Origin of the sequence: Bradyrhizobium betae (genome assembly GCF_004123905.1) — a bacterium.
In the GTDB taxonomy this organism is placed as follows: Bacteria; Pseudomonadota; Alphaproteobacteria; order Rhizobiales; family Xanthobacteraceae; genus Bradyrhizobium; species Bradyrhizobium betae_A.
Map to the genome: position 1 here is coordinate 1 of NZ_MZXW01000037.1, position 55210 is coordinate 55210.

Annotated in this window: 55 protein-coding genes, 1 tRNA gene, 1 pseudogene and 1 riboswitch (1 of these 58 cut by a window edge); of the genes and pseudogenes, 30 read left to right on the forward strand and 27 right to left on the reverse strand. The window is 64.5% G+C overall.

What is annotated here, in order from left to right; all coding sequences use genetic code 11:
• Positions 1-244: 244 nt before the first annotated feature.
• A tRNA-Gln gene (locus B5V03_RS28040) sits at positions 245-319 on the reverse strand.
• A gap of 246 nt (positions 320-565) precedes the next feature.
• On the opposite strand from B5V03_RS28040, the gene B5V03_RS28045 reads away from it, so the two are divergent.
• Positions 566-2344, forward strand: coding sequence for an acyl-CoA dehydrogenase (locus tag B5V03_RS28045; protein ID WP_129273619.1), 1779 nt, complete (start codon positions 566-568; stop codon positions 2342-2344).
• A 172-nt stretch (positions 2345-2516) separates the two neighbouring features.
• On the opposite strand, the gene B5V03_RS28050 is transcribed toward B5V03_RS28045, so the two are convergent.
• Positions 2517-3752, reverse strand: a complete 1236-nt coding sequence (locus tag B5V03_RS28050) for an MFS transporter (RefSeq protein WP_129273620.1) — start codon at positions 3750-3752, stop codon at positions 2517-2519.
• Between the two features lie 309 nt (positions 3753-4061).
• Between B5V03_RS28050 and B5V03_RS28055 the strand changes: the two genes are divergently transcribed.
• The 8 genes from B5V03_RS28055 to B5V03_RS28090 all read left to right on the forward strand — a co-directional run bounded on the left by B5V03_RS28055 (position 4062) and on the right by B5V03_RS28090 (position 13378).
• A complete protein-coding gene (locus B5V03_RS28055; RefSeq protein ID WP_129273621.1) occupies positions 4062-4820 on the forward strand; it encodes an enoyl-CoA hydratase-related protein in 759 nt (252 codons plus the stop codon).
• A 242-nt stretch (positions 4821-5062) separates the two neighbouring features.
• Entirely contained in the window at positions 5063-6721 is a 1659-nt protein-coding gene (locus B5V03_RS28060; RefSeq protein ID WP_129273622.1) for a bifunctional metallophosphatase/5'-nucleotidase, read from the forward strand.
• 134 nt (positions 6722-6855) lie between these two features.
• Positions 6856-7785, forward strand: coding sequence for a histone deacetylase family protein (locus B5V03_RS28065; RefSeq protein ID WP_129273623.1), 930 nt, complete (start codon positions 6856-6858; stop codon positions 7783-7785).
• Between the two features lie 167 nt (positions 7786-7952).
• Positions 7953-8204, forward strand: coding sequence for an exodeoxyribonuclease VII small subunit (locus tag B5V03_RS28070; RefSeq protein WP_008132970.1), 252 nt, complete (start codon positions 7953-7955; stop codon positions 8202-8204).
• A 576-nt stretch (positions 8205-8780) separates the two neighbouring features.
• Positions 8781-10709, forward strand: a complete 1929-nt coding sequence (dxs, locus tag B5V03_RS28075) for a 1-deoxy-D-xylulose-5-phosphate synthase (protein ID WP_164988342.1) — start codon at positions 8781-8783, stop codon at positions 10707-10709.
• 113 nt (positions 10710-10822) lie between these two features.
• Complete coding sequence (locus tag B5V03_RS28080) at positions 10823-11377, forward strand: nucleoside 2-deoxyribosyltransferase (RefSeq protein ID WP_129273625.1); 555 nt, start codon at positions 10823-10825, stop codon at positions 11375-11377.
• A gap of 26 nt (positions 11378-11403) precedes the next feature.
• Positions 11404-12138, forward strand: coding sequence for a TlyA family RNA methyltransferase (locus B5V03_RS28085; protein ID WP_164988343.1), 735 nt, complete (start codon positions 11404-11406; stop codon positions 12136-12138).
• On the forward strand, positions 12131-13378 hold the full coding sequence (locus B5V03_RS28090; protein ID WP_129273626.1) for a class I SAM-dependent RNA methyltransferase: 1248 nt from the start codon (positions 12131-12133) through the stop codon (positions 13376-13378). Before B5V03_RS28085 ends, B5V03_RS28090 begins: the two co-directional genes overlap by 8 nt.
• Before the next feature lie 5 nt (positions 13379-13383).
• On the opposite strand, the gene B5V03_RS28095 is transcribed toward B5V03_RS28090, so the two are convergent.
• Positions 13384-13986, reverse strand: a complete 603-nt coding sequence (locus B5V03_RS28095; protein ID WP_129273627.1) for a hypothetical protein — start codon at positions 13984-13986, stop codon at positions 13384-13386.
• A gap of 167 nt (positions 13987-14153) precedes the next feature.
• On the opposite strand from B5V03_RS28095, the gene B5V03_RS28100 reads away from it, so the two are divergent.
• The 3 genes from B5V03_RS28100 (at position 14154) to B5V03_RS28110 (ending at position 17020) form a co-directional block, all read left to right on the forward strand.
• Positions 14154-15212: a class I SAM-dependent methyltransferase gene (locus B5V03_RS28100; protein ID WP_164988344.1), complete on the forward strand. Its 1059-nt coding sequence runs from the start codon at positions 14154-14156 to the stop codon at positions 15210-15212.
• A gap of 149 nt (positions 15213-15361) precedes the next feature.
• On the forward strand, positions 15362-16003 hold the full coding sequence (locus tag B5V03_RS28105) for a carboxymuconolactone decarboxylase family protein (protein WP_245502359.1): 642 nt from the start codon (positions 15362-15364) through the stop codon (positions 16001-16003).
• Between the two features lie 243 nt (positions 16004-16246).
• On the forward strand, positions 16247-17020 hold the full coding sequence (locus tag B5V03_RS28110) for an enoyl-CoA hydratase/isomerase family protein (RefSeq protein WP_129273630.1): 774 nt from the start codon (positions 16247-16249) through the stop codon (positions 17018-17020).
• Between the two features lie 19 nt (positions 17021-17039).
• On the opposite strand, the gene B5V03_RS28115 is transcribed toward B5V03_RS28110, so the two are convergent.
• Entirely contained in the window at positions 17040-17672 is a 633-nt protein-coding gene (locus B5V03_RS28115) for a hypothetical protein (protein ID WP_129273631.1), read from the reverse strand.
• A 182-nt stretch (positions 17673-17854) separates the two neighbouring features.
• Positions 17855-18724 carry a DUF1194 domain-containing protein gene (locus B5V03_RS28120; protein ID WP_129273632.1) on the reverse strand — a complete coding sequence of 290 codons (870 nt, stop codon included), beginning with the start codon at positions 18722-18724 and terminating at the stop codon, positions 17855-17857.
• Between the two features lie 188 nt (positions 18725-18912).
• Positions 18913-19003, forward strand: a riboswitch (Fluoride riboswitch).
• A gap of 103 nt (positions 19004-19106) precedes the next feature.
• Between B5V03_RS28120 and B5V03_RS28125 the strand changes: the two genes are divergently transcribed.
• The 5 genes from B5V03_RS28125 to clpS are packed head-to-tail and all read left to right on the forward strand — an operon-like array spanning position 19107 to position 21849.
• The gene (locus B5V03_RS28125; RefSeq protein WP_129273633.1) at positions 19107-20315 is read left to right on the forward strand and encodes an MFS transporter; all 1209 of its coding nucleotides are present in this window, start codon (positions 19107-19109) and stop codon (positions 20313-20315) included.
• A gap of 19 nt (positions 20316-20334) precedes the next feature.
• Entirely contained in the window at positions 20335-20724 is a 390-nt protein-coding gene (gene crcB, locus B5V03_RS28130) for a fluoride efflux transporter CrcB (protein WP_164988345.1), read from the forward strand.
• A gap of 6 nt (positions 20725-20730) precedes the next feature.
• Complete coding sequence (gene crcB, locus B5V03_RS28135; RefSeq protein WP_129273634.1) at positions 20731-21156, forward strand: fluoride efflux transporter CrcB; 426 nt, start codon at positions 20731-20733, stop codon at positions 21154-21156.
• 2 nt (positions 21157-21158) lie between these two features.
• Complete coding sequence (locus B5V03_RS28140; RefSeq protein ID WP_129273635.1) at positions 21159-21500, forward strand: DUF190 domain-containing protein; 342 nt, start codon at positions 21159-21161, stop codon at positions 21498-21500.
• A 43-nt stretch (positions 21501-21543) separates the two neighbouring features.
• Complete coding sequence (clpS, locus tag B5V03_RS28145) at positions 21544-21849, forward strand: ATP-dependent Clp protease adapter ClpS (RefSeq protein ID WP_129273636.1); 306 nt, start codon at positions 21544-21546, stop codon at positions 21847-21849.
• A 43-nt stretch (positions 21850-21892) separates the two neighbouring features.
• On the opposite strand, the gene B5V03_RS28150 is transcribed toward clpS, so the two are convergent.
• From B5V03_RS28150 to fabI, 4 genes are all read right to left on the reverse strand, one after another.
• The gene (locus B5V03_RS28150) at positions 21893-23083 is read right to left on the reverse strand and encodes an adenylate/guanylate cyclase domain-containing protein (RefSeq protein WP_129273637.1); all 1191 of its coding nucleotides are present in this window, start codon (positions 23081-23083) and stop codon (positions 21893-21895) included.
• A 75-nt stretch (positions 23084-23158) separates the two neighbouring features.
• Positions 23159-24247: a chorismate synthase gene (aroC, locus tag B5V03_RS28155; RefSeq protein ID WP_129273638.1), complete on the reverse strand. Its 1089-nt coding sequence runs from the start codon at positions 24245-24247 to the stop codon at positions 23159-23161.
• An 88-nt stretch (positions 24248-24335) separates the two neighbouring features.
• A complete protein-coding gene (locus B5V03_RS28160) occupies positions 24336-24935 on the reverse strand; it encodes a histidine phosphatase family protein (RefSeq protein ID WP_129273639.1) in 600 nt (199 codons plus the stop codon).
• 12 nt (positions 24936-24947) lie between these two features.
• Positions 24948-25763 (reverse strand): enoyl-ACP reductase FabI, encoded by an 816-nt coding sequence (gene fabI / locus B5V03_RS28165; protein WP_129273640.1) that lies wholly within the window; start codon positions 25761-25763, stop codon positions 24948-24950.
• A gap of 172 nt (positions 25764-25935) precedes the next feature.
• Between fabI and B5V03_RS28170 the strand changes: the two genes are divergently transcribed.
• Both B5V03_RS28170 and B5V03_RS28175 read left to right on the forward strand, forming a co-directional pair.
• A complete protein-coding gene (locus B5V03_RS28170) occupies positions 25936-26424 on the forward strand; it encodes a sigma-70 family RNA polymerase sigma factor (RefSeq protein WP_092029204.1) in 489 nt (162 codons plus the stop codon).
• A gap of 106 nt (positions 26425-26530) precedes the next feature.
• Positions 26531-27301 carry an anti-sigma factor family protein gene (locus B5V03_RS28175; RefSeq protein ID WP_129273641.1) on the forward strand — a complete coding sequence of 257 codons (771 nt, stop codon included), beginning with the start codon at positions 26531-26533 and terminating at the stop codon, positions 27299-27301.
• 350 nt (positions 27302-27651) lie between these two features.
• On the opposite strand, the gene B5V03_RS28180 is transcribed toward B5V03_RS28175, so the two are convergent.
• A complete protein-coding gene (locus tag B5V03_RS28180; RefSeq protein WP_129273642.1) occupies positions 27652-28620 on the reverse strand; it encodes a DnaJ C-terminal domain-containing protein in 969 nt (322 codons plus the stop codon).
• Between the two features lie 186 nt (positions 28621-28806).
• Positions 28807-29214, reverse strand: a complete 408-nt coding sequence (locus tag B5V03_RS28185; RefSeq protein ID WP_164988346.1) for an RT0821/Lpp0805 family surface protein — start codon at positions 29212-29214, stop codon at positions 28807-28809.
• Between the two features lie 113 nt (positions 29215-29327).
• Here B5V03_RS28185 and pdxH point away from each other — a divergent pair, with 113 nt between their 5' ends.
• The 3 genes from pdxH to B5V03_RS28200 are packed head-to-tail and all read left to right on the forward strand — an operon-like array spanning position 29328 to position 31536.
• Positions 29328-29969 (forward strand): pyridoxamine 5'-phosphate oxidase, encoded by a 642-nt coding sequence (gene pdxH / locus B5V03_RS28190; RefSeq protein WP_129273644.1) that lies wholly within the window; start codon positions 29328-29330, stop codon positions 29967-29969.
• A 26-nt stretch (positions 29970-29995) separates the two neighbouring features.
• Complete coding sequence (locus tag B5V03_RS28195) at positions 29996-30748, forward strand: SDR family NAD(P)-dependent oxidoreductase (RefSeq protein ID WP_129273645.1); 753 nt, start codon at positions 29996-29998, stop codon at positions 30746-30748.
• 17 nt (positions 30749-30765) lie between these two features.
• Complete coding sequence (locus B5V03_RS28200) at positions 30766-31536, forward strand: class I SAM-dependent methyltransferase (RefSeq protein WP_129273646.1); 771 nt, start codon at positions 30766-30768, stop codon at positions 31534-31536.
• Positions 31537-31617: 81 nt separating this feature from the next.
• Here the strand turns inward: B5V03_RS28200 and B5V03_RS28205 are convergent, their stop codons facing one another.
• Both B5V03_RS28205 and B5V03_RS28210 read right to left on the reverse strand, forming a co-directional pair.
• Complete coding sequence (locus tag B5V03_RS28205; RefSeq protein ID WP_129273647.1) at positions 31618-31836, reverse strand: hypothetical protein; 219 nt, start codon at positions 31834-31836, stop codon at positions 31618-31620.
• Between the two features lie 207 nt (positions 31837-32043).
• Positions 32044-33021: a magnesium transporter CorA family protein gene (locus B5V03_RS28210; protein ID WP_129273648.1), complete on the reverse strand. Its 978-nt coding sequence runs from the start codon at positions 33019-33021 to the stop codon at positions 32044-32046.
• Positions 33022-33349: 328 nt separating this feature from the next.
• Between B5V03_RS28210 and B5V03_RS28215 the strand changes: the two genes are divergently transcribed.
• Complete coding sequence (locus tag B5V03_RS28215) at positions 33350-34036, forward strand: L,D-transpeptidase (protein WP_129273649.1); 687 nt, start codon at positions 33350-33352, stop codon at positions 34034-34036.
• A gap of 36 nt (positions 34037-34072) precedes the next feature.
• On the opposite strand, the gene B5V03_RS28220 is transcribed toward B5V03_RS28215, so the two are convergent.
• Positions 34073-35155, reverse strand: coding sequence for an extensin family protein (locus B5V03_RS28220; RefSeq protein ID WP_129273650.1), 1083 nt, complete (start codon positions 35153-35155; stop codon positions 34073-34075).
• A gap of 65 nt (positions 35156-35220) precedes the next feature.
• On the opposite strand from B5V03_RS28220, the gene B5V03_RS28225 reads away from it, so the two are divergent.
• On the forward strand, positions 35221-36849 hold the full coding sequence (locus tag B5V03_RS28225) for a fatty-acid--CoA ligase (protein ID WP_129273651.1): 1629 nt from the start codon (positions 35221-35223) through the stop codon (positions 36847-36849).
• 162 nt (positions 36850-37011) lie between these two features.
• The gene (locus B5V03_RS28230) at positions 37012-37866 is read left to right on the forward strand and encodes a DUF1499 domain-containing protein (RefSeq protein WP_129273652.1); all 855 of its coding nucleotides are present in this window, start codon (positions 37012-37014) and stop codon (positions 37864-37866) included.
• Between the two features lie 7 nt (positions 37867-37873).
• On the opposite strand, the gene B5V03_RS28235 is transcribed toward B5V03_RS28230, so the two are convergent.
• The 4 genes from B5V03_RS28235 to B5V03_RS28250 all read right to left on the reverse strand — a co-directional run bounded on the left by B5V03_RS28235 (position 37874) and on the right by B5V03_RS28250 (position 43304).
• A complete protein-coding gene (locus tag B5V03_RS28235) occupies positions 37874-38797 on the reverse strand; it encodes an MBL fold metallo-hydrolase (protein WP_129273653.1) in 924 nt (307 codons plus the stop codon).
• Positions 38798-38956: 159 nt separating this feature from the next.
• Positions 38957-40171, reverse strand: coding sequence for an acyl-CoA dehydrogenase (locus B5V03_RS28240; protein WP_014497235.1), 1215 nt, complete (start codon positions 40169-40171; stop codon positions 38957-38959).
• Between the two features lie 138 nt (positions 40172-40309).
• Positions 40310-41386, reverse strand: coding sequence for a 3,4-dihydroxy-2-butanone-4-phosphate synthase (ribB, locus tag B5V03_RS28245; RefSeq protein ID WP_129273654.1), 1077 nt, complete (start codon positions 41384-41386; stop codon positions 40310-40312).
• Positions 41387-41573: 187 nt separating this feature from the next.
• Positions 41574-43304: a cation:proton antiporter gene (locus B5V03_RS28250; protein ID WP_129273655.1), complete on the reverse strand. Its 1731-nt coding sequence runs from the start codon at positions 43302-43304 to the stop codon at positions 41574-41576.
• A 67-nt stretch (positions 43305-43371) separates the two neighbouring features.
• Here B5V03_RS28250 and B5V03_RS28255 point away from each other — a divergent pair, with 67 nt between their 5' ends.
• Both B5V03_RS28255 and B5V03_RS28260 read left to right on the forward strand, forming a co-directional pair.
• Positions 43372-43899, forward strand: coding sequence for a DUF3124 domain-containing protein (locus tag B5V03_RS28255; RefSeq protein WP_164988347.1), 528 nt, complete (start codon positions 43372-43374; stop codon positions 43897-43899).
• 89 nt (positions 43900-43988) lie between these two features.
• On the forward strand, positions 43989-45221 hold the full coding sequence (locus B5V03_RS28260; protein ID WP_129273657.1) for a PLP-dependent aminotransferase family protein: 1233 nt from the start codon (positions 43989-43991) through the stop codon (positions 45219-45221).
• A 15-nt stretch (positions 45222-45236) separates the two neighbouring features.
• Here B5V03_RS28260 and B5V03_RS28265 read toward each other — a convergent pair whose 3' ends face one another.
• Entirely contained in the window at positions 45237-45509 is a 273-nt protein-coding gene (locus B5V03_RS28265) for a helix-turn-helix domain-containing protein (protein WP_129273658.1), read from the reverse strand.
• A gap of 159 nt (positions 45510-45668) precedes the next feature.
• Here B5V03_RS28265 and B5V03_RS28270 point away from each other — a divergent pair, with 159 nt between their 5' ends.
• Both B5V03_RS28270 and B5V03_RS28275 read left to right on the forward strand, forming a co-directional pair.
• Positions 45669-46121 carry a hypothetical protein gene (locus tag B5V03_RS28270; protein ID WP_164988353.1) on the forward strand — a complete coding sequence of 151 codons (453 nt, stop codon included), beginning with the start codon at positions 45669-45671 and terminating at the stop codon, positions 46119-46121.
• A gap of 96 nt (positions 46122-46217) precedes the next feature.
• Positions 46218-46445 (forward strand): hypothetical protein, encoded by a 228-nt coding sequence (locus tag B5V03_RS28275; RefSeq protein WP_129273659.1) that lies wholly within the window; start codon positions 46218-46220, stop codon positions 46443-46445.
• 69 nt (positions 46446-46514) lie between these two features.
• Here B5V03_RS28275 and B5V03_RS28280 read toward each other — a convergent pair whose 3' ends face one another.
• From B5V03_RS28280 to B5V03_RS28300, 5 genes are all read right to left on the reverse strand, one after another.
• Positions 46515-47333 (reverse strand): aldo/keto reductase, encoded by an 819-nt coding sequence (locus tag B5V03_RS28280; protein WP_129273660.1) that lies wholly within the window; start codon positions 47331-47333, stop codon positions 46515-46517.
• A 146-nt stretch (positions 47334-47479) separates the two neighbouring features.
• Positions 47480-49054: an alkaline phosphatase D family protein gene (locus B5V03_RS28285; RefSeq protein ID WP_129273661.1), complete on the reverse strand. Its 1575-nt coding sequence runs from the start codon at positions 49052-49054 to the stop codon at positions 47480-47482.
• 322 nt (positions 49055-49376) lie between these two features.
• Positions 49377-49796, reverse strand: coding sequence for a hypothetical protein (locus tag B5V03_RS28290; RefSeq protein WP_129273662.1), 420 nt, complete (start codon positions 49794-49796; stop codon positions 49377-49379).
• A 108-nt stretch (positions 49797-49904) separates the two neighbouring features.
• Entirely contained in the window at positions 49905-50906 is a 1002-nt protein-coding gene (locus B5V03_RS28295) for an NAD(P)H-dependent flavin oxidoreductase (protein ID WP_129273663.1), read from the reverse strand.
• A 62-nt stretch (positions 50907-50968) separates the two neighbouring features.
• Positions 50969-51706, reverse strand: a complete 738-nt coding sequence (locus B5V03_RS28300; RefSeq protein ID WP_129273664.1) for an SDR family oxidoreductase — start codon at positions 51704-51706, stop codon at positions 50969-50971.
• Positions 51707-51820: 114 nt separating this feature from the next.
• Here B5V03_RS28300 and B5V03_RS28305 point away from each other — a divergent pair.
• Positions 51821-51995, forward strand: a pseudogene (locus B5V03_RS28305) (winged helix-turn-helix transcriptional regulator); the annotation flags it as partial.
• A 132-nt stretch (positions 51996-52127) separates the two neighbouring features.
• On the opposite strand, the gene B5V03_RS28315 reads toward B5V03_RS28305, so the two are convergent.
• The 3 genes from B5V03_RS28315 to B5V03_RS41710 form a co-directional block, all read right to left on the reverse strand.
• Entirely contained in the window at positions 52128-53747 is a 1620-nt protein-coding gene (locus B5V03_RS28315; RefSeq protein ID WP_129273666.1) for a DHA2 family efflux MFS transporter permease subunit, read from the reverse strand.
• Positions 53744-54880: an HlyD family secretion protein gene (locus B5V03_RS28320; RefSeq protein WP_129273667.1), complete on the reverse strand. Its 1137-nt coding sequence runs from the start codon at positions 54878-54880 to the stop codon at positions 53744-53746. Before B5V03_RS28320 ends, B5V03_RS28315 begins: the two co-directional genes overlap by 4 nt.
• A gap of 193 nt (positions 54881-55073) precedes the next feature.
• Positions 55074-55210: the 3' portion of a hypothetical protein gene (locus tag B5V03_RS41710; RefSeq protein ID WP_164988348.1), read on the reverse strand. 22 nt of this gene lie beyond the right edge of the window; 137 of the gene's 159 nt are visible here — the last part of the coding sequence; the start codon falls outside the window, past its right edge; its stop codon occupies positions 55074-55076.

Here is a 55210-nt window from a genome sequence, read left to right on the forward strand (position 1 = left end):
GAACTCGTAGAACAACGCAGCCTGTTCGACTTGCCGATGTCCCATCATGATCTTCAGTCCTGCCAATTAGACTGACTGAATCACTGATCCCTCTGCGTCGCAACAGTCGCCTTTTTCAACACAATCGACCAAAAAACGAAACCAGCACAGAATTTCCAAATGCGGGGCAAACGGAATTTCCAAATGCACTGGAAATTCCGCCTCGAACAAGGCCGTTTTCATAACAAAGTCAGCGCGTTGGCTCTGGCTGGGGCGGGAGGGATCGAACCTCCGAATGGCGGAATCAAAATCCGCTGCCTTACCGCTTGGCTACGCCCCATTAGGCGACCTGGGGCCGGCGGAAGAATTGACTGCCGCAGATTCCCGATGGTCGCAGCCGGTCTATAGGGAGCGGCGCGGCATTTCAACCGCCTGGAGGGTCAAAATACCACAGCCCCAGGGCGCCCACACCACACCTTATTATAGGTCCGGGCGAACCCGTTCCGGACCGGGGCCGTCCCGCCCATTGAGACCTCCCCCGTTTCATGGGAATACGGCGCCAATAACCTGTCCACGGGAGTGAGCCATGACCTACCGCGCGCCGATCTCTGACATGCTGCTGTCACTCAACCATGGCGCCGGCCTGAAGGCGGCCATGGAGGCAGGCCATTACGGCGATTTCGACGGCGACATCGTTGCCGCCGTGCTGGAGGAAGCGGGCAAGTTCGCAACCGACGTGCTGGCGCCGCTCAACAAGGTCGGCGACGAGCACGGCATCAAGCTCGACGATGGCAAGGTCACGACCGCGCCGGGCTGGCCCGATGCCTACAAGCGCTGGACCGAGGGCGGCTGGAACGCGGTCTCGGGCCCCGAGGATTTCGGCGGCCAGGGCCTGCCGATCGCGATCAACGCAGCCTGCACCGAGATCTGGAGCGCGTCGAACCTTGCCTTCGGCCTCTGCCCGCTGCTGACGGCCTCGGCGATGGAGGCGCTGGAGGCGCATGGCAGCGACGAGCTGAAGAAAATCTATCTCGAAAAGCTCGTCTCCGGCGAATGGACCGGCACGATGCAGCTGACCGAGCCGCAGGCCGGCTCCGACGTCGGCGCGTTGCGCACCCGCGCCGAGAAGATGGCCGACGGCACCTATCGCATCAAGGGGACGAAGATCTTCATCACCTATGGCGAGCACGACATGACCGACAACATCGTGCACTTCGTGCTGGCGCGCCTGCCCGATGCGCCGACCGGCACCAAGGGGATATCGCTGTTCCTCGTACCGAAATTCATGGTGAATGCCGACGGCTCGCTCGGTGCGCGCAACGACATCTTTGCCAGCGGCGTCGAGCACAAGCTCGGCATGCATGCCTCGCCGACCTGCACCATGACCATGGGCGATCATGGCGGCGCCATCGGCTTCCTGGTCGGTGAAGAGAACCAGGGCATGCGCTGCATGTTCACGATGATGAACCAGGCTCGCCTCGGCGTCGGCCTGGAGGGCGTCGGCGTCGCCGATCGCGCCTATCAGCAGGCCCTCGCGTATGCGCAGGAGCGCAAGCAGGGCCGCGCCCTGGGCAAGAAGGGTGACGGTTCGGATGCGATCTTCGTCCATCCCGACGTGAAGCGCATGCTGATGCGGATGCGGGCACAGACCGCCGCCGCGCGCACCATCTGCTATGCGACCGCGGTCGCACTCGACGTCTCCACGCGCGCCAACGATCCGAAGGTTCGCGCCGATGCGGCCGCGCGCGCGGCGCTGCTGACGCCGATGGCAAAGGGCTATTCCACCGATATCGGCAACGAGGTGGCCTATCTCGGCGTGCAGGTGCATGGCGGCATGGGTTTCATCGAGGAGACTGGCGCTGCGCAGCATTATCGCGATGCGCGCATCACCACGATCTACGAGGGCACCAACGGCATCCAGGCGATCGACCTCGTGACGCGAAAACTCGCGGCCAATGGCGGCGCCTCGGTGTGGGCGCTCCTCGACGAGCTCGCTGCGACCGTCAAGCAGATCGAGGCCTCCAACGATCCCGCTTTCGGCACCACGGGCGTGAAATTGCGCGAGGCGCTGGAGGCGCTGACGCGCACCAGCAAATGGCTGCTGGAGCGCGTTGCGTCCGCGCCGAATGAGGCGCTCGCAGGTGCTACGCCGTATCTCCAGCAGTTCGGTTCGACGCTCGGCGGCTGCATGCTGGCCTCCGAAGCGCTCGCCGCGAAAGCCGACGGCAACACCGACGCATCGCGCTACGTCTCGCTCGCGCGCTTCTTCGCCGAGAACATCGCAGTGCAAGCCGGCGCGCTGGAGCGTACGGTAACGGAGAGTGCGGAGTCGGTTGCGGCGGCGGATGCGGTGTTGTTGGGGTGAGGCGGGACGCTCCTCTCCGCTGTCATTCCCCGCGAAGGCGGGGAATCCAGTACGCCGCGGCTTCTCGATAAACAACTGACGCATCGGAGTACTGGATCGCCCGATCAAGTCGGGCGATGACACCGGATGTGTGGCGCGATGCTGTCCCTGATTGCGCTTCGCTCCATCCGCGCTACGAAGCCGCGAGCTTCGCCCGCCTTCCCGGCCGCCACAACACGACGCCCGCGGCCACGAGATCCAGCACCACGCACATCGCGAACGCCGTGGTGTAATCGCCGGTGAGACTGCGCACGAGGCCGACGATGCCGGGGCCGAAGGCGCTGACGATGCCACTGATCGACGTTCCCAATCCCATCGCGGCGGCGAAGGCGGCAGAGCCGATCTCGCGCTGGATAATCAAGGGCGGGAACGTGATCATGTTGCCGATCGAGAAGCCGTAGACGGCGCAGCACATCAGCAGCACCGTCGGGCTCTCGCTCTGCACGAGCACGAACAGCGCGGCCGCCTGGCTCGTCATCGACGCCGCACAGGCGAGCCTGGGATCGAGCCGGTCGACGAACAGGCCGAGCGACAGCCGTCCGACCACCGCCATCGCCGCCATGATGGTGACCGCAAGGCCGGCCGCGTAGCGCCCGATCAGCGGCTCGAGGAACGTCACCTGGTGGATGATGAACCCCATCTGCGCCAAGAGCGCGATCGCGATCGGCAGCACCATGGTCCAGAACGCCGCGTTGGCGAGCAGCGCCCTGCGGGACGTCCGCGAGGTCTGCCCATCGGCAGACGAACGCCCGCCCGATGCCGGCGACATCGGCGTCGGCCAGCCGATGAAGATCACGACCACCGGCAGCACCAGCACCACCATCGCCATCGTCGCCGCCAGCATGGCGGAGCGGAAGCCGATGCTATCGGACAGCGACAGCAGCAGCGGAACGAGGACGATGCCGCCGCAGGTCGCGCCGTTGAAGGCGAGGCTGAGCGCGAGGCCGCGGCGCCGCTCGAACCAGGAATTCAGCAGGGTCGCGATCACCACCGTGCCCATGCCGGTCCAGCCGACCGACATCAGCGCGTAGGCGAGATAGAGCTGCCAGGGCGTCTGCATCAGCGCCAGCACCATCGTCGATGCACCCAGCGCCGAGAGGCCGCACAGGATCAGCGACCGCAGCCCGATGCGGGCGAGCAGATCGTCGGTGAAGATGACGAGGACGGAGGTCAGGAGAAACGAGAAGGTGCTGGCCGCCGAGACCAGCGTGCCCGGCCAGCCATGAGCACGCTGGAGCTCGGCGAGATAGACGCCCTGGCCGTAGAGGCCGAAACCGAACATGAAGAAGGCCATCAGGAAACAGGCCAGCACGATGCGCCAGCCGTGATAGTGCAGCGAGGATTCGTCAACGCCCGTTGCGGCAATCATCAATCGAGCAATCGTCCAAAGGACACGGCAGCGGCTGAGATCGTGCCCTACAACCACCGGTTTTTCAAATGAAACATTGTAGCCATTTGTTGCAATGCGCAACTGCATGTGCGAAGCAATACAACCGGCGTAATCAGGTACGGCGGTTCCCGAACGGAAGCGAGTCGTGACGGCGGCCTCATGCGCCGGGTTCACGGAATCGTCGCCGAAAAGGTCGCGCGGGCGGATTGGCACGCCAGCAAGATGATGTAGGCTGACGCTTGCGAGACTCGCCAAAGTCAAGCGTCGCGGCGACCGCAGGGGGTCTTTATGCCGAACGGCAATATCGTCGTCACCGAAGAGCGTGGAACGCGGGTGATCACCTTGCGCCGCCCCGGCAAGAAGAACGCGATCACGCAGGAGATGTATCGGGAGATGAGCCGCGCGATCGACACCGCGCAGAACAACCCCGACATCCGCTGCATGATCATCACCGGCGGCTCCGGCGTGTTCACCGCGGGCGACGACATCGACGATTTTCTCCAGGCCGACACGGCACGCCCGGAGACATTGTCGAACGGTGCCAAATTTCTCTATTCGCTCGCCCTCAATAGCAAACCGATCATCGCAGCCGTGGACGGCGCGTCGATCGGCATGGGCACCGTGATGCTGTTCCATTGCGACTACGTGCTGGCGTCAACCGCTGCGACCTTCTCCGCGCCCTACATCCATCTCGGCCTGGTGCCGGTCGGTGCCGCCAGCCTGTTGATGCCGAACACGATGGGCTATCAGCGCGCCTTTGCGATGCTGATCATGGGCCGGAGCTTCACCGCCGCGGAGGCGCACGCGGCCGGCTTCGTCAACACCGTGGTCTCGCCGGGACATACCGAGGTCGAGGCGCGCAAGGTGGCGCGGGAAATCTGCCGGCTGCCCGCCGAGGCGGTCGCGATCTCGCGCAAGCTGCTGCGTGCCCCGCCGGAGGAGCTCACCCGCCGCATCGACCAGGAGGCCCACCTGTTCGGCGAACGGTTGAAGTCGGACGACGCCGTGGCCGCGTTCAATGCGTTCGCGAACCGGAAGAAGCGGTGAAGCGCTGGCCCTTACCCTCCCCTCGTTCGCGCGAAGCGCGAGCGGGGTGGGGTGAGCCGCGAAAAGACTTTCGCCCGTATGCGCGAGACTCTCAAGCACTTGATTCTGGGATAGTCTGTCACCCCGCCCCGGTTCGCATTTCATGCGAACCGACCCGCCCCCTCAAGGGGCGGGTGGGAGCACGCGGCACGTTCACGACAATGCTTCGTGAATTCTTCGCGCGGAACGACTAATCTTGTTCCATGCGACATCTTCTCCGCCTGACCACTTTCGCGCTCGCGCTCGCCACCCTCCCCGCTGCGGCCCAGACCGCCGCGCCCGTGGAGCTCCGCATTCTCGCGATCAATGATTTCCATGGCAATCTGCGGCCGCCGCCCGGCGGCATCCGCATCAATGATCCCGAGGACAAAGCCAAAAAGGTCATGGTGGCGGCCGGCGGCGCCGAATACATGGCGACGCTGGTCAAGCAATTACGCGAAGGACACAAGAACACGATCTTCGTGGCTGCCGGCGACCTCATCGGCGCGAGCCCGTTTTTATCGGCGATGTTCCACGACGAGCCGTCGGTCGAGTCGCTCTCGATGATGGGGCTCGCGATCACCTCGGTCGGCAATCACGAATTCGACGAGGGCAAGACCGAGCTGCTCAGAATGCAGAACGGCGGGTGCCATCCCGTTGACGGCTGCCAGGGGCCGCATCCCTTCACGGGCGCCAAATTCCATTACCTTGCGGCCTCCACCGTGGAGACCGCGACCGGAAAAAGTGTGCTACCTTCTTACGAGATCCGTGAGTTCGAAGGCATCCCCGTCGCCTTCATCGGACTGACCTTGAAGGAGACTGCAGGCATCGTCTCACCCGCCGGCATCGCCGGGCTCGAATTCCGCGACGAAGCCGAGACGGTGAACGCGCTGGTGCCGCAGTTGAAGGCCCGCGGCGTGGAAGCGATCGTGGTGCTGATTCACCAGGGCGGTGAGCCCTCAGGCGACTACAATGAATGCCCTGCCATTACCGGGCCGATCGTCGATATCGTCAAAAAGTTCGACCGCGCCGTCGACGTCGTCGTCAGCGGCCACACGCATCGTGCCTACATTTGTCAAATCGACGGCCGACTCGTCACCAGCGGCGACAAATACGGCACGCTGGTCACCGCAATCGATCTCAAGCTCGATCCCGCAACGCGCGACATCGTCGGCGCCAAGGGCGAGAACGTCATCGTCGCCAATGCCTCACTCGCGAAGGACCCCGAGCAGACCGCGCTAATCGACGCCTATGACAAGCTGTCGGCACCGATCGCCAACCGGCCGGCTGGATCGGTGACGCAGACGCTGTCGCGTGTTCCGAACGAGGCCGGCGAGAGCGCGCTCGGCGACGTCATCGCCGACGCCCAACTCTTCGCCACGAGAGATGCGAAGGATGGCAGCGCTGTCATTGCCCTCACCAATCCAGGCGGCATCCGCATCGACATCATCCCGAAGGAGAACGGCGCGGTGTCGTTCGGCGAGTTGTTCGCCAGCCAGCCGTTCCGCAATCGCCTCGTCACCATGACGCTGACAGGCAGCCAGCTCAAGGACATGCTGGAGCAGCAATGGCTCGATCCGAAGCGCCCGCGAATCCTTCAGGTGTCGAACGGCTTCAACTACACTTGGGACGCGGCAAAACCGTTCGGCGAGCGCGTCGCCCTTGAGAAGATGATGCTCAACAGCAGGCCGATCGAACCTGGAAGCGGCTACCGCGTCACCGTCAACGATTACCTCGCTGTCGGCGGCGACGGCTTTACGGCTGCAAAACAAGGCACAGCGCCACAATATGGCGGCTACGACGCGGACGCGCTGTTCGCGTTCTTCAGGGCGCACGGACCGATCGGTCCGCTGCCACCGACCCGCATCCTCCGCGTGAATTGATCCGGATCAAACGGACTGGTCCGGGACCACCCTTTGCCATTCCCTTGGGAACGCCTAGATTGCGTTTTGCATTGCGTTTTGGCGCCGGATGCGCCAAGCGACGTCAAGAGCCCGTATTCTGTGAGGCCGACCTGATGAGCACGCTTCTCCTCTCCCACAAGGCCTGCCTCGACCACGTCACCCCGCCCGGACATCCTGAAAGACCGGACCGCCTGCGCGCGGTGGAGGAAGCGCTGTCAGTTGAGCGTTTCCAGTTCCTGGCGCGCGATCAGGCGCCGGAGGGCGATCTCGATCTCGTGACGCTGTGCCACAACGAGCATTACGTCACTGAGCTGCGCCACATCGCGCCGACCAGCGGACAGGTCTATATCGACGGCGACACCTCGATGTCACCGGGCACATGGGAAGCGGTGATGCGCGGCGTCGGCGGCGCGGTGGCGGCGACCGAAGCGGTGATGAATGGCGAGCACCGCAACGCCTTCGTCGCGGTGCGCCCGCCCGGCCATCACGCCGAGATCGGCAAGCCGATGGGCTTCTGCTTCTTCGACAATGTCGCGATCGCGGCGCGCCACGCGCAGCGCAAATACGGCATCAAGCGCGCGGCTATCGTCGATTTCGACGTGCATCACGGCAACGGCACCCAGGACATCTTCTGGTCGGACCCGACCGTGATGTACTGCTCGACGCATCAGATGCCGCTGTTTCCGGGCACCGGCGCCAAAGGCGAGCGCGGCGACCACGACACCATCGTCAATGCGCCGCTCGCCTCCGAGGACGGCGGCCCCGAATTCCGCATCGCGTTCGAGAATTTGATTCTGCCGCAACTCGAAAAATTCAGCCCCGAGCTTCTGATCATCTCCGCGGGCTTCGATGCGCATTACCGCGATCCGCTGGCCTCGCTGAATTTGCGCGCGGAAGACTATGCCTGGGTGACGCGCAAACTGATGGACCTCGCCGACAAGTCCGCCGGGGGACGTGTTGTGTCCGTGCTCGAAGGCGGCTACGACCTGCAAGGATTGAAAGAATCTGTTACGGCGCATGTCGGCGCCCTGATGGGCGCCTGAAGCGCGATTGGGATAAATCACAATCGCGCTTTAGATTATCGTTTGAGCATGATCTTATCGGAAAACCGCTGCACACTTTTCCGGATCATGCTCTAGCGCCCGCCACATTAAGCCCGCAAAACGCGCCTTCTCTGCGAGGAATGCGAATCGGGCAATCGGAAGCTTATATGGCCGAAAATACCCAAGTGGACGTCTCCAGGCTCACCTTCGAGCGCGCGATCGAGGAACTCGAGACGATCGTGAAGCGGCTCGAAGACGGCAAGGTGCCGCTCGAGGAATCCGTGACGATCTACGAGCGCGGCGAGGCGCTGAAGCGCCGCTGCGAGGAATTGCTGCGTCAGGCCGAGGCGCGCGTCGACAAGATCACCACCGACGCCAGCGGTCAGGCCACCGGCACCGCGCCGCTCGACGTCCAGTAGGCCGCCCGTCGCGAGCATCGGCCGGGTGCAATTTTTCATGATAGCACGCTGCTGATTCCACTTGTGGGACCAGGTCGCCAAAGGCACAAGGTTCCGGGAACTCACGCGCGAGGGTCTATGGCCCTCGCAAATCCGGCAAAAAAGCCTTCGTCTCGCCCAAAATCCTGCCAAGGAACCGGGCAAGGCTGGAACTTCCGCTCCGGCGCCACGGTTAACCAATCTGGCCCACGGGTTGCACGTGCATGGCCGTAATCAGTCCGGCGGGTTGGCTTTGGCCCAAGCTTTGGTGTAAAGCTGCCCGGAGCGTGGCTTTTTGTTAGCCTTGCGTAGGCATCGATTACCAACGACAAGCGCTTCAAATTGCTAATGAAATTGGCTGGGGACGGACGAAGCCGATCTAAGTGACAGGGATCACAGAGACTGAACCGGAGCGCACTTAAGCTCACCTAAGCTTGAAGACGGGGCTTTGCCCCATGCAGGTGGCTCCGACGGTTTTAGGACTCGCGCTGCGCCGATATTGTGCAAACCCATCGCGCACCGGAACGATCTTCCGGCGCTGAAAAATTGGAAATCGCCGTGAACGCATACAGTAAGACGCCGCTTCTCGACACCATCCGGACGCCGGATGACCTGCGCAAGCTCAAGATCGAGCAGGTTCGCCAGGTCGCCGACGAGCTGCGTCAGGAGACCATCGACGCCGTCTCGGTAACCGGCGGTCACTTCGGCGCGGGCCTCGGCGTGGTCGAGCTCACCACCGCGATTCATTACGTCTTCGACACGCCGCGCGACCGGCTGATCTGGGACGTCGGCCACCAGGCCTATCCGCACAAGATCCTGACCGGCCGGCGCGACCGCATCCGCACGTTGCGCACCGGCGGCGGCCTGTCCGGCTTCACCAAGCGCAGCGAGAGCGATTACGATCCGTTCGGTGCGGCGCATTCCTCGACCTCGATCTCCGCCGGCCTCGGCATGGCGGTCGCGCGCGACCTCGCCGGCGGCAAGAACAACGTTATTGCAGTGATCGGTGACGGCGCGATGTCGGCGGGCATGGCCTATGAGGCCATGAACAACGCCGGCGCCATGAACTCGCGCCTGATCGTCATCCTCAACGACAACGACATGTCGATCGCGCCGCCGGTCGGCGCCATGAGCGCCTATCTGTCGCGTCTCTACTCCGGCAAGACCTATCGCACGCTGCGCGATGCGGCCAAGCAGATCAACAAGCGCCTGCCCAAGATCCTTGCCAACCGCGCCAACCGCGTCGAGGAATATTCGCGCGGCTTCATGATGGACGGCGGCACGCTGTTCGAGGAGCTCGGCTTCTATTACGTCGGCCCGATCGACGGTCACAATCTCGACCATCTGCTGCCTGTGCTGAAGAACGTGCGGGACATGGAGACCGGCCCGATCCTGGTCCACGTCGTCACGCAGAAGGGCAAGGGCTACGGCCCGGCGGAAGCCTCCGCCGACAAGTACCACGCGGTCGTCAAGTTCGACGTCGCCACCGGCACCCAGGCCAAGTCCAAGCCGAATGCGCCCGCCTACCAGAACGTGTTCGGTCAGAGCCTCGTCAAGGAGGCCGAGAAGGACGACAAGATCGTCGCCATCACCGCGGCGATGCCGTCCGGCACCGGCGTCGACATCTTCAACAAGGCGTTCCCGGACCGCACCTTCGACGTCGGCATCGCCGAGCAGCACGCGGTGACCTTTGCCGCCGGTCTCGCGACCGAAGGCTACAAGCCGTTCTGCGCGATCTACTCGACCTTCCTGCAGCGCGGCTACGACCAGATCGTGCATGACGTCGCGATCCAAAACCTCCCCGTGCGCTTCGCCATCGACCGCGCCGGCCTCGTCGGCGCCGACGGCGCGACGCATGCCGGCTCGTTCGACAACGCCTATCTCGGCTGCCTGCCGAACATGGTGATCATGGCGGCGGCCGATGAGGCCGAGCTCGTGCACATGGTGGCGACCCAGGTCGCGATCAACGACCGTCCAAGCTCGCTGCGCTATCCGCGCGGCGAAGGCCGCGGCATCGAGATGCCCGAAGTCGGCGTTCCCCTCGAGGTCGGCAAGGGCCGCATGATCCGCCAGGGCAGCAAGATCGCCTTGCTCTCCTTCGGCACGCGCCTCGCCGAATGCGAAAAGGCGGCCGACGAACTCGCCGCCCACGGCCTCTCCACTTCGATCGCCGACGCGCGCTTCATGAAGCCGCTCGACACCGAGCTCGTGCTCAAGCTCGCGCGTGACCACGACGTCCTGATCACGGTCGAGGAAGGCTCGGTCGGCGGCTTTGGCTCGCATGTCGCGCAGTTCCTGACCGACCAGGGCGCGCTCGACACCGGTATGGTCAAGTTCCGCACCATGGTGCTGCCCGACGTGTTCCAGGACCACGACACCCCGGCCGCGATGTACGGCCGCGCCGGTCTCGACGCCAAGGGCATCGTCGCCAAGGTGTTCGAAGCGCTCGGCAAGGACGTCAAGACCGAGACGGTCAAGCTCGCCTAATTGCCAAACGGACGCTGCCCCTACCTCTCCCGCTTGCGGGAGAGGTCGGATCGCGCAAGCGCAGTTTTCGCCGTGGCCCGCAGCTCGTCTGATTTCTTCAGAGCGATCACTCCATGAAAATCTATCTGGCAGGCCCCGACGTGTTCCTGCCGGATGCGGTTGAGATCGGACGGCAGAAGGCCGCGATCTGCGCTGCGCATGGCCTCACCGGCCTCTATCCCCTCGACAACGCGATCGACCTCACCGCTCCTGACGCTTCGCGGCAGATCTTTGCCGCCAACGAAGCCATGATGGACCAGGCCGATGCGATCATCGCGAACCTGACGCCGTTCCGCGGCGCGGGCGCTGATCCCGGCACCGTCTACGAGCTCGGCTACATGGCCGGCCGCCGCAAGTTCTGCGTGGCCTATTCCAACGATGGCGCCACCTATGCCGACCGCCTCACGCGCTTCATGGACGTCACCTCCGAGGACGGACGGCTGGTCGACGCGCAGGGGCTCACGGTCGAGGATTTCGGCCTCGTCGACAACCTCATGATGATCCACGCGCTGGAACTGCACGGCTGCCCGCTGGTGACGCCGGCCACGATGCCGATCGACGTCTGGCACAATCTTGCCGCGTTCGAGGCTTGCGTCCGGATGGCGGCTGCGCGATTGATCGCACCATAAGCGCTTCAGTCGCCCTCGGAGAGATCATGCCCCCTGCCCGCAAGCGCGCGGATGTTCTGCTGGTCGAGCGCGGCCTGTTCGAGAGCCGGGCGCGGGCGCGCGCGGCCATCGAAGCCGGCCTCGTCACGGCCGACGACAAGCAGGTCGCAAAGCCGTCGGAGACGATCGCCGAGGACGCGGTGATTCGGGCCGAGCCTGCGCATCCCTACGTCTCGCGCGGCGGCGTCAAGCTCGCCGGCGCGCTCGACCGCTACCCTATCGAGATCGAGGACCATGTCTGCCTCGACGTCGGCGCCTCCACCGGTGGCTTCACCGAAGTGCTGCTGGCGAACGGTGCGAGCCTGGTGTTCGCAATTGATGTCGGCACCAGCCAGCTGCATCCCTCGCTGCGCGGTCATCCCAAGATCGTGTCGATGGAGGAGACCGACATCCGCGCCTATGACGGCAAGCGGCTGCCGGCGCGGCCCGATATCGTCGTCATCGATGTCAGTTTCATCTCGCTGAAGATCGTGCTGCCCGTGGCGCTGTCGCTGGCGGCAGCACCCATGAGCCTGCTGGCGCTGATCAAACCGCAATTCGAGGCCGATCGGACGCACAACAAGAAGGGCATCGTCCGCGACGCCGCCGTGCATCAGGAGATCTGCGACGACATCGCGGCGTTTGCCGCGTCGCTCGGCTGCACCGATATCGAGGTGTTCCCCTCCTCGATCACGGGCGGCGACGGCAACATCGAATTCTTCCTGGGCGCGCGCCGTGGTTGAGCGCGTGAGGATCGATCACGTCGGCCATCGCGGCGACGGCGTCTCGCTCACGACGGGCGATGCGCTTTATGTGCCCTACACGCTTGGCGGCGAGACCGTCGAGGTCGATCACGTCGCCGGCCAGCATCCCGACCGGCGCAAGCTGCTGGCAGTAGACGTCGTCAGCCCCGAGCGCATCGAACCGTTCTGTCCGCATTTCGGTGTCTGCGGCGGCTGCGCGATTCAGCATTGGGCGGCCGAGCCCTATCACGCCTGGAAGCGCAACATCGTTGTCGAGACGCTGGCGCAGGCCGGCCTCGATTGCGAGGTCGCGCCGCTGGTGGACGCCCACGGTATGGGGCGCAGGCGCGTCACGCTGCACGGCCGGTTCGGCACGCACGACATGCTCAAGGTCGGCTTTTCCGCCGCAAGCTCGCACGATGTGATTCCGATCCATCGCTGCCCGATCCTCGATCCCGCGCTCGAAGGTGCGCTCGATGCTGCCTGGGCGCTTGCCGAACCGCTGACGTCGGGGATGCCGGTGACGAAGCCGCTGGATATCCAAGTCACCGCCACTGCCAACGGCCTTGACGTCGACGTGCGCGGCTCCGGCCCGCTGCCGACGCCGCTCGTCACGGCGCTGTCGCGCGTCGCCGAGCAGCATCGGCTGGCTCGGCTGACGCGGCACGGCGAACTGGTGCTGCAACGCCTGCCTCCGACGGTGCAGATGGGACGTGCCGAAGTGACGCTGCCGCCGGGCTCCTTCCTGCAAGCAACCGTCGCGGGTGAAGCAACGCTGGCCGCACTCGTCGCCGAGCGCGTCGGCAAGGCCAAGGAGGTTCTCGACCTCTTCTGCGGCGTCGGGCCGTTCGCGCTACGGCTTGCCGAAAAGGCCCGCGTCACTGCCTATGACAACGACGCCAGCGCAGTCGCAGCGCTGGCGAAAGCTGCGCGCACGCCAGGGCTGAAGCCAATCAAGGCCGAACCGCGTGACCTGTTCCGCCGCCCATTGGTGCCGCCGGAGTTGCGCGATTTCGACGCCGTGGTGTTCGATCCCCCGCGCCAGGGCGGGCAGGCGCAGGCGCTGAAACTTGCCGCGAGCAAGGTGCCCGTGGTGATCGCGGTCTCCTGCAACGCCGCGACGTTCGCCCGCGATGCGCGGTTGCTGATCGACGGTGGTTACAAGATTGAGGCGGTGGTCCCGGTCGACCAGTTTCGACATACGCCGCATGTGGAATTGGTCGCGAAGTTTACGAGGTAATTTTCTTACCGCCGAAGGCCACTCAGCGCCGGTGACTCGCCCGGCAGCACGTTCGATTTGATATCGCTGTCCATGCGGCCGGAGTCCTGCTGGGTGAACCCGGCCCCGAACGACAGGCTGAGGTTCGATGTCGGTTTGAACTCGACACCCGCGAATGCGCCGTAGCCGGGCGAGGCGCCCGAGGTGAGCGGTGCAAGCGAGCTGCCGATGCCGTCGCCGTACTTCTGCGAGCTGAAGCCGGCAAAGAATGAGACCGGCATTCCGCCCGCGGTCTTGGTGTTGTAACCGAACTGCGTGCTGTCATAAGAGAGCGCGCTGAAATTGCCGGCTGATGCGGTCTGGCTCAGCCCGCCGAAACCGAGGCTGCCGCGTTGGCTTCCAACGAAGAAGCCGGGACGAAAATCATAGCCTCCGTTGGCATCGCCGGCCTTGAAGCTCGGGAAATTGCCGTAGCTGTCCGAGCTCTGGCCGGCAACACCGCCGAAGCCGAAAGGCCCGCCCGGGATCCAATATCGCATGGGGGGGGCTTGCGCCTGAGCCGGCGCTTCGCCGAGGCAGAGCACCGCAAAGAGAGCTGCAAGACCGTAACAACGTACAAGGTTGGACATTCAGGTGACCATCGAAAAGTCCGCGAATTATACCCTCCGGATATCGTGAATGCCAGCGCAGCGACACCAGTCATCCCTTGAGTTCCGGGATCACGTTTTCCCGCCACGTTGAACTTCCCGTACCCCGGATTGACCCACGTAAGGGGCGCGTCAGCATGGAGGCTGTCATGGAGGTCAATTCCGACAGGTTAAATGCCTTTATGGGCAAGATGATCACCGAGGTCGGGGCCGCGATGAACGCGTCGCTGGTCCTGCTCGGCGACAAGCTCGGTCTCTACCGCGTCCTCGCCGCCAAGGGACCGATGAGCTCGTCCGAGCTCGCAAGCGCCACCGGAACGAACGAACGCTATGTCCGCGAGTGGCTGGCGAGCCAGGCGGCGTCCGGTTACGTCGAATACGACTCCGCTTCCGGAAATTTCTCGATGCTGCCGGAGCAAGCCATGGCGCTTGCCGACGAGGACAGCCCGGTGTTTCTCGGCGCGGTCGGCAATGTCATCGCCGCGGCGTTTCTCGACGAGCCGAAGATCACGGACGCATTCAAGTCCGGCAAGGGCGTCGGCTGGAACCGGCGCAGCGAGTGCCTGTTCTGCGGCACCGCCCGCTTCTTCCGCACCGGCTACATGCACAATCTGGTGCAAGCGTGGCTGCCCGCGCTCGACGGCGTCGTGGACAAGCTGAAGCGCGGCGCCAAGGTCGCCGATGTCGGCTGCGGACACGGCGTCTCGACACGGCTCATGGCGGAAGCCTTTCCGAACTCCCGCTTCTACGGCTTCGACTATCACGAGGGCTCGATCGAGGCCGCGCGAAAGGCCGCTACCGAGGCGAAGCTGGGCGACCGGGTCAGCTTTGCTGTCCACTCGGCCAAGACCTACCCGGCCGAGGGCTACGATCTCGTCTGCTTCTTCGATTGCCTGCACGACATGGGCGATCCGGTCGGCGCCATCCGCCACGTGCGCGAGAGCATGGCGAAGGACGGCACCTGCATGCTGGTCGAACCATTCGCGGGCGACCGCCTCGAAGACAATCTCAATCCGGTCGGGCGCGTCTACTACGCGGCGTCGACCATGATCTGCACGCCGGCCTCGCTCGATCAGGAGGTGGGCCTGGCGCTCGGCGCGCAAGCCGGCGAGGCCAGGCTGCGCCAGGTTGCCAGCGAGGGCGGCTTGTCGCGCTTCCGCCGCGCGGCTGAAACGCCGTTCAATTTGATCCTGGAGGCACGAATCTAACCTCCGTCAAGGCGGACGCGTGGAGGCGGCATACGGCCATGCCGATGCCGCAGCCTCGCCCGGTGCCGACATCCTTGCCTCGCTCGCGCCGCAACGTAAGCTGGCGATCGAGCAAGGCGGCGTGAGTCCGCCAGAATGGGAGGATGCCGATGCGATATGTGGGCCTGGCGCTGATTGCGCTGCTCGCCGTGACGATCTCGGGGGCGGGCCACGCGGCCGAACCGACCCGCTTCACACCGCTGAAGCCGGACGAGCTTAGCCCGCCGCAGAAGGAATGGGCGGATGCGATCGCCGTGCCACCGCGCAACGCCAAATTCGCCAATCCGCCCTATCGCGCCTATATCCGCAACCCGGAGCTCGCCCCAAAACTCTCGGCGATGTCGGACTATCTGCGCTGGAATTCGTCGCTGCCGGCGCGCCTCAGCGAGTTCGCGATCCTGATCACTGCGCGGCAGTGGACGGCGCAGTATGAATGGTTCGCGCATTATCCACTCGCGATGAAGGCCGGGCTCGATCCCGAGGTCGCCAAGGACGTCGCCAACGGCGTGCGGCCCAGGGCGATGAAGGATGACGAAGCCGCGCTCTATGATCTCGCGATGGCGCTCTATCGCGACAAGAAGGTGTCCGACGACATCTACCGCACGGCGCAGCAAAAATTCGGCGAGCGCGGTATCATGGATATCATCGGCCTGATCGGCTATTACGATCTGGTCTCGATGACACTGATCACGATGCAGGCCGAAGCGCCAAACGACAGCGTGCCGCTGCTACCGCCGCTCGCGGCGAAATAAAGGCATAACGTCAGGCCGTCGAGCGCAATTCTATCACCGTCACCCTGAGGTGCTCGCCGCTTCGGCGAGCCTCGAAGGGCGACGGCCCGGCTGCATCGGGGCCGATTCATCCTTCGAGGCTCACCATGAGGCGCGCTGCGCCCCATGGTGAGCACCTCAGGATGACGGGGATGGATTTGAGTACGCTGCCTCAACCTCATGATAGCGAGCGCAGCGAAGCTGCCTGAAAGCATGGAGACCCCGATGACATCTGACGACCCCGTCGCCTACGAACGCGCAGGCAACATCGTCCGCATCACGCTGCGCCGTCCGCCCGTCAACGCGCTGAGTCTCGAGGTGATCCGTGCGGTGGTCGCGGCGCTGCGTCGTGCGGCTGAGGATTCGGAGGCGCGCGCGGTCGTTCTCGCGAGCGCGATTCCAAAGCGCTTTTCGGCGGGCCTCGACCTCGACATCCTGCTCGGCAAATCCGGCGCCCAGATCCGCGAATTCCTCCAGGCGCTCTACATCGACCTCTACGATGCGCAATACGGGCTTGGAAAACCGTCGATCGCCGCGGTCGGCGGTGCGGCGCGCGGCGGCGGCATGACCATGGCGGTGTCCTGCGACGTCGTGCTCGCGTCGGAGAGCGCGACGTTCGGCTATCCCGAGATCGACGTCGGCGTCATCCCCGCGATCCACTACGCCCATCTGCCCCGCATCGTCGGTCGTCACCGCGCCTTCGAGCTGCTGTTCACGGGCCGCGTCTTCAGCGCCGCACAGGCGCGCGAGCTCGGCGTGGTGAACCGCGTCGTCGGAGATGCAGAGCTCGGAGCCGAGGGCGAGAGGCTCGCGGCGCAATTCGCCGCGAAATCGGCCGCGGTGCTGCGGATGGGCCGCGCCGCCTTCATGCGCCAGATTGATCTCGACTATCGGCGCAGCATCGCCAGCGCAGTGGACGATTTCTGCAACGTCGCGACGTCGGACGAGGCGCAGGAGGGGTTGAGAGCATTCGTGGAGAAGCGAGCGCCGAATTGGTGAGGGATCTGCCCAGCCGCGCTCAGGCGGTCTTGTCGACCGTAGATGACGAATCCGCGGGCGGGTACTTCGTCACGGGCACCATGAAGGACCTGGTGCCGACCTGGTAGATGATCTTGCCGTTCTTTCCGTCGTCGGTCGCGATCTGCGACTGCCCGAACATGATGACGTTCTTGTAGACGTAACCGGTGCCTTGGCGGGTAATGCCGTCAGTGGTGACGCTGACCGTGGCTTCCTTGCCGTTGATGGCGAGGACGCGGAAGCTCGCGCTCTTGCCGTTGTCGCTGGAGTAGCCTCCCCAGCTTCCCATCAGGTTGCTGTCGGAGGCCGGCGGCGCCTGCTTCTCCAGGGACGCAGTCTGCTTGCCAGCGCCCGCGGAGGACAATAGCACCAGGTTCTTGCCGTCCTTGGTGCCGACCGTGATGTTGCCGAAGGTGATAAGCGAGCCACTGACTTGGCCAAAACCGCGCTCTGTATGTCCATTATGGGTGTACTCGACCTGTGCCCGGGCACCGCGGATGTTCACGACCTTGAAGCCGACGGGCTGGTTGTTGCCTGCCCAATTGCCCTTCCAGTCACCGACCAGAGCGCTCTGATGATACATCCGCTCGTTGGCGGGCGAAATCTGGCTGGTGCTCGACGAGATGACGGCCATTGGATTGCTCAGCGGACGAGTCTGATCAACCCGCCTTCGTTCGCTTCCTGATCAGCAACTTAGAGTGGCCGACCGGAAACCGACAGAAACAATCTGATTAGGACCACGCCCGTAGTTAACGAGCGGTTAAATTCAACCGCCTGGCGAGCCGAGAACCGATATCCATTTCGCTCGAAAACGCTTCAGCGCCCCCAGCGGTCCGACCAGATCTTCTCGCCGATCATGCAACTGACCCGCGGCTCCTTGTCCTTGTCGGCGACCCGCATCACGGGACGCTCAGGCATGCGGCCAGCAACCTCCATCAGAAGCTTGGTGCGGATCGCTTCCTTGAACTTGTCGCGGTCCTTGATCGTGATGACGAAGGAGCCGGGTCCGCCGACAACGCAGTCCTCGTAATAGTAGTCGAGATTGTCGATATCCATGGTCGAATAGGACGGCTCCTTGACCATGATCGGCAGGCCATTGATGACGATGCCCTTCTCGATCGCGGCGTCGCGCGCCACCGTGACCGGCCCGCCATTGTTGTTGGGACCGTCACCGGAAATGTCGATCACGCGGCGCAAGCCGCGATAGGGATCCTCGTCGAACAGCGGCATCGCGAAATTGATCGCGCCGGAGATCGACGTGCGCGACGCCCGCCGGATCGGAGTCTTCATGATTTCGGCGGCGACCGCATCCGCCGTCTCTGGCCCGTCGATCAGCCGCCAGGGGATGATGATCTTCTGATCGGTGGAAGCGGCCCATTCGAAATAGGTCACCGCGATCCGGCCGTTGGGGCCGAGCTTCAACGCCTGCAGAAACTCCTTCGACTGGATCGCCTGCGCATAGCCTTCGCGCTGGATCGCGAGCTCGTCCATATCCATGGAGTAGGACACGTCGACCGCCAGGACGAGCTCGACATCGACCGTCTGTGCATCCCTGTCGATCGCCAGCCGCTGCGGCTGATTTTTGGGTGACTCAAATTTGGGCCCTGGTGCCGCGATGCCCGCGACGTCCCCTCCGGCAAACATGCCGGCCACAAGCACAGCCCCGATCGAGAACAGCATGCGCATCGCAGTCTCCCGTCGTATGACGCGATGGTGACATGCAATCTGCTTGCCGCAAAGTACGAAGATCGCTTGCGCTTCACATTCAAGTGCATCGCTGCCGCCATATCGCCACGGTCGCGCCGCCGGAACACGCGCGATGTGGAGACGCTCCCCCGCCCACTTGTCCGCGGTGATTTCCATGCTAGGCTGGACGCACAGATGGGGATGGAGTCCCCCGAGAACCGCCCGGCGGCCTTGACCCGTAATCCTGGACCGTAGTGGGCTAATGACTCCTGCTTGAGGTGGGGCAATCTTTGAGCCTCTGCCTTTGGCGGGAGCATGGACAAACCCGCCAATGGCGGGTTTTTTGTTGCCTGGAGACGAAGGCGAAGGAGAAGTCCCGGACGTGGCGACGACGACACCGAAAGCTGCACGCGGCGGATTGCCCCGGGGGATCTGGGTGCTCGGCTTCGTCTCGATGCTGATGGACGTCTCCTCCGAGATGATCCACGCGCTGCTGCCGGTCTATCTCGTCACCGTGCTCGGCGCGTCCACGCTCACGGTCGGCTTCATCGAAGGCATCGCGGAGGCCACGGCCTCGATCACAAAGATCTTCTCCGGTGCGTTGTCGGACTGGCTCGGCCGCCGCAAGCTGCTCGCCGCGCTCGGCTACGGCCTTGCCGCGCTGACAAAACCGCTGTTTCCGCTCGCGCCCAGTGTCGGATGGCTGGTGGCGGCACGCTTCATCGACCGGGTCGGCAAGGGTATTCGCGGCGCGCCGCGCGATGCACTGATCGCCGATATCGCGCCCGCGGGCTTGCGCGGCGCGAGCTTCGGGCTGCGGCAATCGCTCGACACCATCGGCGCCTTCGTCGGACCGCTCGTGGCGATCGGTCTGATGTGGTGGACGGCGGACAATTTTACCCTTGTCTTCTGGGCGGCGGTGCTGCCAGCCTTCCTGTCGTTCGGCTTGATCGCCTTCGCGGTGAGCGAGCCGGAGCCGGACCCGAGCCGAGAGCCTGCGAAGAATCCGCTGAACAGCGCCGCGATGCGGCAGCTCGGATCGGTGTACTGGCGCGTCGTCGCGGTCGGAATCGTCTTCACGCTCGCGCGCTTCAGCGAGGCGTTCTTGATCCTGCGCGCGCAGAATATCGGTCTCAATGCGATGTGGGTGCCGGCCGTGCTGGTGCTGATGAACATCACTTACGCGCTCTCCGCCTACCCGGCCGGCGTGCTGTCGGACCGCATCAACCGGACCGGCCTGCTCGCGCTCGGCCTCGTCTTTCTCGCCGGCGCCGATCTGGCGCTCGCGCTGCTGCCGAGCCTTGCGGGCCTCGCGCTCGGCGTCGTGTTGTGGGGGCTGCATATGGGATTGACGCAAGGCCTGCTCTCAGCCCTGGTCGCCGATGCCGCGCCGCCGAACCTGCGCGGCACCGCTTTCGGCTATTTCAACCTGTTCACAGGCCTCGCCTTGCTGACCGCGAGCGTGATCGCCGGCGCGCTATGGGATAGCTATGGCCCGGCCGGCACGTTCCTCGCCGGGCTCGGCTTCGCGCTGGTCGCGCTCGTGGGGCTACTCACCGTCGGCAACGGGCTGGCAGCGGAGGATAAGTGAGGATGAGAGGGCGTTCGTCGTGCTGAGCGGAGTGATCGCGATCGTGATCGGCAGCGTGCTGGGCGGCTGCGCCCGCTATTTCGTCTCCGGCGCGATCGCGCGGCGGCTGGGCGAGACGTTTCCCTGGGGCACAATGACCATCAACGTCACCGGCGCCTTCCTGATCGGCATCTTTGGTGCGCTGGCAACCCACCCGGGCTCGATGTTCGCCGCGCCCAATCCATGGCTGTTCGCGGTGACCGGCTTCCTTGGCTGCTACACCACGGTGTCCTCGTTCAGCCTGCAAACACTGACGCTGGCGCGGAACGGCGAGCCGCTGCACGCACTCGGCAATATCGTGCTCTCGGTCGGGCTGGGCCTCGCCGCTGTCAGTTGCGGCTTCCTCCTCGCGGACAGCTTTGGAGGGTAGAGGCAGATGAACCTCCCCCCTGCCGATCGCTGGCGCACTGCGGTGCTCTATGCCTGGGTTGCCGCCGGCAGCATCGCCGGCGGGCTGACGCGCTACCTCGTCGGGCTCGCGCTCGACACCGGTCCCGGCTTCCCTACGGCAACACTGTTCATCAACGCCACGGGCTCGCTGATCATCGGCTTCTACGCGACGCTGACCGGCCCTGACGGCCGCGTGCTGGCGCGGCCCGAGCACCGGCAGTTCGTCATGACCGGGTTCTGCGGCGGCTACACGACCTTCTCGACCTTCAGCCTCGAGACCTTCCGCCTGTTCCACGGCGGCATGAAGTACACTGCGCTTGCCTATATCGCGGCGTCCGTCATCTGCTGGCTGGTGTCGGTCTGGCTCGGCCATATGATGGCGAGCCGCTATAACCGCTTGACAAGGAGCTGATCATGCAAATCCCCAATCAGGCAGTTTCGCTCCGGATCTTCATCGGCGAGAGCGACCATTTCGACGGCAAGCCGCTCTACGAAGCGATCGTGATGACGGCGCGCGAGCGGCATCTCGCCGGCGCCACCGTGCTGCGCGGCCCCATGGGCTTCGGCAAGTCGAGCCGGCTCCACACCTCGAAGATCCTGCGGCTCTCGGAGGATCTTCCACTGCTCATCGAGATCGTCGACAGCGAGGACAGCATCAATGCATTCCTGCCCATCCTGGATGGCATGATGTCGAGCGGCCTGATCACCTTGGAGAAGGTGCAGGTCCTGCAATATGGTGAGAAGGCCGCGAGCTGATCGCTCCGACGGGAACCCGAGCCCGCCGTTTTCCGGAGGCGGAATGAACGACACTGTCACCACCCCGAAAACGCGGACCAGGACCAAGGTCGAGCGGCCCAAGCTGCACAAGGTCATCCTAATCAACGACGACTTTACGCCGCGCGAATTCGTCACGATGATCCTCAAGGCAGAATTCCGCATGACCGAGGATCAGGCCTACAAGGTGATGATCACCGCCCACAAGCTGGGCGCCTGCGTCGTCGCCGTGTTCACCAGGGACGTCGCCGAGACCAAGGCGACGCGCGCCACCGACGCCGGCCGCGCCAAGGGCTACCCGCTGCTGTTCACGACGGAGCCGGAGGAGTGAGCAATGATCTTGCGGCGCTGAATGACCATCAGAAAGTCGCAGATCACGCCATCACCACCGGCGTCTCCTCGGCGAGCCCGTACACGCGTTGCGCCTTGGAAAATCCCGCGATCGGAAATTCGCCGAGTTCGCGCCACCCTTCGCGGCAGACACTTGCAAAGCCCTCCGACACGACTACGGTGCGGCCGAGCCGGCCGGCGATCTTCTCCAGCCTTGCGGCGAGATTGACGGCGGGGCCGATGCAGGTGAAGTCGAGGCGATTGCCGCCGCCGATATTGCCGTAGAGGATGTTGCCGACATGCAGCGCGACGCCGAAGCGGAAGCGCTCGACGATGTCGCCGACGGGATAAGCGAGCGCCTCGACACTGGCGCGGGATTCGCGCGCGGCTTCCAGCACGCGCGTGCAGACATGGGCGGCATCGCCGACATATTCGTCGATCGGGAACACCGCGAGCAGGCCGTCGCCCATGAACTTCAGCACCTCGCCGCCATGGCCGCGGATCGCGGCGACCTGGCAGTCGAAATACTGGTTGAGGATCTCGACCACGGTCTCGGCCGGCAGCCTGTCCGACAGCGCGGTGAAGCCGCGTAAGTCCGACAGCCAGATCGCAGCCTGCATGGTGTCGTTGTGGCCGCGGCGGATCTGGCCGCCGAGGATGCGCGCGCCGGCGCGGTTGCCGACATAGGTGTCGAGCAGCATCTCAGCGGTGCGGCGCAGGCTGATGATCTCTGCGACGCGCGCCAGCGGCGTCACGATGGAGCGGATCGCCGCGATGTCGTCGTCGCTGAAGCCGCCGGGATGCCGCGTGACCCAGCTCGTCGCGTGGATCGAGCCGTCGAGATAGTGCATCGGCATCGCGAGATAGTCGGTCACGCCTTCGGCGCGCATGTCGTCGAGGAACGGAAACCGCTTGCTGTCGGGGTCGTCCATGCGGCCCCTGACCTCCAGCCCCTCCTCGAATACGATCCGAAGCGGACTTTTGGCGAATTCGGGGGTCTCCAGGATCTCGAAATCGACGGTGCCGATCTCGACCTTCTGGCCTTCCCGCCAGATGAAGTTGCGGCCGAAGATTTCCGGATGCAGCGTGCGGATGAAGATGCCGAACCGCGACAGCGGCAGCCCGGCCGCGACCAGATGCTCGCAGACATCGGCGATCATCTCGGCCGGCGTCCCCGACGACCTCGCGCCGTCGATCAGCCAGTTGGTGATGCGCTGAATCTCGGAGTTTTGCATGTCCGCATTTGCGGACGAAGTTGTGGGATCGTCAAGCTGCGCGGTGGGCTAGTACCGCGACATGAAGACTTTGCTCTAGCGCCCGACCTGCCCGCGATCCCGAATGAAATGATCGGCCAGCACGCAGGCCATCATGGCCTCGCCGACAGGGACGGCGCGGATGCCGACGCAGGGATCGTGGCGCCCCTTGGTCATGATCTCGGTGTCGGCGCCATTGCGATCGACGGTGAGACGCGGCTGGAGGATCGACGAGGTCGGCTTCACGGCAAAACGCACCACGATCGGCTGTCCGGTGGAGATACCGCCCAGCACCCCGCCGGCATGGTTGGACAGGAAGCGCGTGCCGTCATTGCCGGTGCGCATTTCGTCGGCGTTCTCTTCGCCGGTCAATTCTGCCGCACCGAAGCCGGCGCCGATCTCGACGCCCTTCACCGCGTTGATGGTCATCATCGCGCCCGCGAGATCAGAATCGAGCTTGGCGTAGATCGGCGCGCCGAGGCCTGCTGGCACGCCTTCGGCCACGATCTCGAGCACCGCGCCGATCGAGGAGCCGCTCTTGCGGATGCCGTCGAGATAGGTCTCGAAGAACGCCGCCTTGTCCTTGTCGGGACAGAAGAACGGATTCTTGGCAATCTCGTCCCAGTCCCACTTTGCGCGGTCGATCTTGTGCGGGCCGATCTGCACCAGCGCACCGCGCACCTTCACGTCGGGCAGCACTTTTCGCGCGATCGCGCCGGCCGCGACGCGCATCGCGGTCTCGCGCGCCGAGGAGCGGCCGCCGCCGCGATAGTCGCGCAGGCCGTACTTCGCTTCATAGGTGAAGTCGGCGTGACCGGGGCGAAACTTGTCCTTGATCTCGGAATAGTCCTTCGAGCGCTGGTCAGTGTTCTCGATCAGGAGCCCGATCGGGGTGCCCGTCGTTACCTGCACGCCGGTCTCCGGATGCGCCATCACGCCGGAGAGGATTTTCACCTGGTCCAGCTCCTGGCGCTGGGTCGTGAAGCGCGACTGGCCCGGCCGGCGGCGGTCGAGATCCTGCTGGATGTCGGCCTCGGTGAGCGGGATCATCGGCGGGCAGCCGTCGACCACGCAGCCGATCGCCACCCCGTGGCTCTCGCCGAAGGTGGTGACGCGGAACATGTGGCCGAAGGTGTTGAAGGACATTGCTGCTCGCAGGCTCGGTTCCGGCGTGTGGTAACGCGCGGGGGGCCGGGGGTCAAACCCGCAGCGGCCCGGAATGGCCGATGCCGGCCTAACTGAACTTCTCGAGCCGCCCGTCCCGGAACACGTAGACGGCGCCCTGCTCGATATAGAGTTCGGCGGCGCTGGCCGGGGTCTCGATCCCGAGCGAAACCATCAGGGCCCGGCAGGTGCCGCCATGAGCGACCGCGACAGTGTCGGTGCGGAGCTGGTCGTACCAGGCGCGCACGCGGACCTGCACATCGGCGTAGGTCTCCCCGCCCGCGGGGCCGACCGTCCATTTGTCGGCGAGGCGTCTCGCATAGATTTCGGGATCGGTCGCCTCGCTCTCGGCCAGCGTCAGCCCCTCCCAGCTGCCGTAGCCGATCTCGCGCAGGCGATCATCGAGCGCATAGTCCGTCACCGGCAGCTCGAGCTTGCCGCGCGCGAGTTCCATGGTCATGCGCGCACGGCCGAGCGGGCTCGACACATAGGGCAGCGCCGCCTTGTCCTTGCCGTCGCGCTTGAAGAGATCCGCCAGCACGCCGCCGGCCTGCACAGCCTGATCGCGCCCGCGCGCGTTCAGCGGAATGTCCTTGGTGCCCTGAAGCCTGCCGAGCGCGTTCCACTCGGTCTCGCCGTGGCGAAGGTAATAGATCGTAGGCACGGGCATTCCAGTCCAGGGCTAGTCCTTGCTACCGAACGAGATGTCCGGCGCGTCGGGACGCTTCATGCCCAGCACGTGGTAACCGGAATCGACGTGATGCACCTCGCCGGTGACGCCGCGCGAGAGGTCGGAGAGGAAATACAGCGCGCTGCCGCCGACGTCTTCGGTCGAGACGTTGCGCCGCATCGGCGCGTTGTTCTCGTTCCACTTCAGGATATAGCGGAAATCGCCGATGCCGGACGCGGCAAGCGTCTTGATCGGTCCCGCCGAGATCGCATTGACGCGGATGTTCTTCTCGCCGAGATCGGCGGCGAGATAGCGCACGCTCGCTTCCAGCGCGGCCTTCGCCACGCCCATCACGTTGTAATGCGGCATCCACTTCTCGGCGCCGTAATAGCTGAGCGTGATCAGCGAGCCACCGTCGGTCATCAGCTTCTCGGCGCGCTGCGCCACGGCCGTGAACGAGTAGCAGGAGATCAGCATCGACTTGGAAAAATTCTCCGGCGTGGTGTCGACGTAGCGGCCGTCGAGCTGCTCGCCATAGGCGATCGCATGCACCAGGAAGTCGATCTTGCCCCACTTCTCCGTCAGCACCGCGAAGACGGCGTCGATGGTCGCGGCATCGGTGACGTCGCAATGGCCGAGCACGAGGCCGCCGATCTCGGCGGCGAGCGGCTCGACGCGTTTCTTCAGCGCATCGCCCTGATAGGTGAAGGCGAGTTCTGCGCCGGCCGCGTGGCATGCCTTGGCGATGCCCCAGGCGATCGAACGGTTGTTGGCAAGGCCGAGGATGATCCCGCGCTTGCCCTGCATCAGACCTGAATTCTGCGCCATTTGCTAACGTCCCGTCGAGCTCTCGTTGAGGTCTGGAGGTACACCAGCCCTCCCCTGCGGTACAGTCCTAATACGCGGCGTTAACGCTGTTTCGAGCGCCGGAATAGCCGTTCCGTTCGGGTGTTATGATGATTGTGGCGCTTGCGCCGAACGGCAGGACATCAAAGACGGCATGAGTGCGTTTCGCCAGAGTGTGGAAGCCATGATCCCGGCGTTGCGCCGCTATGCCCGCGCGCTCACGCGCGACGCGGATGCGGCCGACGATCTGGTGCAGGACACGCTGGTGCGTGCGCTACGTTCGGAGCGATTGTTTCTCGGAGGCGACGTCAGGAGCTGGCTCTATACGATCCTGACCAACCTCAACAAGAACCGGCGGCGCTCGCTGGCGAGGCGCCCGCAATTCATGCAGCTGACGGAGAACAACCCGGATGCCAGCGGGACCGAAGCCGAAGGGCGCGACATCGAGAGGGCGCTCTCGACGCTGGTCGAGGAGCAGCGCTCGGTGCTGCTGCTGGTGATGCTGGAGGGCATGAGCTACCGCGAGGTTGCCGACATCCAGGGCGTACCGATCGGCACTGTGATGTCGCGCCTGGCACGGGCGAGAGCCCACGTTAAAGCCTCGCTGGAGGGTGAGCGCCCGGCGCTCAAACGGGTGAAATGATGGCAGGGTTGATGCATCGCGCGTGCTGCATCCGCTGCACGGAGAGAGAAGCAGCGCAGTTGAACCGCGTCAGATTTTTTGGGCCGCAGAGCCAGAGACGACCGATATGAACGACCGCAATATTCCGATTACCGAAGACGAGCTGCACGCCTATATCGACGGTGAGCTGCCGGCCGAGCGCCGCGCCGATGTCGAAGCCTGGCTTGCCGCCCACCCCGAAGATGCCGAGCGGGTGCAATCCTGGCGCGCCATGGCCGAGATGCTGCATGCGCGCTACGATTCCGTGGCCCAGGAGCCGGTGCCGGCCCGGCTGGAGCTCGAGCGGCTGGAACGTCGCCCCCGGCAATGGCTCTACAGCGCCGCCGCGGCCGTGCTGGTGGCGTTTGTCGCCGGCGGCACCGCCGGCTGGGTGGCGCACGGCGCCGCCAGCGCGCCCTCGACCTTCCAGAGCTTTACGGCGGACGCGCTCGACGCCCACCGCCTCTACGTCGTCGAGGTCCGCCACCCCGTCGAGGTCGGCGGCAACGAGCGCGACCACCTCCAGGCCTGGCTGACCAGGCGCTGCGGCTGGACCGTGTTCGCACCGAATTTGGAGGCGAGCGGGCTGAAGCTGGTCGGCGGCCGGCTGTTGCCGGGGCCGAACGGGCCGGCATCATTCCTGATGTATGAGGGCGCCTCGGGCGAGCGGTACACGATCTACACCGCCAAGACCGAGAATGGTGCAACGCAGATGCGGTACGCGAAAACGGACAAGGACGGTGCGCTGTTCTGGGCCGAGCGCGGCGTCGGCTACGTCGTCAGTGGCGGCGGCGACCGCGATCGCCTGACCAAGGTGGCACAGGCAGTCTACGACCAGGCAGAGAAAAACGGCGGCTAAACAACCCGCCATAGCCCAAGCTTCGCTTGGGCGTCCTTCAAAGTACGCGGTGCCTAGATTCCGTCATTGAAAATTTGGAATCAGGACATGGGCGCGTCTCATTATCGCACCGGGTGATCACGCGATTATGAGCGGCGTTCGATCCGCCGATCGACGCGGGCGGCCTCGATTGGGGTTTTTGGTACCGCGCTGGTCCCCCTCTCGAGGCCGCACCTTTTTATCGGCTGCCCCGCCGGACAGCCGACACGTCGAGTACATGAAGCGCGACCACGCCTCAGGCATATGATGAGCATCATCTCCGCGACGATGCCCTAGGCCTCTTGGAGAAACCCCTTCAGTTCGATCTCGCCCTAACCAAGCCCGCTACGTGGATTGTAGGGGTGCTGGTCCCGCCACTTCTCCATCAATGCCTCAAGCTCGGCGTCGTTCCCGTCCGGTAGCATAATCCTGATGGTGACGAAGAGATCCCCGGTTCCGCCCATTTTCGGCAAGCCCTTACCTTTGAGACGGAAGGTCCGGCCGCTGGAGGTGTTTTTCGGGACCGAAAGCTCCACCGCATTGCCGAGGGTAGGCACGCGGACCTTGCCGCCGAGCACAGCCTCGTAAAGCGTGACCGGCAGGTCGATCCGCAAGTCGGCGCCCTCGATCTTGAAGAACGGGTGCGGCGCGATGTTGATGGTGATCAGGAGATCGCCCGGCGGATGGCCCTGAGCACTCTCGCCCTGCCCCCGCAACCGGATCTGCTGGCCCTCGGTGACGCCGGCCGGAATCTTGACGTTGAGCTCCTTGCCGTTCGGCAGCTTGACGCGCTTGTCGCCACCCTTGACCGACTCTTCCAGCGAGACGGACATGGCGACATTGACGTCGAGATCGAGTCCGATCCCGCCGGTGTCGAATTCGAACTGGGCACCGCCGCCGGCCCCGGGCCGCGCACCGCGCACCCCGCCGCCGAACATGCTGTTGAGGATGTCCTCGAACGCGCCGGCGCCCTGGCCAGGGCCCGCGCCGCCGGAGCGGAACGTATAGTTTTCGAACCCGCCGGGACCCGCGCGCCCACGCGGCCCGCCGCCGCCACCCGGAAAGCCCTGGAAGCGCGGCTTGCCGTCGGCACCGATCTCGCCGCGGTCGAACTGCTTGCGCTTGTCCTCGTCGCCGATGATCTCGTTCGCCGAATTGATCTCGGAGAAGCGCTCGGCGGCTTTCGGGTCGTCCTTGTTGCTGTCGGGATGGTGCTTCTTGGCAAGCTTGCGATAGGCGCTCTTGATCGCGGCAGCGTTGGCGCTCCGCGGCACCCCCAAGACCTCATAGGGGTCGCGCATCCGTCACGTCTCCTTCAAGAATCGAATTGTTCAAAGGGCTCCCCGCCCCACCTGCAGACCATGTGGGGTGAGAGTGGCATTTTTGCAACTAGTCGGGCGGCCTGATTCCCTAGGTTTGGAGCATGATCTTATCGGAAAACCGGTGTCCACTTTTCGCGAACGCGGCCCTTCGGGTCCGGATCATGCTCAGCTCCGCCACGGCTTTAGCGTATGAATCTCCCAACGGCCACGGCTGCTTTGGCATCCGGCGCCCTGGAGCCAGCTTTCCGTGTTCCCGTTGACATAGCTCGCCAGGAAATCGCGGCACTTGCGGCCGTCCTCGGCCGCATAGGATTGCGCGATCGGCGTGACCGAGCCCCGCGCTCCGGTTTCCGGATTTTCCCAGTGCTGGCTGGAATCCTTGTCGCCCTTGCTCAGCACGTCGGAGGCGGCGTTGCGGGCGAAGGCGAGATCTGTCTCGGTGGGCGGGGCGTCCTTCGCGAGCCGTGCGATCGAGCCGGTGAGGTCGCTGTCGTCGGCCTTGGCATAGGCGCTGGTGTCGTTGCGGGAAAAGCTGCAGCCGCCGGCGCCGAGCCCGATCAGAATCATCGTCATGACGAAGCTCGACGGCCCGATCGCCGATAGGCCAACGCGCCCCCATGCCCTATATAGGGCGGTAGCGGACAACAACGCGTTTTGGGCCGCGGGACGCAACTCGGACTCCAGACATGACCGACACGACCTCGATGAAACACCAGACACCCTTAACATCCGGTGATTTCACCGCCGCCGACGAGCCTTTTGCGCTGTTCGAGGCCTGGCTGAACGAGGCAATCAAGAGTGAGCCGAACGATCCGAACGCGATGGCGCTCGCAACGGTCGACACGGACGGGCTGCCTGACGTGCGCATGGTGCTGATGAAAGGCTTCGATACCGATGGTTTTGTCTTCTACAGCCACATCGCCAGCCAGAAAGGCCGCGAACTCGCCGCAAATCCTAAGGCAGCGTTACTTTTTCACTGGAAGTCGCTGCGCCGTCAGGTCCGCATCCGCGGCAACGTGACGCCGGTGACGGAGGCCGAGGCCGACGCCTATTTCGCGACCCGACCGAAGCAGGCCCAGATTGGCGCCTGGGCCAGCAAGCAGTCGCAGGAGCTCGAGAGCCGCTTCGCCTTCGAGCAGGCCATTGCCAAGGTCGCAGCCAAGCACGTCATCGGCGAGGTGCCGCGGCCGCCGGGCTGGAGCGGCTGGCGCATCACGCCCTCCCGCATCGAATTCTGGCATGACCGCCCGTTCCGCCTGCACGACCGCATCGAATTTCGCCGTGACGCAGCCGGCCAGCCATGGTCCAAGACGCGGATGTACCCGTAAGCTTTAGGCCGACCTGAAAGATGTCCATGCCGCATTCGTCCAATGCGCCGCGCCGCACCCTGCTCCTGACCGGAGCAAGCCGCGGCATCGGCCATGCCACCGTGATCCGCTTCTCGTCGGCGGGCTGGCGTGTCATCACCTGCTCGCGGCATGCGTTTCCCGAGGACTGCCCGTGGGACGCGGGCCCCGAGGATCACATCCAGGTCGACCTCGGCAATCCCGCCGATACCGCGCGCGCGATCAACGACATCCGCAACCGTCTCGAAGGCGGCGCGCTGCATGCGCTGGTCAACAACGCCGCGATCTCGCCGAAGGGCCCGGGTGGCTCCAGGCTCGGCTCGGTCGACACCGATCTGGACACCTGGACGCACGTCTTCCACGTCAACTTCTTCGCGCCGATCATGATTGCACGCGGGCTGATCGAGGAACTGAAGACGGCCAAGGGCTCGGTCGTGAACGTCACCTCGATCGCGGGCTCGCGCGTGCATCCCTTCGCGGGCGCCGCCTATGCGACCTCCAAGGCCGCGTTGGCTTCTCTCACACGCGAGATGGCCTCCGACTTCGGCCGTGTCGGAGTCCGCGTCAACGCCATCGCGCCGGGCGAGATCGACACCTCGATCCTGTCGCCCGGCACCGAGAAGATCGTCGAGCAGCAGATCCCGATGCACCGCCTCGGCACGCCCGACGAGGTCGCCAAGATCATTTACGTGCTGTGCACGGATACCAGCTCCTACGTGAACGGCGCCGAGATCCACATCAACGGCGGCCAGCACGTCTAGGCTAGGGCAGGCGCAGCATGGGCCGGTTCGCGAGCACTGCGTCACTCTACGAGAATTTGCGGCCACCCTACCCGGGCGAATTTTTCCGCAGCGTCGCGCAAAAATGTGGCCTCTCGAAGCAGGGCAGCCTGATCGACCTCGGCACCGGACCCGGGTTGCTGGCGCTCGGCTTCGCGCCGTATGTCGGTCGCATCGTCGGCGTCGACCCTGAACCTGCAATGCTCGATGCGGCGCGACGCGCGGCTACGAGCGGGGGCCACGCGCTGACTCTGATCGAAGGCAAGGTCGAGACGCTTGGGCCCGGCATCGGCGCATTCGACGTCGTGACGATCGGCCGCGCGCTGCACTGGATGGATCGTGAGCCGACGCTCGCGCGGATCGACCAGCTGGTCGCACGCGGTGGTGCAATTGCCATCTGCGCCTCGTTCTCGGCCACCGACGGCAGTAATCCGTGGCTCGATGGCTATAACGAGATCCGCCGCCGCTGGTCGCCGGCCAAGCTCTGGGAGGAAGCAGGCCGCGGCACGCGCACCCATCGCGATCTGCCGTCGTTCTTTCGCGGCAGCGCCTTTCAGCCCGCCGAGCTGATCACCGTCGAGACCAGCCACACTGTCAGTGTGCAGGACCTGACACACCGCACGCTCACCTACTCTTCGTCTTCTCCGGAGGCGTTGGGTGAGAATGTCGAGGCGATGCTGCGCGATGTCGAAGAGCACCTGGCTGCCTTCAGCCGCGACGGCGTCATCACCGAGACCATCGTCTCGACGGCGCAAATCGTGAAGCGTTAATCGATTCATCGAAAGACGGAAGCAAGGCGATCCAGACAACGCCGCCGCAAGACCTGGATCGCCCGCCCTTCCGTCCGTTGCTCAATCGACTCGAATCCGACGCGACCGTTCGCGCAGCCGTAGAGGGGCCGCGTCGATTGCAGTCGAGCAGTCGTCGTCGTTCTCGCCATCGAGCATCGGAGCACCACAGTGCCGGCACAGGCGTGCCGACATCGACGCCGCCTTGCCGCTCGCCAGAACCTGGCGATAATTCGCCAGATCGATGACGTTGCGGAGCGACGTTATGTGTTTTTCAACCATGGCTGTTCCTCGCGGCTAACATGCTGGTTATCGCAGACAAGTTTCGCGCAAACGTTCAGCCCACCGCTCAAATTTTACCGGAGGAATTGGGGCGGCGCGCACACATCACGGCGCGGCCGCAATCCCGCTCTATTCTGCGACACCATCAGCCGTGTCTCTGTGACCGGCGTAAGGTCTCGGTCACTATTTCCCGAGAGCGCGACGGGATCAGAGCCACTTCTTCCACTTGAAGATCCAGTACGGAACGATCGCCGCGATCAGCATCAGCACCAGCGCATACGGATAACCGTGCGCCCATTCGAGCTCCGGCATCGCCTTGAAGTTCATGCCGTAGATCGAGGCGATCAGCGTCGGCGGCATCAGGACAACAGCCATGACCGAAAACAGCTTGATGATGTTGTTCTGCTCGAGATTGACGACACCGAGCATGGCGTCGAGCACGAAGGTGATCTTGCTGGAGAGATAGGAGGCGTGGTCGGTCAGCGAGACGACGTCGCGCTGCATGGTCTTGAGTTGCTCGCGCATGTCCTTCGACCATTTCACGCCTTCCACCACCGCCGAGAGGAAGGCGACCACGCGGCCGATCGAGACCAGGCTCTCGCGAACCTTCGAGGTCAGATCGCCCTTGCGGCCGATCGATATCAGGATCTGGGAATATTGCTTGGCGTGGCCGTGGCGCTCGCTCTCGGGCTCGAAGATGTCGTGGCTGACCTGGTCGATCTCGGCGCCGCAGCGCTCCAGGATGTCGGCGCAGCGGTCGATCACGGCGTCCAGCAGTTCCATCAGCACCATCTCGCCGGTGATCGCGGGCGTGCAGGAACGGGCGAGCTTGGCCTCGACCAGCGCAAACGGCTTGGGCTGGTCATAGCGCACCGTCACCAGGCGGTGGTCGCCGAGAATGAAGGTCACCGCCGTGGTCCGGGGCATGTCGGTATCGGAGTGGCACATCAGCGTCGCGGTCATGTAGCGCGCGCCGTTCTCGATATAGAGGCGGCTGGAGATCTCGATCTCCTGCATGTCCTCCCGGGTCGGGATTGCGATGCCCGAGAGCCGCTCGACCGCCTTGTCCTCGGCCGCGGTCGGGTTGACCAGGTCGATCCACACCGCATGCTCCGGGACCGCCGCGAGGTCCTCGACGACGGCCTTCTTGAGGGAGGAGTCGGAGGGAACGAACACAGAAAACATGCACAACTCCAGCGAGGGCCTGCGACAGAATGACAGCCCTTAGCGCGATTCTGACAAGTTCATGATGACAAGCACATTAACGGAGCGTTTGCATTTGTGGCGGCACCGTGGCCTGAAATCGACAGTTCGGCACGCTTTGCCCAAAAACCGGCTCCCGGTCGCAAAACTTGCGGCAAAAAAGCCACAGGTAAGGTCTCGCAGCGCGGGAAAAGGTCCGAAAGGCTGGAATTGTGGCAGATTTCAACGATAATAGAGGTCAACGGAGTCGTGGTCTTTGAGCTTGGCTCAAGCTCCGCGAAAGCTTGTTGTTGTCGATTGGAACCAAATCATGTCGTCGCTGAAAGTTTTGCTGGGTGTTTTGGCCGCTGGCCTGATGCTGTCGGGCTGCATGCAGGCCACGCATTTTGAAGCGACCGACACCAAGGCCTTCAAGCCGAAGGACAAGGAACTCCTTGCCAAGGTTCGGTACGAGAACACTCCGGTCGCGGAGCCGTTCCGGCGCGCCATCGTCGATTACCATCGCAAGGAATCGCCGGGCTCGATCGTGGTCGATTCCGACAACCATTATCTCTACTACGTGATGGATGGCGGCAAGGCGATCCGCTACGGCATCACCGTCGGCGAAGAAGCGATGGCCTGGTCGGGCATCGCCAAGGTCGGCAGCATGACCGAATGGCCGGCCTGGCACCCCACCCCCGGCGAGATTTCGCGCCTCGGCGTGCCGACCTTCGTTGCGCCCGGTCCGGACAATCCGATGGGCTCCCGCGCGATGTATCTCTACTCCGGCGGCAAGGACACGCTGTTCCGCATCCACGGCACCAACCAGCCGGAATATATCGGCGCCTCGATCTCGTCGGGCTGCATCCGCCTGACCAATGAGGACGCGATCGACCTCTATGGCCGCGTCAAGGTCGGCACCATCGTCGTGGTGCTTGAGCCCAAGCACGGCGACTCGCCCTACAACTCGCGCCTCGCGCTCGGCGGCGGCGGAACGGGCCAGGCGGGCAGCTACTGATCGCCTCCCAATCTCTGATATCCAAAAGCGCCGGTTTTACCGGCGCTTTTTTGTTGCCGGCTTGTGCGGCTGGGCTTTCTTGCCATCCGACTTGTCCGCTGGCGCGGAGGACTTCTCCGCGGCTTCGTCATCAGCGCCCTCTTTTGTTTCAGGCTTGGCCGCGACCTCGCGCGGCGGCGCCTCCTCGGGCCGTTCTGCCGGCAAGAGCGGTGCGACCTGCGGCAGGGGATCCCAGACGTTCCACTGGCAGATCCGGTAGTCGTTGCGCCGCTGCGCGAGATCGAGATGGATATGGTCCTCGTGGTACCAGTCCGAGCCCGGGCCGAGCACGGTCGAAAAGCGCGAGCAGACCGAATGCAGCACGCGCTCGCGCACGTCGCGCGACATGGTCCGGTCGGTCAGGCCGATCGACTGCCCGTTGGCGAGCTTGATGGCGCGAACGTCGAGGGCGTTGGCCTTGCCGTGCTCGGACAGCATGGCGCCAACGATGCGGTTGCGGCCGCGGCACTCGAAGCTGTCGAAATTGTCGAGATCGCTGATGGTCGAGCCGAGGCTCGTGGCCAGCGGCACCATGTCCTTGCGCACCCAATCGGCGATCGCGGACGCCATGGTGCAGCGGAGGATCGCTGCAGGCTTGACCGCCGCCTTGCGCTTGTCCGGCAGCACGATGGCCTCGAGCCGCACCAGATCCTCGCCGCCGCAGGCGCCGGGACCGTGGATGTCAGGTATGGAGGGGGCGATCGCGATCTCCTCAGTCAGCGCGAGCCGGCAGGCCGAAAGCTGCTTCTCTGGCGGCGGTGCAGCCTCGGCGGGCTTGTTGCCGCCGGGCTTGTCGGGAGACGACGGCTTCCCCTCAGCCTCCGGGGCGGCCTCGTCAGTTGCTTTGGGAGCCTCCTCCGGGCGGGGTTTTGGTAGCGGTATCCTGGCAGAATGAACCGTTTTACGCGGCCGTGGTGCACCAAGACCAAAGATATCGAGCGGCGCGGCATATTTTCGCGCCTCCGCCCGATCCGCGAGCACAAGCGATAGCCCCAGCGCAGCGGTAACCATTGCCGCGCCGGCGGACATATAGCCGCGACAAGACCATTTGCGGCGAAACTCCGGCAGGCTAAAACTCATGACAATTCTTTGGCCCAACGCTGAGAGCGACAACCCGCCCAGCGAATTCTCGGAGGAACGACCGAATGCTTGGTTTGATGCAAGACTGGCCCCTGCTCTGCCACCGGATCATCGAACACGCCGCCAGGATTCATGGCAAGCAGGAGGTCGTCACGCGATCGGTCGAGGGACCGATCCATCGCACCACCTATGGCGAAATCCACAAGCGCGCGCTTAAGGTCTCGCAGGTGCTGGAACGCGACGGCATCAAGCTCGGCGATCGCGTCGCAACGATCGCCTGGAACACCTGGCGCCATCTCGAAGTCTGGTACGGCATCATGGGCATCGGCGCCATCTGCCATACCGTCAATCCCCGCCTTTTCCCCGAGCAGATCGCCTGGATCATCAACCATGCGCAGGACCGCATCGTGATGACCGACATCACCTTCGTTCCGGTCCTGGAGAAGATCGCCGACAAGCTGCCGAGCGTGGAACGCTACATCGTGCTCACCGACAAGGCGCACATGCCTGAGACCACGCTGAAGAATGTGGTCGCCTACGAGGACTGGATCGCGGAGGCCGACGGCCAATTCAAATGGAAGGACTTTGACGAGAACACGGCAGCCGCGATGTGCTACACGTCGGGCACCACGGGCGATCCGAAGGGTGTGCTGTACTCGCATCGCTCCAACGTGCTGCACGCGCTGATGGCCAACAATGTCGACGCGCTCGGCACCAGCGCATCCGAGACAATGCTGCCGGTGGTTCCGCTGTTCCACGCCAACAGCTGGGGCATCGCCTTCTCCGCGCCCTCGCAGGGCACCAAGCTGGTGATGCCCGGCGCCAAGCTCGACGGCGCCTCGGTCTACGAGCTGCTCTCGACCGAGAAGGTGACGCACACCGCCGGCGTGCCGACGGTGTGGCTGATGCTGCTCCAGCACATGGCCGCCAACAATCTGAAGCTGCCGGATTTGAAGATGGTGATCTGCGGCGGCTCGGCGATGCCGCGCTCGATGATCAAGGCCTTCCTCGACATGGGCTCGAACGTCCGCCACGCATGGGGCATGACCGAGATGAGTCCGATCGGCAGCGTCGCGGCGCTGAAGCCGCCGTTCCAGAACGCGACCGGCGATGCCAAGCTCGACGTGCTCCAGATGCAGGGCTATGCGCCCTTCGCGGTCGAGATGAAGATCACCGACGATGCCGGCAAGGAATTGCCGTGGGACGGCACGACCTTCGGCCGCCTCAAGGTCTCCGGCCCGGCCGTCGCCAAGGCCTACTTCCGCATCGATGCCAACATTCTCGACGAAGAAGGCTTCTTCGACACCGGCGACGTCGCGACCATCGACGAGGCCGGCTATATGCGGATCACCGACCGCTCCAAGGACGTGATCAAGTCCGGCGGCGAGTGGATCTCCTCGATCGACCTCGAGAACCTCGCGGTCGGCCATCCCGCCGTGGCGGAGGCCGCCGTGATCGGCGTATTCCATCCCAAATGGGACGAACGGCCGCTGCTGATCGTGCAGCTCAAGCAGGGCCAGCAGGCCAGCCGCGAGGACATCCTGAAATACATGGACGGCAAGATCGCCAAATGGTGGATGCCGGACGACGTCGCCTTCGTCGACGGCATTCCGCATACGGCCACGGGAAAGATCCTGAAGACGGCCCTGCGCGACCAGTTCAAAGATTACCGCTTCCCGAACGCGGCGGCGTAAGGCCAGCGTATGAACGTCATTCTGGGGGGGCGCGATGAGCCGACCCGGGATGACGGGCCGTAACAACCCGGCAACTCTTGAATTTGCCGCTGGGCCGTGGTCTCAACGGCCCATCGTCGCGCCAGATCGGCTGGCCTTCAAAACCCCGGCAGAACCCACCCGATGGCCCGCAGGTTTTCCGCTCCCTATCAGACGGAGCCCGTGTCCAGCCTCGCGAGCTGGGCGCGCAATCTGGCGGTGTTCGCGGTGGTGGCGGTGGTGGTGTCGATCATCATCGTCCGTTTCGGCTTTCTGGAGCCGAAGCCCGCGGTCGTCACCTTCTTCGGCGGGCTGGCTATTGCCGCGCTCTCGATCCTGTTCGGCCTCGCCGGCTTTGCCGCGATCTGGCAGAACGGCTCGCGCGGCATGGCCCGCATCCTGATTGCCTTCCTGATCGACGGTGCGATCCTCGCCTACCCCGCCTATCTCGCCCTGCAATACCGCAAGCTGCCGGCGATCCACGACATCACCACCGATCCGATCGACCCGCCCCGCTTCGACGCGCTGGCGCGCCTGCGCACCGGCGACGGCGCCAACACGGCCGTTTACGCCGGCCTCTATTCGGCCGAGCAGCAGCGTCAGTTCTATCCTGATATCGAGCCGATCGAGCTCGAGATTCCGGTCGACCGCGCCTATGCGATTGCGCTCCAGCTCGTCAACAAGCGCAAATGGCTTGTCATCGACGAGCGCTCGCCGCAGCCGCCGCGCCGCATCGGCCGCATCGAGGCCGTGGCGCGCACGCCGATCATGGGTTTTCGTGAGGACATCTCGATCAGGGTCGTGCCTGACGGCGACGATTCCCGCGTCGATATCCGTTCTGCCTCGCGCTATTTCGACAGCGACCTCGGCAGCAACGCCGCGCGCGTGACAAAATTCATCGACGATCTCAACACGGCGGCGGACGCTGATGCGCTCAAGCCGGTGAAGAAGACGCCGGTGGCGCCGCCGAAGGCGCCTGCGAAGACGGTGAAGAAGTGACGGCGGGCTAGGCGCCCGTCATCCTGTATGTCCCGCCAATCACGGGATCGCCATCGGTTGCCACCACGCCGCGGGCAACCAGATCTTCCAGATGCGCCAGCACGGAATAGCCGGCGGCCGTCGTCAGCCTGGGATCGATGCCGATATAGATCGCGCGCACCATGGTCGGGATGTCGGTCTCGCCCTTGGCGAGGCGATGCAGGATCGAGGCCTCGCGCGCCTTGCGGTGGCGGATCAGGAAGCGCACGAAACGCGGGCCGTCCGGGATTTCCGGACCGTGGCCGGAGAAATACAGATCCTCATCGCGCGCGGCGAGCCGGTCGAGCGAATCCATGTAGTCGATCATCGAGCCGTCGGGGGGCGCCACGATCGAGGTCGACCAGCCCATCACGTGATCGCCGACGAAATTGAACTTTCGCTCCGGCCAGGCGAAGGCGAGATGGTTGGCGGTGTGGCCGGGCGTCGCCACGGCCTCGAGCCGCCAGCCGTCGCCTTCGACGACGTCGCCATGGGCAATCCTGATATCGGGCACGAAGTCGCGGTCTGAGCCGGATTCCGGATTGTGCTTCTCGCTCTCGAAGCGCGGGCGCGAGGCGCGGTGCGGGCCTTCGGCATAAACCGGCGCGCCGGTCGCCTGCTTGATCCGTGGAGTGTTCGGCGAATGGTCGCGGTGGGTGTGGGTGACGAAGATATGACTCACCGTCTCGCCGCTGACAGCATCGAGCAGCGCTTTCGCGTGCGCCTCGTCGTCCGGACCGGGATCGATGATCGCGACCTTGCCGGTGCCCACGATGTAGCTGACCGTGCCGGTGAAGGTGAACGGGCTCGGATTGTTACAGAGCACACGCCGCACACCAGGGCGGACTTCCTCGACGACACCTGCTTTAAGCGGAAAATTGCGGTTGAACGGGACGTCGTCGTTGTCGGACATGGCTTGCTCATACCTTGCTGACTTCGTCATGCCCGGCCTTGTGCCGGGCATCCACGTCTTCGCTCGAGCTAAGACGTGGATGGCCGGGACATCTGGCGCGAAGACGCGCTTCGCGCTTTTGCCCGGCCATGACGCAATTCCACGCCGAAGTACCTTTGCTCAGAAAAACGCCTGAATGCCCGTGATCGCGCGTCCCAGGATCAGGGCGTGGACGTCGTGGGTGCCCTCGTAGGTGTTGACCGTCTCGAGGTTATGGACGTGGCGCATCACGTGATATTCGGCCGAGATGCCGTTGCCGCCATGCATGTCGCGGGCGACGCGGGCGATGTCGAGGGCCTTGCCGCAATTGTTGCGCTTCATGATCGAGATCATCTCGGGCGCGAACTTGCCCTCGTCCATCAGGCGGCCGACGCGAAGCGAACCCTGAAGGCCGAGCGCAATCTCGGTCTCCATGTCGGCGAGCTTCTTCTGCACCAGCTGGGTCGCGGCGAGCGGCTTGCCGAACTGCTTGCGGTCGAGCGTGTACTGGCGGGCGCGGTGCATGCAGTCCTCAGCGGCGCCGAGCGCGCCCCAGGAGATGCCGTAGCGGGCGCGGTTGAGGCAGCCGAACGGGCCCTTGAGGCCGGAGACGTTGGGCAGCAGGGCGTCCTCAGGGACCACGACGCCGTCCATCACGACCTCGCCGGTGATGGAGGCGCGGAGCGAGAGCTTGCCGCCGATCTTCGGCGCGGACAGGCCCTTCATGCCCTTTTCCAGCACGAAGCCGCGGATCTGGTTGTCGTGCTCGGCCGACTTGGCCCAGACCACGAACACGTCGGCGATCGGCGCGTTCGAGATCCACATCTTGCTGCCGGTGAGACGATAGCCGTCGGAAACCTTCTCGGCGCGGGTCTTCATGCCGGCCGGGTCGGAGCCGGCGTCGGGCTCCGTGAGGCCGAAGCAGCCGACCCACTCGCCGCTGGCGAGCTTCGGCAGGTACTTCTTGCGCTGGTTCTCGTCGCCATAGGCGTAGATCGGATACATCACCAGCGAGGACTGCACCGAGTTCATCGAGCGGTAGCCTGAGTCCACCCGCTCGATCTCACGCGCGACGAGGCCGTAGGCGACGTAGCTCGCATTGGCGCAGCCATATTCCTCAGGCAGCGTGATGCCAATCAGACCGAGCTCGCCCATCTCGTTAAAAATCTCGCGATCGGTCTTCTCTTCGAGATAGGCCTTAGTGACGCGCGGCAGCAGCTTGTCCTGGGCATAGGCGCGCGCGGTGTCGCGCACCATGCGTTCGTCTTCGGTGAGCTGCTCGTCGAGCAGGAACGGATCGTCCCACTGGAAAGAAGCCGCAGCCGGCTTGTCCTTGGCCTGAGGGCGCACGCTCATGAAAACGTCCTTTCGTCTGGTTCCGTCAAAATTTGCCCGACAAACTAAAGCGCCGCGGCAACAAGTGCAATTGCGTTGCAGATGGATGGGGTCTGCGTGAATCCCGGGGATGCGAAGCGCAAGCCCGGGATGACAGCGCTAACTCTCGAGCTGCTCGTTGGCGACGATCTCGATGCCGAAGCCCGACAGGCCCTTGTAGTCATGCACCGAGGAGGTGAGATGGCGGATCGAGGTGACGCCGAGATCGCGCAGGATCTGCGCGCCGACGCCGACTTCGCGCCACTGACGGTTGCGGTCGGCCTCGGTCGCGCTCTCGTCCGGCAGTGCCGACACCGGGACGCCGGCCGCGCCGTCGCGCAAATAGACCAGCACGCCGCGGCCGGACTTTTTGAAGTGCTCCAGCACCGCTGCCATGCGCTTGTGGCCCGTGAAAATGTCCTTGACGATGTTCGGCTTGTGGAAGCGCGTCAGCACGTTCTTGCCGTCTCCGACGCCGTTATAGACGAAGGCGACGTGGGCGATGGAATCGAACGGTGAGCGGTAGGCATAACCCTGCAAGGGGCCGATCGGGCTTTCGGTGACGAAGGTCGCGACCCGCTCGATCAGTTTTTCGCGCGCCTGCCGGTACGCAATCATGTCGGCGATGGTGACGTGCTTGAGCTTGTGCCTGGCGGCGAACTGCGCGACCTGCTCGCCCTTCATCACGCTGCCGTCGTCGTTCATCAGCTCGCTGATGACGCCGACCGGCGGCAGGCCGGAGAGCTTGCAGAGGTCGACCGCGGCCTCGGTATGGCCGGAGCGCAGCAGCACGCCGCCGTCCTTGGCGATCAGCGGGAAGATGTGGCCGGGCCGGGCAAAGTCGTTGGCGCCGACATTGGGATTGGACAGCGCGCGGCAGCACGAGGCGCGCTCTTCGGCCGAAATGCCGGTGCCGCCGTCGGGCTTGTAGTCGATCGAGACCGTGAACGCGGTGGTGTGGGCGGAATCGTTATGGGCGACCATCGGATCGAGCCGCAGCCGGCGCGCGTCCTCGGTGGTCACAGGCGCGCAGACGATGCCGGAGGTATGGCGGATGATGAACGCCATTTTCTCCGCGGTGCAGAGCGAGGCGGCGACGATCAGATCGCCCTCGCCCTCGCGGTCCTCGTCGTCGGTGACGACCACGAGCTCACCCCGGGCAAAGGCCTGCAGGACTTCCTGAACGCTATCGGGCATTTCCCAATCTCTATCGGTTATGAGCCGGAGGCTTAGCCGGACGCCTTAGCCCGACTTGGGCCGGGGCGCTAGTGTCCTGGACGCAACCACATATTCCGGGCAGCGGACCTGCCGAGGGACGGGCTTGCACCGAAGATACCAGGGATATAGGCGCGGCCGGCGCGGGCAGAAGGCCGCCGGGCCGCGGTCAGGGCAGCACTTCACGCCGCTCGCCAAGCCGCTGATCGAGCTCGGCCCGCTTGTCGGCCAGAAGGCCGGCCTGGGCGGCTTCGATCACGGTAAACAGCTCATGAGCGTCGCTGAGCCGGGTCACCGTAACGTAGCTGGCGCCGGCCTCGTAGAGCTCGCCGACATCCGACAAGAGATCGGCCGTGGCGACGATCATGGCGGTCGGGTTCAGGGTGCGGACGTGGCGGACCAGCTTCTCGTTGCTGGCGCCCTTCAGAAGCGCATCCGGCACGCTGAGGATGATCATCTCGGACTTGCCGATTCCGGCATGGAGCAGCGTATCGGCGCTGCTGATGTCGCCATAGATCACGTGCAAACCGCGCGAGAGCAGCGTCTGATACACATTGGGGTTGAAGTCGATCACGGTGATCTGCTCTAGCAGCACCGGGGCCTGCCGTTCGATCTCGGCCAAAAGCGCGCTCGCCGCACGGAAAAAGCCGAGGATGACGATCCGGCGCGCCTCGCCATGGCCGCCCTCATGCCCTTCCTCGGCATGGCCGTTGCCATGGTCGAGGTCGCGCAGGCCGATCCGCTTCAACGGGCCGATCGCCCAGCGGGTGATCTCGTCGCTGCGGCTCATCGCGAAGGTCGAGAGCACCGCCAGCACCACGAAGGCGAAGGAGGCCGCGTTCGCCGTCTCGGCTGCGATGTGGTGGTCGGAGACGCCGGTCTGGATCACCACCAGGGAGAACTCGGAGATCTGCGCGAGGTTGAGGGCCGGCAGCAGGCTCGCACGCAGCCCCTGCTTCATCAGATAGAGCGGAGCAAAGGTGGTGACGAGGCGGCTCACCACCGTGAACGCCGCGATCATCAGCGCAAGCCCGATCACGGAAAGGCCGGGCACGGGAATGGTCATGCCCAGCGCGACGAAGAACAGCGTGATGAAGAAGTCGCGCAGCGTGGTGACCTTGGCGGTGACGTCGAGCGCGTAGGGAAAGGTCGAGAGCGAGACGCCGGCGATCAGCGCGCCCATCTCGCGTGACAGCGACAACTGCTCGGCGGTCTCGGCGACGAGGAAGCACCAGGCGAGCGCGCCGAGCAGGATCAGCTCGGGACGGCGCGCGATCTGGTGAAACAGGCGCGGCAGCACATAGCGGCTGACCAGCAGCGCGGCGGCGACCAGCACCGCGACGCGGCCGATCGAGATCAGGATGACGCCGATTTCGAGATTGGCGAGGCTCGGCTGCACCGCCAGGAACAGGATGGCGAAGATGTCCTGGAGCACCAGCACACCGAGCGTGATGCGGCCGGGCAGCGTGTCGAGCTCGCGTTTCTCGTAGAGCACCTTGACGATGATGACGGTGCTCGACAGCGCACAGGCGACGCAGAGATAGACCGCATCGAAATGCCCGCCGCCGAGCGACAGCCCGATGCCGATGAAGAACAGCCCCCCGAGCAGGCAGCCGCCGAGCAGCTGGCCACCCGCCGCGAACAGGATCACCTTGCCCGCCCGCACGATCTTCTTCAGGTCGATCTCCAGGCCGATCATGAACAGCATGAAGATCAGGCCAAGCTCGGAGATGACGCTGATCGATTCCTGTGACTTAACCCAGCCGGCCCCGAATGGACCTATGCAGAAGCCGGCGATAAGGTAGGCCAGGATCAATGGTTGCCGGGAAAAATGGGCGAGCAGGCCCAGCATCCAGGCAAACAGAATACAGAGAGTGATGTCGCGAATGAGCTCGTGCATGCCAAATTGGTCCGTTTTGCCGCACCCTAGAGACAGGTTGCGGCGCGGCAAGCGAGCAATTCGTCACATGCGGATCGTGCTCTGGCTGATAGCCCTGCTCGGTCCGTTCGCGCCCGCCGCGCCTGTGGCCGCGCAGTCCAAGGTCAATATCGAGCAAAACTTTGCCGAATCGCTGACGGCGCTGCCAAAGGAGGAGCTCGCGGTGTCGGGCGGGTTCTACGTGCCGGCCTATTCCAGCGTTGCGATGAGCCAGGGCAAGCTGCGCGTCGACTTCTCGGTGACGCTGAGCGTTCACAACGCCTCCGAGACGCAAGCACTGGTGGTCAAACGCATCGCCTATTTCGACACTGCGGGCAAGCAGGTCGAGAGCTACCTGAAGGCGCCGGTGGCGCTCAAGCCGCTCGCCACCGTCTCGATCTTCATTCCGACCGACGACGTGCGCGGCGGGACCGGGGCCAATTTCCTCGTCGACTGGGCTGCCACGGGCGAGATCGCCGAGCCCGTGGTCGAGGCCTTGATGGTTGGCGGCGTCGCCAATGCGCATTACGCTTTCATCAGCCAAGGACGTCCGACGAGGACGGCCGGCAAAAAGTAAGGCCCGTCCGACGAGGACGGCCCATCAAAAAGTAAGGCAGGCCGGCACCAAGCCGGCCGCTCAACAAGAACAAAACGAGGAACGCTCCCATGACGTCCAGCTTCGATTTCGCGCCCCTGTTCCCCGCAGGGCTGCCGGCCCCCTCTGCGCGCTGGACGGGCCTGGCCAAATACAGCTTTGTCGGCGGCAACAACGACTCCGAGCAGGTGCCGCTGGATGAGCTGATCGAAGCCACCAGCACGGTGCTGCGGCGCGAAGGCCGCTCGCTTGCCACTTACGGCTTGGCGCATGGTCCGCAGGGGTATCTGCCCTTGCGCGAATTCCTGGTGACAAAGCTGAAGCGCGATGCCGGCATCAACTGCACGGTCGACGATCTCCTGATCGTCTCCGGCTCGCTCCAGGCGCTCGACCTCGTCAACGCGACGCTGCTGACGCGCGGCGATACCGTGATCTTCGAGCAGGACAGCTATCAGGGCTCGTTGACCCGCCTGGCGCGGATCGGCGTTAACGTGGTGGGCGTTCCCCTCGACAAGGACGGCATGCGCATGGACGCGCTGGCCGCGACGCTGGCCGATCTGAAGGGCCGCGGCATCCGGCCAAAATACATCTACACGATCCCGACCGTGCAGAACCCGACCGGCAGCATCATGCCGGAAAGCCGCAGGGCTGAGCTGGTACGTCTCGCGGCTGAACATGGCGTGCCCATCTTCGAGGACGATTGCTATGCCGATCTCGTCTGGTCCGGACAGCGGCCGCCGGCGATCCATGCGATGAGCCCGAACGGCGGCGTGATCCATATCGGCTCGTTCTCGAAATCGATCGCACCGGCGCTGCGCGTCGGCTTCATCGTCGCGCCCTGGGACGTGATGTCGCGCATGCTGGCGCTGAAGACGGATGCCGGCTCCGGCGCGCTGGAGCAGATGGTGCTTGCGACCTATTGCAAGCCGCATTTTTCGACCCACGTGCCGGCACTGACGAAGTCGCTGCGCACCAAGCTCGATACGCTGATGGAAGCCCTCAACGAGCAGTTCGGCACCGCGGCCGAATTCGAGGAGCCCAAGGGCGGCATCTTCCTCTGGGTCAAGTTGCCCGACCAGGTCGACACGCTGAAGCTCTATCAGGCCGCGCTCGCCGCCGGCGTCTCGATCAATCCGGGGCCGGAATGGTCGACCAACAAACCCCATTCCAGCTCGCGGCTGCGGCTGTGCTTTGCAAGCCCCTCGCATCAGCAGATCCGCGAGGGCGTCGCCGTGCTCGCCGAAGTCTGCCGCAAGGAGTTCGGCGTGCCGGCCCGCAGCGCCAATGTGGAGAAGCGGGCCTAAGCTTCAGGCGACCTGTTAGGCTACTTGGGGCTGGCTGCCGTGGATCGCGGAGGCCAGCCGCAGCAGCAGCACGATCGAGACGTTGCCCTTGCCGGCCTCGATCTGGGCAATGTAGCGCTCGGAAATCCCGGAGCGGCGGGCCAATTCCCGGCGCGACAGCTCGCAGCGGGCGCGCGAAGATCTCAAACGCTCGCCCAGCTCGGCCAGAAACGCGGCCTCGGAATAAGGTGGCACGGCACAGCTCCCCGGCAGCACCTCGCCCGCGAAATCCATCACTTGATTCAGCATCGGTCTATCCAATTCCGCCTTCGGGAAAACGCCATCCTACCCCTGATGCGGCCGGCCTCATTGACACGGATCAAATTCGCGCGCGATTGGCCGCTGCCGTGGACGAGCGCGCGCGGAATGCTACACTTTGGAGTTCTTCGAGGCGGGGTTTTTCAGAACATGGTGCGTTGTCTGGGCCGCGGGATCGCGGCTGCGATGGTGTGGGTCGCGTTCACGTCCGCGGCCGGCGCGGAGACGCTTGCGGCGACGGTCGAGCAATGGGGCCTGCTCGGCTCGTGGGCGGTCGATTGCGCGGCCCGGCCCGACCGCGACAAGGGCGCGCTGCTGACTTACGAAATCCGCAAAGACGGAAGGGTGATGTACCGGCGCAATTTCGGCGACGCCAAGGACGAAAACGAGGTGGTGTCCGCAGCGGTCAACGCCGAGGGCGTGATCAATGTGATGGTGTACTTCCCTTCGCTCCAGCAGACGCGTGAGTTCGGCCTGCTGCTCTCAAACCAAGGTAGCCTCCGCGCAATCTACAATCGCAGCGAGCGCGGTGTGTACACGATCAAGGACGGTAAATACGTTGCGACTGGTGCACCGACCCCGTCGCAACAGCGCTGCGATTAAACCACCTGAACGGCTGTTCAGAAATCTCTTCCCGTTCCTCCGGAACGTTCACACGAATGCGAAGTTTAAATTTGCATTCGATTGGAGGAGGACATCATGAAGAAGCTTGGTTATGTCGTTGCCGCTCTGGGTGCGCTCGCGGTTGCGGCGCCGACGCTGGCCAGTGCAGAGACGGTGGTGATCAGGAACGGTCACCATCACAGCTACGGCTACGGCGCCCGCGCCGAAATGCGCGAGCATCGCGACAACGGCTGGCATCGCGGCTGGCATCATCACGACCGTGTCGTGGTGGTCAAGCGCGGTCACCGTCATCACTGGGACTAACGCGCAACGCAATATGGAAATGGCCCCTCGCGGGGCCATTTCTTTGCGTTTGCAGCTGTGTCGAAGAGCCTAATCCCACGCCGGCGCGAAGCCGGGATTGACGCACCGTCGATCCTTGGGCAGCGCCGCGATCTTGTTGCGGTCGGCATCGTCGAGCATGATCTTCAGCGCGTCGAGATTGGCCTGCTGGCTTTCGCGGCGCGAGGCCTTCGGAATCGCGGCAACGCCGTTTTGGTCAAGCAGCCATTTCAGCGCAACCTGGGCTGCGGTCGCATTGTGCTTGGCGCCGATCTCGCTCAGCACCGGATCAGAAGCAAAGCGCCCCTGCGCCAGCGGACAATAGGCAACCAGCGGGATCGACTTGGCCTGGAGATAGGCCAGCACCTTCGATTGATCGAGCATGGCGTGATATTCGATCTGGTTGCAGGCAATCGGCGCCTTGATGTCCTCGATCGCGATCTTGAGCAGCGCCGTGGTGAAATTGGCAACGCCAATGGCCCGCGTGCGCCCCTCCTCCTTCAGCTTCATCAAGGTCTCGAACACCGCACCCCAGTTTGCCGACTTCGACGGCCAGTGCACGAGATAGAGATCGACATGATCCAGCCCGAGCTTGTTCAGACTCGTGTCGAAGGCACGGCGGATCGCGTCCGGCGCCAGATTCTCGTGCCAGACCTTGGTCGTCACATGCAGCTCGCTCCGCGGCAGGCGGGCGGCGGCGAGCGCAGCGCCGATCGGCTCTTCATTGGCGTACATCTCGGCGGTGTCGATGTGGCGATAGCCGATCGACAGCGCGCTCTCCACCGCGGCGCGACAGTCATCGCCCTGCATGCGGAAGGTGCCGAGGCCGAGCTTGGGCATGCTGATGCCCTGTGTCTTCAGATTGTCCATGAAAAAGCTCCTGACATATTTCAGCCCACCGGATGCGCGCGGCAATGCCGCGTGAGCAGACTCTTCGGTGATGGAAAGGAGGTGGCGGGAACGGGCACTATAGCGCGGGATGGGCGCTGCGGCCAATCAAGATCGGGTTAGGCCCCTCACGAATGCTGCGCCACCACGGCCGGGCGGGCCTGGGGCTGCGGCACGATATCGACCGACCAGAGGTCGCGGTTGTCGACGTCTTTCAGCGTCACCGTCATCACGCCGCTGGCGCCGTCGATGTCGACGCGGCCGAAGAACTGCAGGCCGAAGCAGGGCGCCAGATTCTCGCCCTGCGCCTCGCTGCAGCCGTTCTGGTACATCGCGACCGGGCCAAAGGTGTTGTCGAGCTCGCCCGGGCCCCAACTGCCGGCATGGAGCGGTCCGGAAACGAACTCCCAAAACGGCTCGAACTCCTGGAATTGGGCCTTGTTCGGATCGTAATAGTGCGCGGCGGTGTAGTGCATGTCGGCGGTGAGCCAGACGATGTTGCGCACGCCCGCGCGCTTGATGGACCCGAGCAAATCGGCGATCTCGTGCTCGCGCCGGTCGGGCGCACCATTGCCGAGCGCGACGGCGTCCATGCTGACCAGGCCGATCGGCAGGTCGGCCGCGATCACCTTCCAGGTTGCGCGCGAGGCAGCAAGTTCCCGCTTCAGCCAGGCGAGCTGTTCGGCGCCGAGAATCCAGCCGCCGTGGTCGTCGCCCTTGTTCCAGCTGTCGTCGCGATAGCTGCGCATGTCGATCATGAAGACGTCGAGCAGCGGACCGTAGGCGATCTTGCGATAGACCCGGTCCTTTCGCGGGCCGATGTCGCGGATCGGCATGAAGTCGAAGAAGGCGCGGCGCGCGCGCGCGACCAGGCGCGGCGTGCCGTCGTCCTCATGGCCAGCTTCGTCGAAGCTGCCCGTCGGCGACCAGTCGTTGGTGACCTCGTGGTCGTCCCACTGCGCGAACATCGGGACGTCTGCGTGGAAGGCGCGAAAATGCTCGTCGAGATGATTGTATTTGTAGTTGCCGCGGAACTGCGCCAGCGTGTGCGCGACCTCGGCTTTTTCCTCGGTCACCAGATTGCGCCAGGTCTCGCCGTTCGGCAGCTTCTGCTCGGAGGGGATGGTGCAGTCGGCGTAGATATGGTCGCCGGAGTGGATGAAGAAGTCCGGGCGATTATCGAGCATGGTGCGATAGCTGCGATAGCCGCCGCGCGCGATGTCGATGCCCCAGCCCTGCCCCGCGACGTCGCCGGACCACACGAACGAGATCGACTTACCCGCGGCCGGCGCCGTGCGGAAATGTCCGGTGCGGCTTTCGCCGGCGATGCCGGTGGCGACGTCGTCGAACCGAACGCGATAGAAGATGTCCTGCCCGGACGGCAGATCGTCGAGCTGCAGCTTTGCGGTGAAGTCGGCATCGGGCAGCGCGTCGCGGGAAGCCGACGCAATGATCGTCTTGAAGCTTTCGACGGTCGAGTACTGCACCTGCATCCGCGCGGGTCGATCCGCGCGCGCCCAGATCATGGCCGAGCCATCCGAGACATCGCCGGACTGGATACCGCCGGCGATCTGCGGACGGTCGGCGGCGCGGCTGAGGGATGGCTTTGCGAGCGTGCCGAGCGAAGCAACGGCGAGGCTTGAGGTCGAGCGGACCAGGAATTGTCGCCGGGTCCATGCGCGCGAGGCGCGGAGCGATGCCATTCAGGAAACCTTCGTCGAATCGCGACGGAAGGTGCCTGCGCCGTTTGACTCCTACCCTTACGGTTTCTTGACTCCACGCCTACGGTTTTGCGACGTGCGGATGACGCGCACGGCCCCAGCGGAGGCGAACGGTGCACTCCCTCGCCCCGCTTGCGGGGTCGCGACGAGCTTCGCTCGCGCTGAGAGGGTTGGGGTGAGGGGGAGTCTCCGCGGGGACGGTGAGAGTCGGACTCGCGGAGAGCCCCTCACCCGGAATCCGCGCTACGCGCAAATTCCGGCCTCTCCCCGCACGCGGGGAGAGGCGAAGAAGCAGCTGCGTGCCTCAACGCTTCCAGTTGCAGATGCCGCCGGACCGGCACGGCCAGGTCTGGATGCGGGTATCCATCGCCTGTGCGTCGAGCGGATTGCCGTGGCGATGGGCGAGCCTGGTGCGTGCTGCGCCACGCGGCTGCGCGGGCTTGACGTGCGCGACCTTCGGCTCGGCCACGTGCACGCGTTCGGCGGCGACCTTCTTCGGCACGTCGACCGGCTCGGCACGCGCCTGCGCCTCGTTGCCGCCCTTCGCTTCCAGCGCGACCGGCGCGAACTGCGTCTCAGGTCCGAGCCGCTTCGGTGACAGCACGGCCTTGGAGAGATCGAGACCGAAATATTCGTCAGGCTTGTACTCGTCAGCGCGCGCAACACCGCCCCCTGCGAGCACGAGGGCGACGGCAGCTGCAAAAGGAACGCTCTTCAGGACCACGGACGCCTCCTGAAATTGATTATCTGAGAGGTAATTTACCTCTATTTAGGAGGCGTCGCGCGCAATTCCAGCGGTCAAGTGCCGCATTGGTTAAGAAGTTTGGCCATGTCAGGCGACCTTTTTTGCCATCCCCGTTCCATCCAGGAACCCCAACAGCCGGCTGCGGATGATCTGTTCCGCCTCGCCCATGATGCGATCCACGAGTTCCTTGCAGCTGGGGATGTCGTGGATGAGCCCTGCGACCATGCCGCAGCTCCAGGCGCCCGCATCCATCTGCCCCTCCAGCATGATCCTGGGATAGACACCCGCGACCTGATCGTGGATGTCGTCGATCTTGAGCTTGTCGCCCTTCTCGTGCTCGATCTCGAGCAGGCGATCGACGTTGGCGTTCTTCAGCACGCGCTCGGTGTTGCGCAGGCTCCGCATGATCAGGCGGGTATCGAGTTCAGTCGCCGCGACCAGCGCGTTCTTCACGTTCTGATGGACAGGAGCTTCCTTGGTGGCGATGAAGCGTGTGCCCATGTTCATGCCGGCCGCGCCCAGCGACAGGGCAGCTACGAGGCTGCGTCCGTCGGCCATGCCGCCGGAGGCGACGAACGGGATCTTCAACTCCTCCGCCGCACGCGGCAGCAGGATCATGTTCGGGATGTCGTCCTCGCCGGGATGACCGCCGCACTCAAAACCATCGACGCTGACGGCGTCGCAGCCGATGCGCTCGGCCTTCAATGAGTGACGCACCGAGGTGCATTTGTGGATCACCTTGATGCCGGCGGCCTTCAGTGCCGGCATGTATTGCTCGGGACTGCGGCCCGCGGTCTCCACCGCCTTGATGCCACCTTCGACGATCGCGGCGATATATTCCGGATAAGGCGGCGCGGCGAAGGTTGGCAGGAAGGTCAGATTCACGCCGAACGGCTTGTCGGTCATGTCGCGACAGCGCGCGATCTCTTTCGCCAGCAGCTCCGGTGTCTTCTGCGTGAGACCGGTGATGATGCCGAGCCCGCCGGCATTGGATACGGCAGCCGCCAGCTCGGCAAAGCCGACGAAATGCATGCCGCCCTGGATGATGGGATGCTCGATGCCGAACAGCTCGGTGATCGCGGTCTTCACGTAGGGGCCTCCCGGATTTCGGTTTGTATTGGGATCAGTCTAGCCGCAGTCTCGTGCCGCGGTCACCATTTCTCTCCGAACGGGCGGATCTCCATCTCGAAGGTCCAGGCGCTCTTGGGCTGCTGGTAGAGCTGCCAATAGGACTCAGCGACAGCCGACGGCGGCATCAGGAGATCCGGATTGTCGAGCGCATCGGGCCCGAGCGCTTCGAGCCGGCGCTGCCGCACCCATTCTGTGTCGACGCCGGAATCGATGATGAGATGGGCGACGTGAATGTTCTTCGGCCCGAGCTCCCGCGCCATCGCCTGCGCCACGGCGCGCAAGCCGAACTTGGCGCTGGCGAAGGCGGCAAAGCCGCTGCCGCCACGCAAGGACGCGGTCGCGCCGGTGAAGAAGATCTTGCCGCCACCGCGCGGCAGCATCAGCCGCGCCGCCTCGCGGCCCGCGAGGAAGCCGGAATAGCAGACCATCTCCCACACCTTTCGGAAGACGCGCTCCGTGGTGTCGAGAACAGGGAAATTGACGTTGGCGCCGACATTGAAGATGCAGACTTCCAGCGGCGCGTGCTTGTCAGCGTCGTTGAGGAAGGAGATGACTTCCTCCTCCTTCCGCGCATCGAGCGAGCGCGCCTGGATCTCGCCGCCGGCGGCCTCGATGTCCTTCACCAGTGGCGCCAGCTTGTCGCCGTTGCGGCGGCCGGCGAAAATCGAAAATCCCTCGACGGCAAATTTCTTGGCGATCTCGGAGCCGATGAAATCGCCGGCCCCGATAACGGCGGCTGTCGCGTTTCGCTTGGGCAAGGTCGCCTCCTCGATGAGCATGTGACTGCAGCGAAGGCTATAGTTCTAAAATAGAACCGTCAAACCGCGCGCGACCTAATGTGCTGGCAAATAGTATTGATCATTCAAGTCAGTTCCTGGGGCGACACCCCACATGGGCGACGAGCGCGGCCGCCCGCTGCTGCACGAGCACAAGACTTGCGGCAAGCTGTTCGATCCGGTGATGGTGTGCTCGGAATGCGGCGAGGTACTGCATGCCAAGCAGGTGCATGTGCATGGCGGGCCAGGGCGGAAGGAAGCGGTGGGGTGAGTCAGGTGGGCCACGCCTCTCACCCCGTCATTGCGAGGAGCCCTTGCGACGAAGCAATTCAATCTACCTCCACGGAGAGATTCTGGATTGTTTCGCTGCGCTCGCAATGACGAAAGTGGCGGCGGCCCTGCCTCAATGCCCTCGCGACGGCGCGGCGAGATTGATCGGGCGCAGCACGGCGGCCGTGGGGATCATCAGCATCGCGACGATCGCAAGCGTCCAGAACACGTCGATATAGGCGAGGAAGTCGACCTGTTGCTGCAGGGTGCGGCCGACCCAGGCGACCGCCTGTGACGCCGCATCGCCTGCATTCGAGCCCTGGGCCTGGAAGTAGCGCGTCATGGAATCAATGGTTTGCTGGTAGCCGAGATCGGATGGCGCAGCATGCTCGATCAGGCGGCTCTGATGGAACTGCTGGCGTAGCGCCAGAACAGTCTGTGCCAGCGCGACGCCCATCGATCCCCCGATGTTGCGGGCGACGTTGATCAGCGCGGAGGCCTGGTTGGTCTTGTCCGGCGGCACGCCGTCATAGGACGCGGTCGTCACCGGCAGGAACAGGAAGGGCAGACCGAGCGCGAGGAAGATGCGCGACGTCGCCGCATAGCCATAGGTAATGTCACCGGTCAGGCCGGTCAGATGCCACATCGAGAACGCAACAATCGCCGCGCCAAACATGATGAGATATTTCGGCTGCACCGTGCTGACGAGGCGGCCGACCACCGGCATCAGCACCAATGTCGCAATGCCGCCGGGCGACAAAGCGAGCCCCGCCAGCATGGCCGTGTAATTCAGCTCGGTCTGGAGCAGTTGGGGCAAAAGCTGCGTCGTCGAGATCAGCACCGCGCCGGTGCCGAGCATGACCAGGAAGCACGCAGCGAACTGGCGGCGGCCGAGCAGACGCAAATCGACGATGGGATCTTCCCGCGTCAGCTCCCACGGGATCAGGGCGACGAGCGAGATCGCCGCGAGCACCGCGAAGAAAACGATCGTGTTGGAGCCGAACCAGTCGCTGCGCTGGCCTTCGTCGAGTACGTATTCCAGCGAGCCGAGCCCGATCGCGACCAGCAGGAAGCCGACATAATCGACCCGCAGGCCCTTGCTCAGCAGCTTCGCCCTCTCCTCCTCCGCGCCCGACGGCTCCTTGACCAGCGTGCCGACCAGAAACAGCGAGAGTAGCCCCATCGGGACATTGATCAGGAACACCCAGTGCCAGGTATAGGTATCGGTGATCCAGCCGCCGAGGGTCGGGCCGACCACCGGCGCCACCACGACGGCGACGCCATAAATGGCAAAGGCCTGACCGCGCTTTTCGGGCGGGAAGGAATCGGCGAGGATCGCCTGCTCGCTCGTTGCCATGCCGCCACCGCCGAGACCTTGCAGGATGCGGAACAGCACCAGCGCCTCCAGATTCCAGGCGAAGCCGCACAGCAGCGAAGAGAACGTGAAGATCGCGACGCATATCATGTAGAAGCGCTTGCGGCCGATCACGGTCGAGAGCCAGCCCGAAATCGACAGCACGATGGCGTTGGCGACGAGATAGCTGGTGATGACGTAGGTGCTCTCGTCGATGCCGACTGCAAGCCCGCCGGCGATGTGACGCAGCGCGACATTGGCGATGGTGGTGTCGAGCACCTCCATGAAGGTCGCGATCGAAACCACGAAGGCGATCAGATAGGGATTGTGCCCGCCGGCCGCCGAGCGCTCCGGTGACCAGCCGCCAGCGGATGCGCCCTCTTGCGTCGCGTCCGTCATCGCACCCTGGTCCAGGGCACGACCGACATCCCGGGCCCGACCGGCAAATCGGCCGGCCAGTTGTCGACCACGATCTTCACCGGCACGCGCTGTACCACCTTGACGTAATTGCCGGTGGCGTTCTCGGCCGGCAACAGGCTGAACGCGGTGCCCGAACCCGGCTGCACGGAATCGACGTGGCCTGTCAGCTTGCGGCCGGGATATGCATCGATGCGAATCTCGACCGGCTGGCCCGGACGCATGTCGTTGAGCTGCGTCTCCTTGTAATTGGCGACGATCCAGACCTCGTCAGGCACGAACATCATCAGGCTCTGGCCCGCGCTGACGAAGGTGCCCTTGGCGCCCGAGAGCTTGACGACGCGGCCGGACTGCGCCGCAACGACGCTGGTGTACTGCAAATTCAGATTGGCCTGATCGAGCTGCGCCTGCGACTGCTGGAGTTGCGCCCTGGCGCCTTCGAGCTGCGCCTGCAGCGTCTTGATGCCGACTTGGGCCGAAGTCACCGCGGTCTTCGCGCGCTCGGTGTTGGCCTGCTGAGCCTGAAGATCGGAACGGGTCTGCTGCTGGCGTTGTACGGTGCCGGCGCCCTTCTCGACGAGATCTTCCGCGCGCTTGAACTCTTCCTGCGCGAACTGAAGCTGGGCTTGGGCTTGCTCGAGCTGCGCCTGTGCTTGCTTGATCTGCTCCTGCTGCGACACGATCTGTGCTTCGACATTGTCGATGTTGGCCTTGGAGACCGCGAGTTGAGCCGTGGCCTGATCGATGGCGATGCGATAGTCGCGCTCGTCGATCTTGGCGATGAGATCGCCGGCGTTGACGTGCTGATTGTCAGTGACCGGGACGTCGGTCACGTAGCCCCCAACTTTTGAGGCCACGGAAAAGCTGCGCGCGGCGACGAAGGCGTCATCGGTGGATTCATAATGACGGATCGCCAGCCAATAAAGCAGGCCTCCGACGAGCGCCGCGATCAACACGACGGCGCCGACGGTGGCGAGCAGCCAATGCTCGCGAAGCCGCTCACGCAGCGACGGCGTCTTCGTTGGCTTCTGCTCCTCGGGGGACGTCTTTGGAGCTTCCTTCGCCCTCTGCGGCTGTTCCGCAGACGGCCCACGCTCCCGTGTCTGAGCATCCACGGTGAACACCTTTCTCGGGACTGAACCGGCTGCGCGGCAGCAGAGCCGACCCGCGCGCCGCGAGCCTAACCGCAGCGTCGGAGCATGGTTCCGGCTGCGCGGAGCACCTCTGTCATTCGTGAACGCGCTGCCAAAAAGAAGCGCGGCACCGTCAGTGCCGCGCCCCTCTCGATTGTCGCCGTGGCGCACTTGCTCAGTGCGTCTTGGTCTCGTGCCACTTCTCGAGGTCGGGCTTTGCTTCGCCCGACTTCTGTTCCTTCTCCGGATTACCCTTCCAGGGCTTATCGGTCTGGGCGTGCGATCCCCAGTCACTCTGGTGACGGGGATCGT

Excerpts from the sequence above, each read along its gene's own strand:
- B5V03_RS28045 (WP_129273619.1), top strand. The coding sequence starts at position 566 with ATGACCTACCGCGCGCCGATCTCTGACATGCTGCTGTCACTCAACCAT.
- B5V03_RS28050 (WP_129273620.1), bottom strand. The coding sequence starts at position 3,752 with ATGATTGCCGCAACGGGCGTTGACGAATCCTCGCTGCACTATCACGGC.
- B5V03_RS28055 (WP_129273621.1), top strand. The coding sequence starts at position 4,062 with ATGCCGAACGGCAATATCGTCGTCACCGAAGAGCGTGGAACGCGGGTG.
- B5V03_RS28060 (WP_129273622.1), top strand. The coding sequence starts at position 5,063 with ATGCGACATCTTCTCCGCCTGACCACTTTCGCGCTCGCGCTCGCCACC.
- B5V03_RS28065 (WP_129273623.1), top strand. The coding sequence starts at position 6,856 with ATGAGCACGCTTCTCCTCTCCCACAAGGCCTGCCTCGACCACGTCACC.
- B5V03_RS28070 (WP_008132970.1), top strand. The coding sequence starts at position 7,953 with ATGGCCGAAAATACCCAAGTGGACGTCTCCAGGCTCACCTTCGAGCGC.
- B5V03_RS28080 (WP_129273625.1), top strand. The coding sequence starts at position 10,823 with ATGAAAATCTATCTGGCAGGCCCCGACGTGTTCCTGCCGGATGCGGTT.
- B5V03_RS28085 (WP_164988343.1), top strand. The coding sequence starts at position 11,404 with ATGCCCCCTGCCCGCAAGCGCGCGGATGTTCTGCTGGTCGAGCGCGGC.
- B5V03_RS28095 (WP_129273627.1), bottom strand. The coding sequence starts at position 13,986 with ATGTCCAACCTTGTACGTTGTTACGGTCTTGCAGCTCTCTTTGCGGTG.
- B5V03_RS28100 (WP_164988344.1), top strand. The coding sequence starts at position 14,154 with ATGGAGGTCAATTCCGACAGGTTAAATGCCTTTATGGGCAAGATGATC.
- B5V03_RS28105 (WP_245502359.1), top strand. The coding sequence starts at position 15,362 with ATGCGATATGTGGGCCTGGCGCTGATTGCGCTGCTCGCCGTGACGATC.
- B5V03_RS28110 (WP_129273630.1), top strand. The coding sequence starts at position 16,247 with ATGACATCTGACGACCCCGTCGCCTACGAACGCGCAGGCAACATCGTC.
- B5V03_RS28115 (WP_129273631.1), bottom strand. The coding sequence starts at position 17,672 with ATGGCCGTCATCTCGTCGAGCACCAGCCAGATTTCGCCCGCCAACGAG.
- B5V03_RS28120 (WP_129273632.1), bottom strand. The coding sequence starts at position 18,724 with ATGCGCATGCTGTTCTCGATCGGGGCTGTGCTTGTGGCCGGCATGTTT.
- crcB (WP_129273634.1), top strand. The coding sequence starts at position 20,731 with ATGAACCTCCCCCCTGCCGATCGCTGGCGCACTGCGGTGCTCTATGCC.
- B5V03_RS28140 (WP_129273635.1), top strand. The coding sequence starts at position 21,159 with ATGCAAATCCCCAATCAGGCAGTTTCGCTCCGGATCTTCATCGGCGAG.
- clpS (WP_129273636.1), top strand. The coding sequence starts at position 21,544 with ATGAACGACACTGTCACCACCCCGAAAACGCGGACCAGGACCAAGGTC.
- B5V03_RS28150 (WP_129273637.1), bottom strand. The coding sequence starts at position 23,083 with ATGCAAAACTCCGAGATTCAGCGCATCACCAACTGGCTGATCGACGGC.
- aroC (WP_129273638.1), bottom strand. The coding sequence starts at position 24,247 with ATGTCCTTCAACACCTTCGGCCACATGTTCCGCGTCACCACCTTCGGC.
- B5V03_RS28160 (WP_129273639.1), bottom strand. The coding sequence starts at position 24,935 with ATGCCCGTGCCTACGATCTATTACCTTCGCCACGGCGAGACCGAGTGG.
- fabI (WP_129273640.1), bottom strand. The coding sequence starts at position 25,763 with ATGGCGCAGAATTCAGGTCTGATGCAGGGCAAGCGCGGGATCATCCTC.
- B5V03_RS28170 (WP_092029204.1), top strand. The coding sequence starts at position 25,936 with ATGAGTGCGTTTCGCCAGAGTGTGGAAGCCATGATCCCGGCGTTGCGC.
- B5V03_RS28175 (WP_129273641.1), top strand. The coding sequence starts at position 26,531 with ATGAACGACCGCAATATTCCGATTACCGAAGACGAGCTGCACGCCTAT.
- B5V03_RS28180 (WP_129273642.1), bottom strand. The coding sequence starts at position 28,620 with ATGCGCGACCCCTATGAGGTCTTGGGGGTGCCGCGGAGCGCCAACGCT.
- B5V03_RS28185 (WP_164988346.1), bottom strand. The coding sequence starts at position 29,214 with ATGACGATGATTCTGATCGGGCTCGGCGCCGGCGGCTGCAGCTTTTCC.
- pdxH (WP_129273644.1), top strand. The coding sequence starts at position 29,328 with ATGACCGACACGACCTCGATGAAACACCAGACACCCTTAACATCCGGT.
- B5V03_RS28195 (WP_129273645.1), top strand. The coding sequence starts at position 29,996 with ATGCCGCATTCGTCCAATGCGCCGCGCCGCACCCTGCTCCTGACCGGA.
- B5V03_RS28200 (WP_129273646.1), top strand. The coding sequence starts at position 30,766 with ATGGGCCGGTTCGCGAGCACTGCGTCACTCTACGAGAATTTGCGGCCA.
- B5V03_RS28205 (WP_129273647.1), bottom strand. The coding sequence starts at position 31,836 with ATGGTTGAAAAACACATAACGTCGCTCCGCAACGTCATCGATCTGGCG.
- B5V03_RS28210 (WP_129273648.1), bottom strand. The coding sequence starts at position 33,021 with ATGTTTTCTGTGTTCGTTCCCTCCGACTCCTCCCTCAAGAAGGCCGTC.
- B5V03_RS28215 (WP_129273649.1), top strand. The coding sequence starts at position 33,350 with ATGTCGTCGCTGAAAGTTTTGCTGGGTGTTTTGGCCGCTGGCCTGATG.
- B5V03_RS28220 (WP_129273650.1), bottom strand. The coding sequence starts at position 35,155 with ATGAGTTTTAGCCTGCCGGAGTTTCGCCGCAAATGGTCTTGTCGCGGC.
- B5V03_RS28225 (WP_129273651.1), top strand. The coding sequence starts at position 35,221 with ATGCTTGGTTTGATGCAAGACTGGCCCCTGCTCTGCCACCGGATCATC.
- B5V03_RS28230 (WP_129273652.1), top strand. The coding sequence starts at position 37,012 with ATGGCCCGCAGGTTTTCCGCTCCCTATCAGACGGAGCCCGTGTCCAGC.
- B5V03_RS28235 (WP_129273653.1), bottom strand. The coding sequence starts at position 38,797 with ATGTCCGACAACGACGACGTCCCGTTCAACCGCAATTTTCCGCTTAAA.
- B5V03_RS28240 (WP_014497235.1), bottom strand. The coding sequence starts at position 40,171 with ATGAGCGTGCGCCCTCAGGCCAAGGACAAGCCGGCTGCGGCTTCTTTC.
- ribB (WP_129273654.1), bottom strand. The coding sequence starts at position 41,386 with ATGCCCGATAGCGTTCAGGAAGTCCTGCAGGCCTTTGCCCGGGGTGAG.
- B5V03_RS28250 (WP_129273655.1), bottom strand. The coding sequence starts at position 43,304 with ATGCACGAGCTCATTCGCGACATCACTCTCTGTATTCTGTTTGCCTGG.
- B5V03_RS28255 (WP_164988347.1), top strand. The coding sequence starts at position 43,372 with ATGCGGATCGTGCTCTGGCTGATAGCCCTGCTCGGTCCGTTCGCGCCC.
- B5V03_RS28260 (WP_129273657.1), top strand. The coding sequence starts at position 43,989 with ATGACGTCCAGCTTCGATTTCGCGCCCCTGTTCCCCGCAGGGCTGCCG.
- B5V03_RS28265 (WP_129273658.1), bottom strand. The coding sequence starts at position 45,509 with ATGCTGAATCAAGTGATGGATTTCGCGGGCGAGGTGCTGCCGGGGAGC.
- B5V03_RS28270 (WP_164988353.1), top strand. The coding sequence starts at position 45,669 with ATGGTGCGTTGTCTGGGCCGCGGGATCGCGGCTGCGATGGTGTGGGTC.
- B5V03_RS28275 (WP_129273659.1), top strand. The coding sequence starts at position 46,218 with ATGAAGAAGCTTGGTTATGTCGTTGCCGCTCTGGGTGCGCTCGCGGTT.
- B5V03_RS28280 (WP_129273660.1), bottom strand. The coding sequence starts at position 47,333 with ATGGACAATCTGAAGACACAGGGCATCAGCATGCCCAAGCTCGGCCTC.
- B5V03_RS28285 (WP_129273661.1), bottom strand. The coding sequence starts at position 49,054 with ATGGCATCGCTCCGCGCCTCGCGCGCATGGACCCGGCGACAATTCCTG.
- B5V03_RS28315 (WP_129273666.1), bottom strand. The coding sequence starts at position 53,747 with ATGACGGACGCGACGCAAGAGGGCGCATCCGCTGGCGGCTGGTCACCG.